The sequence below is a fragment of the Streptomyces sp. TE5632 genome (assembly GCF_054061295.1).
Genome location: NZ_JBSSEA010000005.1, coordinates 1 through 57,671, shown reverse-complemented (window position 1 = coordinate 57,671; position 57,671 = coordinate 1). Strand labels below are relative to the sequence as shown.

Here is a 57,671-nt window from a genome sequence, read left to right as displayed (position 1 = left end):
TTCCGCAGAGTGCGCGACCATCACGTCCACCAAGCCACCCGGCGTCTGATGGACGAGACCTTCGCCGCCTTCCACGGTGCCGACCGCAGCTTCGTCCGCGAGTTCCAAACTGGGGGCTTCTCGCCGCGCGTCCTGGAACTGGCCCTGTTTGCCGCCCTCCAGGAGCAGGGGCACACCCTCGAACGCACCGGCGGCGCACCCGACTTCCTCATCAGCGGACCCCACTCTGCAGCCATCGAGGCGACCACCAGCAATCCGGCTCAAACCGTACCCATCCCTGATCCGGACCGCGCTCCCGGCAGCGGGCAGCACCCCCTGGTCCCGGAAGACCTAGAGGCGGCCGAAGCGGAATTTGTGCTCCAAAGCGCCAAGGCGCTGCGCCGCAAGCTCCTCAAACGCGACGCCCAGGGCCGTGCCTACTGGGAACAGCCCCATATTCAGGGCTGGCCGTTTGTCATCGCGCTGGAGTCCTTCCACCACCTCAGCTCCCTGTTCCACACCGTCGGCCCGCTGGCCGACTACCTGTACGGGCACCGCACCGTCCCCGGCCATGACGGCAACGGCGCTCCCGTGTGGACCAGCGAGAAGATCACGGAGCACCGGTACGCGGGCACCACCATTCCCAGCGGACTCTTCGCGCTGCCAGAAGCCGCCCATCTGGCAGCCGTTATCTTTTCCAACAGCGCCACGGTCGCGAAGTTCCACCGGATGGGCACCGAATGCGGCTACGGGCCGGGCGATGTGGCACTCCTGCGCTACGGCAGCGTGCTCGACCCTGACCCCGATGCGGTCCGCCCTCGCCCTCACGCCTATGTCGTGGGCGACTACGGCTCCGAGGATCACGAGACGTTCAGTGAGGGCTTTCACGTTCTGCACAATCCCTGGGCATGCACCCCGATTGCCGACGGAGTCTTCCAGGGCTTCACCGAACACCGCCTTCAGGACGACGGTCTGGTCCTGACCACGACCAGCCGGGCAGACTTTTTCGTCTCCCACACCCTTGTCTTCCACCTGCCCAACGCCCGCGCCACAGCTCGCGGATACGCAGCCCGCTTCTTGGCCGGTCCCGACGCCGCATCCTGAGCCCTCGAAGGCCAAGACCTCATGCACGTGCTGCACACACAGACGTCGGCGAGGATCCTGGCCACCAGTCGGGCGCTCTTGATGCTGCCCGGTACGGCTCTCCCGGACGACGCCGCTGACGGAGCGCATCCGAGAGAGCAGCCGCAGGGGCCACCGTTGGCCACGCCCGGCCGAAACCGGAATTCAAAGGGTCAGGCAAGGTCTCCCACATCCCATTCCGGCGGAAGACGCTTAAGTCGCAGCCGTGCCTCGATACCCAGGTGTTCATGCAAGAGAGACTTCAAGGTCCGACCATCGACAAGATCGATGCGACCGGAGCGGGCCGCGAATGCACGGCTGCTCGCTCCGAACCAACTGGTGGTGACCAGGATGCCCCGGACAGCCTGCACGTCCAGCATCTGCCCGGCCAGAGCGTGAACCGTCTCGAGCGGCACAACATGCTGACTGCGTCGTGTCTGCAGCACCCAGCGCTCGCCGGAGCAAGACCTGTCTCTGAAGACGGTGGTTGCTGCTCCCGGCCCGATCAGCTCCCGGGGCCCTTCAGTGGGGTCATGCATGTTCATGAAGAGGCGGTGGACGAGGTCGCTGAGATCCTCCGGATCAAGATTCACAAGATCGATGCGATCGTCAACCACCGCGGTCGTGATCGGGGCTGGCATGTCGTGGTTGAGCGCGGCGTCGTACCACACCTCGTCACTTTGATAGGCAGGATCTCCCTTGTGGAAACGCTCTGCCCAGGCGGCGGCAGACTCGTGCAGGGCGCGGACACCGTCTCCGGGAATCAGGCACCGCAGTCCGGGGTCGTTCCTGCGGAATGCGCCAAAGAGCGTGGCCAGAGGACTGGTGTTGGGCGGGTATCCCAGTTTCTGGGCCCGCAGAGGGGTGAGCGGCCCCGAGCCACGGACAGCATGGACGACTCCACGCCATTCCGGACTGTCGTAGTCGAACGCCGTACTGGTGAAGTTGACGGGCACGTGGTCGCAGTGAATCTCACCGACCAGCCTCCCCTTCGCAGGCCAGTCCGCCGGGTACTCCACCATCGCGTGCTCAGGGTCCTCACTGAAGGAGAACAGCCGCTTGTCCCTGGCCAGGATCTTTCGGCCGTTGCGGTAGAAGTCGATGCCGTAGTCAATTTGGTGCAGGTAGCGCTGAACGCCCAGCCACCCCCACACACGGTGTTCCGTCTGCTCCAGCCGCGTTCCCTGGCACTGCGGGCAGGACGACGAGCCGAGTGGGCTCGTATGCCGGCAGTCCCTGCACCGGTACAGCGTGGCCAGCACCATGTCTATCTTCTGCACGGCGCTGATGTTCTGGCCGTGTCTTTGGGCGAAGCGGTTTTCTCCCCAGATGCACGGCTTTCGAGGAGCCACAACGGAATCGGACACGGTCAACTGCATCTGCTGTTCGCGCAGCATGAAGCTGTAGGCGTCGCCCAAGTGCCGCCGCAGATGGTGTTGTCTGCCTGAAGACCATACAGAGCGCAGGGATTCGATGGTGATGCGTATGCCCTGCTGTCCGGTCTCTGTCTTAGGTTCCGCGCCGATGGGGATCCGCCAGGAGGTGCCGGAGGTGAGGGAAGCCAGGTCAAGAGTGAAGACGTTCCATGCAGGTTCCTGTCGCTGGGCGGTGCGCAGCGTGATGCGCGAGCCCAGCCGAAAACAGGCGATGAGAAAGTTGGGGCCGAGCTCATTCTGGTCTTGGGGCCCGCCTGTCCAACTGATCCGGAACAACTGTTGGATGGCTTCGCGGCCGAGGCCGGCACCCGGGCAGGAGATGGTGATCATGTCGCGTTCGAGCACAGTTCTCTCATGCTGAAAGTCGACTGCGACCGAGGCAAGGACCCCCTCATTAACACCTTTTCGGACAACATCCACCAATTCTGCGACGGCGGCCCAGTCGGACAGAGGCAAATCACCGAGGGTCGACAACAGAGCCGGAGACGGCACCACTGTAAAAGGCTTGATCGGAGCCGTCGCCCCGCGCGCCTTACGCATCTGATCCTGGGCACGATCCCACGCTGCTGTCCACCCCGCTGCCTCGTCACTTCCCATGCCCACGACGTTGACGAACGCCTCCACCAGTTCCCGGCGTGGCTGCGATGTCCCGTTAAGAACGTTGGCCAAGGTGCTGCGCGTCAGCCTCCCCCCGCTCCGCTCAGCTAGTTCACGCAGGCTCGGCCCACCTGCCAGAACACGCAAGTGACCCATAGCTATACGCAGTCCATCGAAAGTGTCCACGTGCTCGACTGCGATCACATCCGGGACCTGGTCTGTGCCCTCCAATGCCTCTTTGGCCTTTAGCCACAGCGCCCTGGCCGTGTCCACATCCGTGCCGCAAGCCTGGGTGAACGCCTTGACCACTGGCCAGGGCGAGCGCCAGCCGCTCGCTGCCCGGTGCAGGCTTCCTCTGCTGAATTTCGTCGCCTGGACGAGTTGTTCGTAGGTGAGGCCGGACAGGTGGCGCGACTGCCGTAACCAACGCGCCACCTCTGCCATTTCCGGCACCCGGGCAACAAGTTCCTTTTCCCGTCGTCCCGCCATGACAGGACCAGTCGTCAACGGTCGTACATCGACGGCTTCACCACGGCCACCACCATGGCGGCGACCGTCTCGGCCACCAGCGCCTGGACGGCGCCGTGCCAGGCGGACGCCGAACTCAGTGCGCTGAGCACCACAATCAGCACGGCGACGACCGTGACCGTCTCGGACAGAGGGCGTGGGACCGGCGTGCCGTCCTCGACACAGAGCAGGGGCTTACTCATGCATGAACTCCTTTGAGTTACCTCGGACATGCGTGCCCATCGCCGGCGGGAGGTTTGGGGCAACCCGCCGCTGCACGCATCTCTGATGTTGCCGGATCAGACGCTTGCCGCTCCACCCGGAACATAGAGTTCAGCGGATTGTCCCACCTGCGTCCAAGGAAGTTCCCTTACGTGTTTGCCCTGCTCAAGGCCTGCTATCGGTACGGCGGTTCGAAATCAAGGACATCTATCCCGGGCGTGTCCGGGTTTGTGTTGCCTCCTTGGGTCAGGCTGAGACACCCTGTGTACAGGAGCTTGCACCTCGGACACCGCGTGCAGGGCACCTAGACCGCTAGCGCATTTGGGGTGCGCCCGGTCAGCGGTGAGGCCGCGCGCCCAGCGCGCGGCCCACCCGCAGCCGACTCATACAGGGCTCGAGCTCAACGGCGGCACGCCTGTCGGAGGCGTCAAACTGAGGATCATGACCCCAGCACGGATTGCCTTTGGCCTGTGTGAATACGAAGATGCGGCAAAGGCGCTGCTTCGCAGGGAGTGGCCCCTGGCGGACCTGCCGTCTGCCGTGAACGAGCCGCGATTTTGGACCATGACCTGCCCGGACTTCAACGGTCTCGCCGGTCTTGCCGTCGTCGCCAACGGCTTCAAGGGCACGCAGGCAGCCGACGAGCCACGCCCTTATCGTCCAGTACTGGAGTACCTGGTGGTCGACCCGCGGGTGCGGGGCAGGCGTCTGGGGAACCAACTGGCCTGTCATGTCCTTCAAGAGGTCTGCAAGAGCGCCGACGAGGTCATCGTCGAAGTCGAGCGTGAGCGTGTGGGCGCCGTGCGGTTTTGGATCGAACACCTGCGGTGTGCCGTCGTGCCAGACAGTGAGCAGACGCATGCGAAGGTGCTGCGCCTGCGCTGGGCGCCTGCCGGACCATGACGGTTATTGCCTCTCCACCACGTCAGACGGTCACCTGCTGTCGCCGCGGCCGATACGGATGTCGTCGAGGAGTCGCCTGGTGATGGCTTCCGCGCCGGTCGCATGTGCGGTTTCGATGACTTCCTGGGCGGCCTGGCAGATCAGGTCGTTGAGGGAGGCGATGTAGCCGCCGGTCCGCTGGTGGAGGTAGCGGGAGAGTTTCAGCAGGGTGCCGGGCTTGTGGTCATACGGGACTGCTGCAGAGTTCGGTGACACCTGACCTGGCTTGCTGAGAGGCAGCCTGGAAGGATGTTGCAGTGCCCAAGCCGTATCCAAAGGATGAACCGTTCCGGGTTCGGTAGGGACTCGATCATTTGAGAGGATCGAGTCATGGCACGTCCTTCCCCCTACCCGCTTGAGCTGCGCAAACGAGCGGTGCGCATGGTCGCCGAGGTGCGGCCCGACTACGACACCGAGTGGGCCGCGATGAAGGCGGTCGCCGCGAAGCTGGGGATCGGGACGACCGAGACGCTGCGCAAGTGGGTCCGTCAGGACCAGATCGACAACGGCTCCCGGCCGGGGACGACGACGGAGGAGTCAGCCCAGCTGAAGCGGCTGAAGAAGGAGAACGCCGAGCTGAAACGGGCGAACGAGATCCTGAAGGCCGCGGCGTCTTTCTTCGCGGCCGAGCTCGACCGGCCACACACGCGCTCGTAGGGCGTTGTCACGTTGTTGGGAGCGTGGGTTTCTGACGGCGCGTCGGGGCGTGGCGGGGGTCGGGTTCCGGGCCGGTGCTCAGGCCTCGGCGAGCCGGCCGGCAGCGCCGGTGGCCTGGTCCCAGAGGGCGAAGCGAATGGTCATCTCGGCTCGGTAGCCAGGGGCTGTCATCAGGTGGAGGCGTGGCCGGAAGTGCGGTGAGATGCCGCTGAACGCGGACAGGAACCGCTGCGCTCCGCCGACGGAGCGGAAGCCCTTCCTCGCGCGTTCGCGCTGCCGGGTGGGCTGGTGGGAGTTCTCGGCCCGGTTGTTCAGGTCCTTGTGCGAGCGGTGTTCCACCGAGGGCATGACCTCGCGGTGCGCCGCGCCGTAGGAACGGAGCTTGTCGGTGACGATCACCCGCGGCACGGCCCCGATTCCTTTGAGGAGCCGACGGAAGAAGCGCCTGGCCGCGGCCTTGTTGCGCCGGTTCTGGACGAGGATGTCGAGCACGGTGCCGTTCTGGTCGACGGCCCGCCACAGGTACGTCAGCTCTCCGTTGATCTTCACGAAGACCTCGTCCAGGTGCCACTTATCACCGGGCCGGGGCCGGCGTCGGCGCAGTGCGTTGGCGTAGACCTGCCCGAACTTCGCGCACCAACGCCGGATCGTCTCGTAGGAGACGAGCACACCGCGTTCGAGCATCAACTCCTCGACCTCGCGGAAGCTGAGCGGGAAGCGGAAGTACCGCCACACACAGTGGGCGATCACCTCCACCGGGTACCGGTGGCCCTGGTACGACGGCGACGCGGACGACACGAACGAACCCCTCCCCGGCACGATCAACTCCAAGATCATCCCAGGCCGGTCAGCCAACGTGACAACGCCCTACAGGGCACACTATCCATCGCCGTCCCCGCCCCACGACCCGGAAGGGCACACCGCTGGCCTCCTCCGCGCGCGGCTGGCCTGCCGTGTGGTCCCAGGCCAGGTAGCCTCGGCGGCTGCGCCGCCTGCCCGGCCGCCGCCTGCTTCGGATCAAGGAAGAGCTGTATGACTGTGGTCGAACTGCCGCGACCCGGCCGTCCCGAGAAGCCGCGCCTCTTTCCCGACCAGGCCGAGGCCGTCAAGCGGCTGGTACGGCATCTGCGACGCGCCGGGACACGGGGACTGTTCGTGTCGGCGACGGGCACCGGCAAGACGCTGGTGTCAATCCGAGTAGCGGACGAACTCGGCGCGCGACTGGTGCTGTTCGTGGTGCCCACCCTCGACCTGGCGGCCCAGACGGCGCTGGCCTGGCGCCGCGACGGCCACCTGGAGCACATGGTGATCTTCTCCTCCCTGGACACGAGCGGCCGAGACGACCTGGTCGCGGCGCGCGTCATGTCGACCACCGACCCGCACGCGCTGGGCGGGCTGATGTCGGTCGTGGGGGAGGGGGAGGACCACATTCCCGCGCTCACGATCATCTGCACCTACGACTCCCTTAACAAGATCGAGGAAACCCAGAGCACGGGGTACGCGGTGCCGCCGTTCGACCTGGCGGTGATGGACGAGGCGCACCGGATCGCGGGCCGCGCCGACAAGAAGTGGGCGGCCGTCAACGACGCCAAACGGATCGTGGCCGACCGCCGCCTCTACATGACCGCCACACCCCGCATCTTCGAAGCCCCCGAACTGGCCGACTCCGCCGACACGGCCCGCCCACGCCGCCGCTCCCGCCACGCCCCCGAAGCGGACGCGCTTACCAACTCCATGGACAACGAGCAGGTGTACGGGAAGAAGGTCTTCGAGTACCCGCTCGCCCAAGCGGTGGAGGACGGCCGAGCGGCGGACTACCGCATCGTGGTGCCCACCCTGACCGATGCCGACCTGCGCCGCCGCCTGAACCTCCCCACCCCTGGAACCTCCCACTCCAACGATGGCAACAACGAGGAGGGGAACAGCGCACTGCGCACCACCGCCCTGCACCTGGCTGTCCTGCGCACCATGACCGAACACAACCTCAAGAAGGTCCTGGTCTACTTCAACCTCGTCTCCGACGCCCGCCGCTTCACCCGCGAACTGCCCCACACCCTGCGCCAACTGGCCAAGGCCGCCCCCGGCCTGTGCCCGGACATCACCCCCGAACTGTTCTTCGCCCACGGCGAGCACACCCCCGCCCAGCGCGCCGACACCTTCGCCGGCTTCGCCGCCGCCGAGTCCGCGATCCTGGCCAACTCCCGCCTGATCGCCGAAGGCGTCGACATCCCCAGCGTCGACGCCATCGTCTTCGCCGACCCCACCCGCAGCGTCATCCGCTGCGTCCAGGCCCTCGGCCGCGCCCTGCGCCTGGACGTCTCCGGCAAGATTGCCTCGCTGATCGTCCCCGTCTACGTCCCGCCCGGCGCCGACGGCGAGAACATCCTCGGCACCGCCTACGAACCCGTCTGGGCCATCGCCACCGCACTGGCCAGCCACGACCACCGCATCCTCGAGCGCCTGCCCGACAAGGCCAACCGCCTGCCCAAGGAGACCAGCGACGTCATCGAACGCCGCTGGCACTTCGACTTCACCGTCCACCCCGAACGCATCGCCCGCGCCATGGACCTGGCCTGCTTCGACCCCCGCGACCAGACCGTCTCCCGCTCCCGCCGCCTCGGCCTGGCCGCGGCCCAGGCTTACCGCGACGAACACGGCCACCTCGACGTCCCAGCCGACTACACCGACCTCACCGGCTACGCGCTGGGCGCCTTCATCACCACCATGCGCGACGCGGCCAAAGCCGACCGCCTCGAAGCCGACTGGATCGCCGAACTCGACGCCCTGAACATGATCTGGGACAAGCACGAGGCCGCATGGCGCGCCCGTCTGACCGCGGCCGCCGACTACCTGCGCGCCCACGGTCACCTCGCCGTCCCCGCCACCACCCCCGTTGGCGCGTGGCTCGCCGAACAACGCCACCTCGCAGCCAAGAACACCCTCGAGGTGGCCCGCGCCGACGCCCTGACCGCCCTCGCCCCCGACTGGCGTCTGCCCCACGGCGCGGACTGGCACCGTAAATACCACCTGCTACGCGCCCACCTCGCCGACGGCGCCGACCCGGCCGCGCTCGCCCGCGACACCATGCTCGCCGGGGTGAAGATCGGCTCCTGGCTGCACCGCCAGCTCACCACCTGGCCCACCCTGCACCCCGGTAAGCAGCAGCTGATGACCGTCCTTGGCCTCACTCCGGACAGCAACCCGTTCGCCCCCACCCGCCGCGCCCGCCGCACCTTCGAGCAGACCGTCCAGCTTCTGGAGCTCTTTCTCCACCGCGAAGGCCGCGCCCCCGCCGCACGCGAGACCATCCGGGTCGACGGCGACACCGTCAGGATCGGCGCCTGGCTGGCCAAGGCTCGCACCAAGCACCGAGCCGACCAGCTCCCGGACACACACGTCCGCTTGGTCGCCGCGCTCTTCGACGGCGACTGGACGACCGAGGACGCCGTCCCCGCCGTCCTGGCCTGAACGCCTGCCTGGGCAAGGGGGAGTGATCGCCGGGGCCGCATGCTGCGCCGGTCCGGCGAACCGCCTGCTGAAGGGAAACCGCCCCACCGTGTTCTCGCAGACTCCCGTCTACGACCGCCTCGTCGCCGAACGCGGCGACATCCCCGTCCAGGTCCGCGGTGAAGCCGACCGGATCCACCGCCAGCTGGCACAGGTACTGCCCCAGACGTCCACCTCCCAGCCAAGCGCCCCGCAGAACGGGCTCGAGCCGAAGCTGCCACTTGGCGCTCCATAGGGCTCCGACAGTCCCCGGCGCGGGCAGGCACGCCTGGACCGCCACCCGGTGCGGCCTGCCAGTGAACGAGCCAGGCCCGCGCCGGCGGGTGGTGCTCAGGAGGACGGGGACACGGGGCTGCTGTCGGCAGCGAACGTCCGTTCCCGGCCCGGCTGATTCTGGCTGCACGTGAAGACGCCTCCCACACCGGCCAATGCCGACGGTCTCACGTCCATGAGGTGCTGAACAGGGCGAACTCGAGTAGGTCGGGCGTGGCGTCGGACGGCCACAGGGGCGTTGCCGATGCCTGGCGGGAGGCCGCCTGCATGAAGGAGAGATAGACCGCGTAGCGGTGCGGTGACCAGTTCGCGTCCCGCCAGACCCAGCTGGCGATCGTGCCGTTGGGGTCGTGGCCGGTCTCCCGGCCGACTTCCTGGGCCAGGGACCGCATTTGCTGGGCCAGAACCTGGTCAAGGATGAGCGGCTGGGGGCCGGACGCCGACCGAACCGACTTGCCGGCGAAGTACAAAAACTTGGTGTAGAACGACGGACCGAACTCGGGAACGAGGCCCTGGAGCCCCGCGTAAGCAGCTTCTGCGTCCTGCTCGCTCAACGTGGTGACGGCTCGACCCAGCGCGGCATCCAGGCCCCCGGCGGTCAGAATCTTGTCCAGGGTGACGGGGCCGCTGCCTCTACGGGAGCCGCGCTTACCCTTCCCCCACACATAGGTGGCGACCAGAGCCTCCCGGTAAGCCTCGCGCCGCAGCGCCTCCGCGACGATCGACGCCACCTGCGCCCTGCTGACTACGGCATCACCCGGGTGGGATGCCGAAGCAAGCGCCGAAGGCCAAGGGGTGATGTGCCCCCACCGGCTGGGGGTGTAGCGGACCGCGTGCGCGCCCGGCGACCCGTCCGCGAACTCTGCCCTGTTCCGGTCCCACCAGCGCCCCAACGCCTGCAACGCTGCATCAGGCAGAAGACGCGCGGCCATCTCCCGGTCGACCGCATCCGCCCGATCCTGTCTGTTCATAGCCGCCCCCTAAGTCCTGACCGCTGCCAGGCCCCTGCGTCCCGCACTCGTAGGCAGCCGGCATCTCCGCCCGAACGTGCCGTACTGGCGAGGTCAGTATGGCTTCCCGCTCCCCCTTCCCGGGGTCGGAGGCTGATCAGCAGGTGCGCGGGTGAGCTGTTTTAGGAAGGCACGCAGCTCGCTGCGGCGGATCTCGGGACGGGCTGGAGGGGGGCCGGGAGGCTGCTGGGTGGGCACCGCTGTCAGCCGCGGCGGCCGGACCTCCAGTGGGGCGTCGGCGAGCCGCAGCCGGGCGGGCCAGGACATAGAGGGCAGCCGGTAGGCGGCGTCGCAGAGGGGTACGGCCAGCCACAGGCCGTGGAGCTCCGGGATGGAGCCGTGGTAGATGATCAGTCGCCCGGTTCGATGAGGTCCAGGGACCGGAGCAGCGTGTCCGACAGGACTCCCCCTTCAGCGGGTTGGGTGGTGGCGCGGCGGGTTACGGATGGTGCCGGGTGGCGGCGCCCAGCGCATGGCGTCGCCGCTGCCGCGCCAGACCGGGTCGGTGCGGCGGGCGGGGGCGGCCGCGGGCGGGCCGGGGGCACGTACTGTCCGGCGGTGCAGCCGTACGCCTCCCACGCTTCGGTGAGCACGTGCTGCTCGCCGGGGCGTAGGTCATGACCTGGCGGAAGCGGCCGTTGATGAGCCGGAAGGCGTGGCCGGGCTCGCGGCCACGGGGGCGCGGTGGATACAGGCGTCGACGCGTCCGAGGGGCGAGCCGTAGCGCCAGTCGGCGGGGAGACCACGTCTGAGCAGGAACTCAGCGACGGTGATCCTGCGATTCATGGCACCCCTACGTGGTCTACCGGGTTGCTGACCCTGCCCCAAGTAGTAAATGGCATGGGGAAGTACGAGTGACAACAAGACCATAGTTCTACTTTCTTTGACACCATCCGCCCCATGGCTCTGCCGCGAGATAGTGGGTGGCATGAGGGGGAAGCTGCGAGCACGTAGCCGGAAGGCCGCGGACGAAGCCATAGCCAGACTGAACGGCGACCTTGGTGAGCTAGGGCTTCCGCCGGCCTCCCGGCGATTGCGAGTGGCCGTCCGGGCGAGGCACCACGCGCCCCTCTGGTGCTTGCCGCGATTGAGATTCCTGCCATGCTCGTCGCGGTGCTGTGGGTCGACGCCATCTCTACAACGTGTGTGAAGGGCAGGCTGTGGTCCCCGCTGAAGCCGTTCGCTCAGGTGCCTGTTGACGGTTGGGAGGCCCTGCGGAGCGGGCATTTCGATACCGTCTCGGAGACGCTGAGCATCTCGATCTTGGTGCCGTGTGTGGCGGCGGCGATCTTCCTGCTGTTCTGGGTCGTCCCCCTTGTGCTGGCCTTCGCGACCTCGGCAGGGCGCGGCTGGTCCCTGTCCAAGTCAACCCGTATGGCGACCCGGTTCCGTTCCATCAGCGCGACCGCGAATGCGATCTCCGTGTGCGCTCGCGTCAGGAAGGCGCGGTGGCAGAAGCAGCCCAAGGAACTGCGGCGGCTGGCTCGCGCACTGTCCCGAGTCGAAGACGAGGTCATGCGCCTGCATCGCACGAGCGGCCGCCTGCCCGTGCGGTCCCATCGCAGGCAGCAGCTCAAGGGCCACGCAGGGCTCGTCGTAGCGGCCCTGCGCCGCGCGGAGGCACGCATCGACAGCGACGGGGATGCTGCGCTCGCGCCGCTGGCTTCCCTACTCGCCACAATCGCTGAGCGCGTCGCCAACGGACACATCGGTGCACTCCTCGATGAGCAGCACCTCCCCGCAGACCTGACGCCGGCCCGGGACCTTGAGCCCCTCCGCCTGGCAGCTGCCGCCGTGCTCGTGGCGGCCTGCGCCGTCGGCGTTGCCCTCCTTCCGCTGCCCGACGGCGCGGACGCCTACGTCATCGGCGGCTGCGGCATCGTGATCCTCGCCGTGCTGTACGGCCGTCGCGTGCACCAGTTCCTTGATGTCCTGGACGTGATCAGGGGCGGATGACTTGACTTCGTTCTCGCCTGAACGCCCGCCCGGGCAGGGGTGCGGCCCGCCTCGACGGCGGGGGAGCCGTAACCGCCCTCCGGCGCCCCACCCCCGGCCGGGCCCGGTAGGCAAGCGGTCCGGCCGACACCAGGGCCGGCTGGGACCACCACGCCTTGCCCGACCCCGCGCGTCTGCTCCCCGGCCCCGGTTGCCCTTCGCGACCCACGCCGCACCGCCACCGGACACTGGATCCAGCCCTTACCGCCGCGTGAACAGATCCCACGCCCCCGGATCCTTGACGGACTCTTTGGCCTCCACGAGAAGCCTGTCCGGACCGAAGAGCCGGACGTCGCGTTCCCGGGCGGCCGGGAGGCGGTTTGCTTCAACGAACAAATCTACCGCGATCTGCATAACTTGCTCCAGGGAGCGCGGCGGAGCGGTGCCGTTGCGGTGTGCCTGCCCGGCGACGAAGTGGGCAATGCCGAACGCGAAGACGGTCTCGATGTTCTCCTCGGGCATGATGTCCAACAGGTCCCTGTAGTACTGGGGGATCTTGTCGGTACCCCGGACTGGTACAGCGACAGGCGTGCGCCGGACGGTGTGACGCGGGGGCGCGCTGCGCCGTGCCGCGAGAACACGTCCGTACGCCTCCCTGTAGTGACGCTGGGATGAGCGGCCGACCCGGCAGACATCCAGGAATGTCTGCAGCTGCTCGGCGTCGGCGGGCAGCCCTTGGCGCCTGATGATGCGCCAGGCGGTCGTGCGCGGGATCGGCTTGTGGCCCTCCGCGGGGCTGAAGAAGTGGCTCAAGGGCGGCGCACCGGCGCGCTCGTACTCCGCGGCGAGCGCGGCACCGAGGTCCTGCGAGGTATGGACGAGGCCGGACGCGGGAGCCTTGAGACCAGGCAGACGGCCACGCTGCTCGGTGCGTCCTTGCATGCGCAGGACGTGCGCACGGCCCTGGGCCGCCCGGTCTCCGCCGCAAGCCCGCACGAGGGCGTCGAGCACGGCCGTCGAGGGGGCCGTGAAGCCGGACTCGGCGCGCTGGACGGTGCCGCGGGAGACGGCCGCGGCCGCGGCGAGCTCACGCTGGGACAGCCGCGCCGCCCGGCGCAGGACAGTCAGGTGCTCGGCGAGACCGGCGAACGGCGGGCGCGGGCCGTCAGGGCGGGGAAAGGTCATTGCCCTCTCCTCTACTTGCCCGCGCCGGAGCGCACCGCGACCTCCACGAGGACGGCCAACAGTCGGCGTCCGCCGCCGGCCGCGGCGAGGGTGGCGGCGCCGATCGCCCCGCATCCGCCGAGCAGGATAAGGATGTCGCTGATCGGCGTGCCCTTGAGGAACAGGACGGTGCCCAACGCCAGGAACGCGATCAGCAGGATCAGCGTGTGCGTGGGCCCCAGACGCCCCGCGGGCACCTCGCCAGCGGCCGGCGACGCGGGGGTAGAGGGGGAGGGGAGCTGGTGGGGCATGACGAGCAGGACTCCGTCCTGACGGGGGCCCCGGCAACGAAGAACCGGGACCCGGGCTGTTGGTCGCAAGCAGGCGCAGCCCTGCGGCAGTTGGCCCTGCGGATGCGAGGCTGCGCGGTACGCACCAGCCTTCCACGGCCGCCCGGACCCCCGCCCGCACCGTTGCCCGATCTGCCCGTTTCGCCGGTTGGCGGCCTCACAGATGTTCCGGTGACCCGCAGGGAACTTGCCTCACGCCCTGGCCCTCTGCTCCAGCACAGGATCGCCCCCCGAACCCCTGGACGGGTTCCGTGCGGCCCAGCATTCGTTCCGGCGCTCTTGCACCATCGCCCCTATCGGTAGGACGCTGCCCAACAACGATGCCGACAACATCCGTCGGTGTCGCCTGACGGCAGATTGGTCGCAAGCCCGAGCCCTTCAGGACACACGGCAGGCGCGTTGGCCCGCGCCCGCCAACCCCGGCCGGTACCACCTCGGTACCGGCCGTCGGCGTTCCCGGCATCCGGACACGACGCCGCCCCCGGGAACGGGCAGCGCCGATGAGGAATAGTCCTGACTCCGGGACGCGGCTGAGATGCTGCACGAGCAGCTGGCGCGCGGACTGCGCCTGCTCGGCTCAGCCGTCGCGCTTGCCTGAGCGCGACGCGGTCACCGTCCTCCTGGACTGGACGCGCGCAGATCGACTTCCCCAGTCGGCCATACCGCGCCGACCACCCAGGGCTGCACCACGTCCGCCAGTTCCTCCGAGAACCGGTCACCGCCACCGACTGCCAGGTGGGCGGCCCATTGCCGTACCGCACCTGCTGCCCAATCCGCGATCTGGAGCTGGGGGTGCGAAGTACTGTCCGCGAAGTCGATCTGCACGGCCGGAAGCGGGTCGTTGAAGTAGCCGGGACGGGCGAGGTCCGGGAGGAGATGCACCATGCGCAGAAGCGTCGCGTTCCGGTCGATCACCTTCGAGGTGTCATGAACGAGACGGAACCGCTCGAGAGCCTCGCCGAAGCTGGTACAGAGGCAGTACAGCGCCGGCACCGCCGGGTCGAGGATGTCGCGCTGTTTGTCGGCCGCGAGGTCGGCGGCGGTCGCGTCGGCCACCCCTCGGCAGCATTCCAGCAGCTCGATCCAACCGGCGAAGTCCGCGTGCTCCTTCGGGATGGACGCCCTGTAGGCGGCTATGGCGGTGAAGAAATCCTCGGTCGCCACCCGCTGACGCACCCAGTCGACGAAGGCATGGAGCATCTGCTGAAACGCCGCCTCGTCACCGAGGACCGGGCCGGCCATGCGTAGTAAATCGGACAACGCCAGACCACGCTGGTCCTCATACAGGTCAAGACCGTCCGCGTCGGCCAGCGGCTCTACCAGAACGTCGACCAGCTTGGTGACCACCATGAACCGCTTGTCTATGAAAAAGCTGCGAACGCTCCCCTCGGGCAGGCTCCCAAAGGCCCTCTTCAATGCCTTCCGGCCCCCTGACGAACGGGCGAGAGAACCGTACTTGGGCTCCCCCTGAGTAGAGGGAAGCTGGGATCGGACCTCATCCACGATCGACGCCGCCAGCTCGTCGGACAGATGCACCCCAGCCAGTGTGAACACCGGCTGATGGGGATCGAGAAGGTTCTGCCCAGAGTTCGAGGACTCGTCGGTATAGACGACGGGGAGGAGATCGGAGGCAGTATCCATCCTCGGAGCATGCCGGGCAGACGGGCGGAAGGCCACCCAAAAAGGCCCTCCCGAGCCCGATCCGCCGCCACCTCACCGGATCGGTCAGAACCTACGCCTGCCCTCAGGCCCACCCCACGCCTGTGCGCCGGTAGACCAGGTGCATCCCGAGGACGAGCAGGAGCTGGTGTCCGGCCTGGTTGAACTGCTGCTGGAGGGTGGGCTGGCGGAAGAGGTCGGCCAGCTGTCCGGCTTCGGCGGCGAGACCGCTGCGCACGGCGAGGTAGTCGGCCGTGGAAGCACGCTGCACGGCCCGGACCCGTTCCAGCAGCGTGCCGTCCACCTTTCCGTCCAGGGTGCGGCACAGCGCCGTGCGCAGGGCCTCGACGTGGGTCACGACCGCGTCGACGGTCATCGGTGCCCCCGCGGGGCCGAGTGCGCGGACGAGGCCGCTAGCGGCGAACACCGTCTCCGGTTCCATCACGTCCCGTACGGCGTCCAGCAGTTCGGCCCGCCCGCGCACCGTCAGCGTCTTGCCGTTGCCCAGCTCCGTGATGATCCGCACGAACCGGGCCCGCGCAGTCGGCGTGGCCAGCTGATGCCCGACCTGCTCCAGCAGACCGACCGCGCCCTCACGCGCCACCTCCTGACTGCGCCGGCCGCGCCCCACCCACGTCACCCACGCCCGCTGCGCCTGCCGAGTGGATACGTAGCCGTCCCACCACAGCCACATGGCCAGCGGCACCTGCGCGAGCGAACTCAGGCGCGCCACCTGCTGCCGCTTGTCCAGCAGGAGCAGCAGCAGCCGACGCTGGTTGGCGCTGTGCTCGGCCTTGTCCGAGCCACACCGCCGGGTACGCAGCCGCGGCTGGTCCAGCAGCCCCTTGGCGATCCAGTCGTGGATCCGCCGCACGGTCATGTCCGGATGGCCGGCCGCATGGGCGTCCGCGACGAGATCGTCGATAGTGCTGGGCCCGCTGATGCTCTCCCAGGTGTACACGAGGTGGAAATTACATCGTTCTCCCGCCAACCAGGGCCCACTTGAGGATGCATCACCCACCACCCCACTGCCACGATCAATCACAGCAGCACAACACCCCGGCCACCTCCCGCGGACCGCCCGCTGCCCCACCCCACAACCCTGCACGGCGCGCCGCCGCGCCCTGCTCGAGCGAAGGACACCCACCATGCCGAAGATGCGATGTGCCGTTTCGGCGCCAGTGGAGGCATGTCGCTTCTCTGCCATCATCGGATTTCCTGGATCTGTCTCCTGACATGGTGAGACCTTCTTCGGCCTACCGGCGTCTAGTGGCACCCGTTACTGGCAGGAAGTGGCATCAGCCCAGGACAGCTTCGTGGCGCTTCCCATGCAGCGCCTCCACCCCACGACCTGTGGGTGCTCCGGCGACGCCTGGGCACTCAGGAGAGCGCGGGCAGAGCGGTCGACGAGATGGGTGGCCGACTACTCCAGACCCCCTGAAGCCCTCCGGCCTCGTGGACTGGGACGGGCACGCAACAACTCCTTCCTGGAGAGCTGCCCACTGCACAGCGGTCAGGACCTGATGCTCATCCGGGGTTGAACAGGCAACCTCAGATCCGTGGGACGGCCGTGAGACATGGGGTGCGCGGCGATTGGCGTGCCGGAACCCGGCTGACAGCATCACCTTCATGCACCGGCTGGTTCGCAACAACACCAGGTGCAGGCCCAGTTGGACGTGCCGAAGGGAGTGCACCCCGTGCGCCGACGCCATCCAGCCGTACTGTCACTCGTGCCATCGTGGCCCCGGTGGGCCGCGGCCACCGTCATCCTGATCGTCGTGTTTCCCGGGACAGCAGCCTAGACTGCGGCCACCTGCGCCGTGCTGGTCCAGGTGGCGACCACGTCGCCACTCGGGACGGCACGTGTTCGCCGAAGGTGACGACGAGACCAACCGCCCCGATGCGACCTCGCTCTGCCCGTCACGGAACCGGCAGGATGACGGGATCTTCCTGCCCGTCCCAGGCGACGGCGAGTTGCGTCGGCGCTGGGTTGTCGTAGTCGCCAGCAATCATGAAGGGGTGGGCCTCGCCGGGTTGGAGGGTGAGCGGAGCGGCCCAGTCGACCACCGCGGGGCAGGGCTCGGTGTTGACCACGTTGGTAGCTGTCGCGTCGCCCCAGTTCCGCAACCGGTACGTATCGCCGTCCATGTACTCAACGCGGAGTCTCACCTTCGGCCGTGCTGCCTCCGCCTCAGCCGCCCTGCGCTCAGCTGCCTCTCGACGCTGGTCCGCGAGTGCCTGCTCGGCAGCGTGAGCGGATCGTTCCCCTGCAGCAGCGTTGCGTGCCCCGTCCTTGCGGGTCTTCAGACTGACCCAAAGAGCCCCCGCCGCGACAGCGAGGGCAGCCCACGCCGGTACGTCTCCCCATTCCATGCAGGCACCATAACGGCCTGCTCCGACAGCCCAACCATGATCACCCCATCAAGAGGTGTTCTGACGCAGGCACGTTGTCATCGTCGGCCTTCAGCCCGGGCGGCCGAGACCACCTGGGCCGGTGACGCCTGCGTCGGCTGGACGGCGTTCCCAAGACGGGCGTTCAGCTGGACACACGCAACAGTCCTGCTGGCGCTGTCGGCTCTAGAGTGGCATCAGCAGCAGTCGGCCCCGCCCGCCAGGAGAGCACGTTGACGCAGCAGCACCAGTTTCCCTGGCAGCGGCGAGTGTTCGTGCTGGACGAACCGCCCGTTCAACACCGCTACGGATGGCCGCCCAGCAAAGCCGAGGCCGGCGTGCTGCTGGCAGAGGAGAGGGCCACCGCGGTCATCGTGTTGCGCGGTGAACGCGGCATGGGCAAGACATACGCGCTGCGTCAGGAACACGATGCTCTTCTGGCCGACGATGTGCATGCAGCCTGGCTGGAGCTGAAGCAGTGCACCACGACGCGGCTGGCGCAGACCCGCCTGCAGGCAGCTTTGACACCTCCCGCAGGGCCGGGGGAGTGGCACGTCCTCCTCGACGGCCTGGACGAAGGCCTCAACGACCTTCCCCAGCTGGACCAACTCCTGGACGAGGCGCTCGATGAGGTACCCGAACCGGACCGCGAGAGGCTTCGCCTGCGGATCACCTGCCGCAGCGCACGCTGGCCGGCCCGGTTCGAGGAAACCTTGCGCACACGCTGGCAACCCGACCAGATAAAGATCATGGGGTTGGCCCCGCTCGGCCGGGACGACGTAGCCGTCGCGGCCCAGGCGGTCGGCGTGGCGGACACCGATGCCCTTCTCGCGTCGATCCAGCAGCAGGGTCTGATCGCGCTCGCTACCCATCCGGTCACCATGCTGCAGCTCCTCGACAGCTATGCCGACCATGCCCGCCTGCCATCAACCGTGCACGACGCCTACCTTCAGGCGTGTCTGCGCCTTTGCACCGAACACCGCCGTCCCACCGACCCGCACCAACTGCAGGCGCAGACATCCCCCGAACACCTGCTGGCCGTCGCGGCCCGGCTGGCCGCCACCCTGCAGTTCGGCCCGTACACGGCCGTGACCGAGGCCCCCGACACTGACAACTCGGCTACGTCGGCAGACCTGCGGCTGTCACGGCTCGACGACGCCGACGAACCCGGACACCTGGGCGGACGCATCCCGTGCACCCTGTGGAATCTGCGCCAGGTGACCGAATCGAGCCTGCTGATCCCGGTCGGTGACCTGCGCTGGGTGTTCGCCCACGACAGCTACCGGGAGTTCCTCGCAGCCCACTTCCTGCGCATGCGTAACCTGCAGCCGCAACCGCAGCGCCAGCTGCTGTGGATCGGCGACGGCGAGGCCCGTCACATCATCCCCGCGCACCAGGAAGTCGCTGCCTGGCGCGCCACCAGCGATGCCACGCTCTTCGCTGAACTCCTGCGCGACGATCCTCTCGTCCTGCTCCTGGCCGACTTGCCCAGCCTTCCCGACTCCGCACGGGAGCGCGCGGTGAACGCCCTGTTCGCCCTGCTGGAACGGGATGACACGGTAAGCCTCGACCACAGCCTGCTGCACCGCCTCAACCACCCCCACTTGGCCGACCAGCTGCGCCCCCGCCTGCAGGCAGCCGACGCGGCCCATCTGCTGTATGCGGCCCTCAGCATCGCCCGGGCCTGCCCCCGCTCCGAGCTGGCCGACGACTTGCTGACGGTAGCCGAGGACGTGCGCCACGCCCCGGGCGTGCGCACCGCGGCCCTGGCCGGCGTCGCCGAACCCACTCCGGACGCCCTCACCCGGATCGTGCGCCTGACCCAGGACGCCTCGCCCGAGGTGATCGCCGCGGCACTGCGTCACCTCTATCCCGGCCACCTGACTGTGACCGACTACCTCGACCGCATCCGAGACCCGGACCCGGCCTACGTGGGAGCAGCGTTCTTCCTGCACCGCGAGGTCCCGGCACAGCTCGACGCAGGCACCGTCGCTGAAGCAGCCGGATGGGCCCGGCGTGCACTGAAGGCAGGAGACGCCCAGTCTGCCAGCCCCGGCCTGGCCCTGGCCGTGCTGGCCCGGGCGGTCAGCCTCAACGAGGACACCCCAGCCCTCGACCTGGTACCCCGCATCGGCGAGGGACTCCTCGGTCTGGCCGGACACGAGGACCTCCTGCACAGCCCAGCCCTGCAGACCGCCCTCGAGGAACTAGCCCAAGCGCTGGACGGCTGCCCCCATACCCGGCGCCTGCTCGCCCGCCATCTCCTCCAGCACGGCGACGACGAACCCTTCCATCTTCTGCTGGCAACCATCCCCGGCGGCTCCTTCCTGCCCTACGCCGACCTGCTGTACTGGATGGAGCGCTGGGAGCAACTCACCTCCCTCAACCCAGACCGCGCCCGGCAGGCTGTCCGCTTCGTGCCGCCCGAAGACACCCAAACTAAGGCACGCGCCGAGACCGCGCGCCGCGCCCACCCCACGCTCGCCGCCGCCACCGCCTTCTGGGACACCTATCGGCGCAACCAGCAAGAACGCGCTGCACACGCCGAAGCGCAACGGCAGCAACGCCGCTTCAACCCGGCCGCCTTGAACACTGCCCTCGACGAGGTTGGCACCGCCCGTGGCTCACACCTGCTGACCGCATGGAACCAACTCCTGCGCTGCCTGCGGCGCACACCGGACGGCTCACCACCGACGCGGCAATTGACGGGCATACTCAACCTCGCCGCCCAAGCGCCCTCACGCCCTGCCGCCGGCACCGGCCCCGGCAGGCGCCTTGACGCGGCCGCCGTCCACCTCCTGACCGAACTCCCACCGCTGACTGCTCCCCACTTCCGGCCAGATACGTCCGCCCGACCGCCGTCTGCAGAACTCACCGCCTTCGCCCTCGTCGACAACCCGGCAGCGTTGCACGCCGGCCCCGCGCACTGGGCCGGCTGGGCCATCGCCCTCGCCTGCAACACCGTCTACCGTGATGACGAACGCGACATCCAGCACACCTGGATCCAGCTGTGCGTTCCGCGCGCCGGAAGCCAGCTGCCCCCGCTGCTGCTGGACGCGCTCGACCACGCCTCAGTCCAGACTCTCCGCGACCTCGCCGGCGCCCTTGGCCACGACGCCTCCTTGGGACTCAGATCCCTCCTGCACACCTGGGCTCTGCACAGCGATCGCAGCCCCGAGCAGTGGTGGGCCATCCTCGACGAACTCGCCGCAGCTGACGATCCCGATGCCCTCGGCCACCTGATAGACGCCCTGGACACCGACCCGGGCGGGCACGAGCCCGGCTCGCCGCCACGGCAACGGTGGCTGTTCGCCGCCCGAGCCTTGCTGCAGCACGACGTCCTTGTCGACCACTGGGCCGTCCTGCGCCGCGGGCTAAGCGACCCCGCCGTCCTGAAGGAGTACCGCGACCTGCTCACCAGCCTGCCTACCGGACCCGACGGCTGGCCCCTCGCCCACCTCGACGACGAAACACTCGTCGACCTCTACACCCTCCTGCTGGAGGATGTCGGCCTCCAACGCCTGCAGCGGCCCCTGAGCACCGGCTTCATCCAGGAAGAAGACCGCCTCGTCGACCTGCTGCGCCACCTGCCGCGCATCCTCGCCTCCCGCGAAGCGCACCACGCGGCAGCCGCCCTGCACCGGCTCGCCCTGAGATATCCCGCGGTGTGGCAACTGCGCATGCTCGCCCGCGCCACTGCCCGCGCAGCGGCCGACAACGGCGTCCAGCCCCTCGAACCAGAACACCTAATCCGGCTCGCCACCGACCGCCAGGCCCGTCTCGTCCGTGACGCACGCCAACTCCTCGACCTGGTCCGTGAATCCCTGGCCGCCATGGAGGAAGACCTGCAGGGCTACAACGGAACGGCCGTCACCCTCTGGAACCGGGATCGGCACCGCTTCAACGCCAGTACCCAGTGCTGGCCCTGCTGGGAAGACGACCTCAGCGACGCCGTCGCCTCCTTCCTGCGCCGCGACATCGGCGGCCACCGCGTCGTCGTCAACCGAGAAGTCCAGGTGCGACGCGACGGCCTGCCCGGCCTGCGCACCGACGTACAGATCGAAGCCCCCGCTCCCCCCGACACCGGCCAGCACACCCTCAGAGTAATCATCGAGGCCAAGGGATGCTGGAACCCCGAGCTGCCCACCACTGCCCGAACCCAGCTGCGCGCCTACCTGAGCGAACCCCACACTGCCGGCCTGCTCCTGGTCGGCTACTTCGACTGCACCCGCTGGAACACCAAGAAACGCAACTGCCCCGCGACCAGCCACGACATCGACGACGTCCGTCGCGAGCAACACGAACAGGTACGTCAACTGACCGACGACGGCACGCTGCTGGCTGCGGCGCAAATACTGGACTGCCGGTTGCCTGGTAAGGACAGCGACTGGCGCAAGATGGCCGACGAGCCGGCGTAAGCAGCCGCTGACCTCGGCGGCGGACGCCGTCTGCAGGACACCGACACACGGCATCCAGAACAAGGCATCCGACAGCCGCTACATATGGAACGGGCACGTGAGGATGACAGCATCCCTTAAACGTGTCCTGCGCGACGGATCATGAGCCGAACGACTGGCAGGGCCACCCGCAGCGCAAGGACTACCCCCTCGGCGGCATCCCTGTCGAGTACAAGGGCGCCCAGACCCCGGCTCCGGACCAGCGGAGGTCGTACTCGTGAGCAACACGCAGTCAGCAGCCGCCGGTCAGTAACAACGTGCTGGCAGGACTCGATGCCAACGGGACAGGCCCGATGCGTCAGGGCAGATGACAGGCAGAGCCTGGGAGGCGCATGCTGATGGCGCAGCTGATGGTGATGGTCTGCGCCACGCAGAAGGCAACGTCCCGGCTGCGGCGCTTCCTGTCTGCCAGGGCCTACCGGCTGCAGTAGACGGTGAAGTCGCCTGCGCTGACGTCGCGGACGAACTTGTCCGCGCCGGCGAGAAGAAGGAGCTGCTCATTGGTCGCTTTGCCGGCTTGCAGGCCGGGTTGGGCGATGATCGTGTGGAAACGCGGCCGTAGCAGGCGGGCTTGCTCACGGAGGGTGAAGAGGTCTCTGGGGCCGCCAATGTCGTACGGGGAGATGCCGCCGTTGCGCCGGGTGTAGAGCACCGCCCGGTGGTGCAGGTGATCCAGCAGCGGTACTGCGTTCCCACGTCGCCACTTGGCGCCGCGCATGGCCTGCCCGCACACCTCGTACAGGTCCTCCAGGCGTTTGCCGGGGGAGGCTTTGGAGTACTTGCAGTGCACGAGCGTCACGTCCAGATAGCTGCCGCTGACCTTCAGGCCCACGAGGTCGGCTGCTTCGCCGTTGCCGTCGTCGTCGATGAGGACGTCGAAGGATTGGCTGGCCTGCAGGTAGGCGGACATGTAGTACTGGATGGAGTCGGTAAGACGCTCTGCTTTCTGGGATTCCTTGCGGAAGTCCACGCCCTGCCAGTCCAGCGGGGTGAGCAGGGAGGGGTCGTAGGGGCGGCGGGTGTAGCGCGGGGCGAAAAGCTTGCCCTCTTCGTCGATGAGGCGGTCACCCTCCAGGAACAGGTCGGGCTTGTGCGCGTTGAGCCATTCCTCGAGCGGCTGCGGCTGGGCGGTTGGGCCGTTGCCGGTCACGACGGCGTCCCGGTCGCGGGGACGGTAGACCAGGCCTTTGGTGTCGTAGTCGGCCTGGTAGGCGACGCGCCAAGCGGGCGTCGTCAGGGAGAACAGGAACGGGCCGGTGGGGGAGTAGTCGTCGACCTCGAAGTCGACGTCGGTGAGGGCATAGCGAACATGATCGTAGGTGAGGGTGTACCGGTCCCGGGAGCCCAGGTAGACCTGCCAGGGCCACTGCACGCCCAGCAGCGCGTACGGCGGCCGTGCGGTGATGTCCTCAGGAATGATGAACCCGTCGAAGACCTGCTCCAGGTTGATGCTGCTGTCCAGCAGCTTGGTGCCCTGCTGGTCGCACCAGTCGGTCCACGCCTTCAAACTCGGCGCGGTGGTGGGGGACCAGAAGCGGCCCGAGTGCGCTGCACTGATCGAGACGCTGTCGCCGTCGTCGAACCCGGACGCAGCGATGTGGGTCTGACTTTTGTGTTCCTGGGCGCTGGTGAAGCCCTGCGAGACGTCGCTGCCGACGTGCAGAGAAAAACGCGTGAAATAGTCGCGGGCGTCCTTGAGACCCACGTTGGTCGGCACCAGACGGTCCAGACGGGCCAGGACCCGGAAAGTCTGCTTGCCGTTGATCAGCTCGCAGTCCTGGCCCAGCACCGCATCGGCCAGCTCCTTGTACGTGCTGGACTTCTCCGAACCGTGGATGTACAGCAGACGACGTGACGTGTCGAAGTAGAGCACGATGAGCTCATAAACGACTTGCTCCAGCTCCTGCGGCGCTCCCCAGCGCACGGGGGTGCGGCGTTCGATGACATACCAGGCGACCGGCGAGTCCTCGCCGCCGAGGGCCACGGTGTCGTCCAGGACCCGTTCGTTGGCCTTGCACAGCGCGAGGGCTGCCTCGGGCCGCCACTGCCCTGCGGGCGCCCGGTAGGCGATCGCGCTCATCTTGGGTTCCAGCACGCCGACCGCCACCTCCTCCGGCGCCCCGTTGAAGGTGGAGTCGAAGGAACTGGTCTGCTCGGCTGCCAGGGTGGCACGGTCGGTGAGGTCGCGCAGCAGATCGTTCCAGTCGGCATCCTCGCGCAGCAAACGCCGCAGCGGCGACGCACCGGCGTGCGGCTCCTGCGCGACGAATACCGTGGCTTCGCCGAGTCCGTCCGTGGCGCGCGTGAACCGGCCGATGAACTGGATCATCGGGCTCAGACTCTTGCGCGCCGCATGCATGGCCGCAATCTTCAAAGCGGGCTCGTCGAACCCCTCACCGAGCATGTCGACACAGATGATGAGGCGGCAACTGCGCTCCCGAAGAGCCTGTACCGCCGCCTTGCGGCGCGTGACCCCGACGTTCTGATGCACCACGGTCGGATCGAACTCGGGCGCCAGCTCCTGATACAGAGCGCCCAGTTCCTCGGCTTTCGGAATGCTCTCGGCCCGTGCCATCAGCAAGTGGTCCTGCCCAGCTGCCAGGTCGGCGCGCAACTGGCCCACGGCCAGCACCGCCAGCTCCCGGTCGACGTCCTCCACACCGAACACTGCCCGGTAGTTGATGCGCTTGAAGTACTCCAGCCGCTGCGCCTCCCGTAGCGGGAAACGGAACACGGTACGGCCCGGCAGCCTGCGGCCGTCCTCCCTAAACGGCGTGGCGGTGAACAACAGCACCGGACGGTCGGCGAAGTCATTGATCACCCGCGCCCACGTGTCCGCTGCAGAGTGGTGCGCCTCGTCCACGATCAGATGGGAGAACGACGACAGCAGCGCCGTCCGCACATTGCCCACGCTCTTGTTGAGGATCTGCGGGGTAGCGACGACGACGTTGCACGCCTCGATGAACCGGGCCGCTTCCTCGGCATCCTTGAACCCGTGCTCGAGCCGGCCCACCCGTGGGCGCAGTGCGTCAGGCGTGACGATCTGCTCCTTCTGCAGGATGCCGAGCGTCTCGAACTTCCCCGCGATCTGATCCCGCAGGGCCGCGCTGGGCACCAGCACCAGCAGCCGTTCCATCCGTGCGGCCACCAGCAAAGCCAGCATCGTCTCGGTCTTGCCGGTGCCGGTGGGCATGACCACGATGCCGGGGTCGCTGAGTCCCGAGGCCCAGTGCCCCATGACGGCATGCAGGGCGCCGACCTGCGGACGGCGCAGGCTGCGCGGCTCGTCGTAGGAGCGATACCCGATGGCATCCCGGTAGGACTCCACCACCGTCCGCGGCGTGCACGCCGCGCCTCCCCGCCAGCGCACCTCACCACCCGGCTGGCTCGGCAGCACGGCCGTCAGCTCCCCGACGTCCTCCGTCGCCCTGCGCTCCGCGGGCCAACTGCCGTAGACGTTGGAGACTCGTACAGTCCCGCATTCGTCAGTGACCTGCAGTGTGCCTTCAGGAACCAGCAATTGGCGCACCTTGTTGCGCCCGTATCTCTCCTGGGCCCACACGGGCCGGGTGCTCACGTTCATAGGGGTGTTCTCTTTACGAGTAGGGGAGCGGGACCGAAGCGGCCTGGGCACAGTAAGAGCCAGGGACCAAGGCGGCAGGCTGGGGCGACAACAGTGCCTGTTGCTCAGCGGTGTCGATGGGCGCCACGGACTTCGGGTACGGGTCGGCTCGTGCCACGGCCAGCACGCTGGACCTCGGCGAAAGGATCAGACAACGGCCTGCTCCGGTTCCTGGTGCACCAGGAACCGGAGCAGGCCACTGGCCTACATACGCAGGTCCTGCTGGCTGAGGGCCCTGGCCTGCATAGGCAGACCAGATGCGCGCGCCAGCGTCCGCTCGATCACCACCGTCTCGGTGCGCCCGGCGGGACATGTGGACCGGGCGCACCGGAGTGCACGGCCGGCGTGACCGCTACACGTTCGCCTTCAACCACGCGGCCACGTCCTGGTCCAGGTTGTAGCTCGCCCAGGAGGTGTCGGTCACGTCCATCACAAGCAACTCGTCGTTGCGATCGACGTAGCCCGAGAGCAGATCGCGGACCTGGGAAACGGTCTTGGGAGTCTTCACCACCCAGGTGGACTCCAACGGGCGGCAACACGATCCGAGAGCTTTGATTTCCTTGATCAAGGACGTGTAATTCTGCCCAGGTCTGTTCAGGTCGTACCCGATCAACAGTGCAGCCATGGTGATCACTACCTCATTCCTGAGGCAAACCGCCGATACGTGCCATGGGGTTGGAGAACTCTATGGCTCGTTATAGGGTCCCAGGGCGCGACCAACGCACCAGGCCCCATGCCAGGCGGTTCGACCTCACGTCGAAGCCCCTGGCTGGGGCCTGCTTTGGTTCGAACGCGCACAAGTACAGCACCCCACGCGATGCTCTGCAAGCAAGCACCCCATAAGTTGTGTTACTCGCACGTAGGAACACAACATGTAGTGGCTGTGAGGTAGTTCGGGAGCTGAAGGTATTTCAACCCGCTAACGCTATACCTGCACACTGACAACGGGCGGGGAGGCCTCGAGCGTCATACTGTCCGGTGCTCCGTGCGGAGGTGCACCGGCAGCCGGTGACCCGCAGGCGTCACTGGTGCGCTACCCCGGGGCCCGCTCGCCAGCAGCACCAGGGCGCCCGGCATCTCCTTGCCGACCCTGATCTCCTCGTCAGGGCCACAGCAGCCAAGGCTCTGCATCCCATTTCACCCAATGCCCGAGCCGTTGTTCAGGAAGCGCTTGCGACCCCGACCCAGCAGTGGACCTGCTTGAGCTGCGATACCGTCATGCCAGCGGATACCGCCGCCTGCCCAGATAGACACGCACAACCCCGCCCCCGCATCGACGACTGAAGCCAGTGCTGCACACACAGCACCGCGCCGATATCCGTGAGAAGCGGCCGGCATGCTCACCGTGGCTTTGCTCGCTAACGTGGCTGTAGGCGCTCTGCCGCAGATCGGGTGAGCACATGACGCCGCACGGGGAATGGGCCGTGGACCGGCTCCGCGCTGCATTGCCGCACAGTGCATTGCGCCAGCAGTTCCTGCAGGACATCTGCCTCACCCGGCTGAAGGACCTGCTCGGGAGGCTGGAGGGCTGGATCGTTGCCGCAGAGTCACTCCAGGCGGCTCGGCCGCCGATCGAGGCCACCCGCGCCTACGTCAACAGGCACGGACGGCTCTCACAGCTCGGGATCCTGCGTCAGGGTCCGTGCGTGTGGCGCTCCCTCGAAGATGTCCATGAGGGCTGGCGTGGTGACAGCCCACAAGATGGTGACTTCGCCCGGCCGGTAAGGCTTGGACGTAGTCACGGACTGCTGTGTCGGTACCGGCGTGCACGTTGCGGATGTCGGTCATGGCGGTGGAGGGCCTCCCAGCCGGACCGGTGTTCCTCCGCTTCGGCCGCGAGCACATGCAGCCCCTGCGGGAAGCGATCGGCAATCCCTGCCGTGAGGTGGCCGACGCCCGCGCCCGGGAAGAGGCCAAAGCCCGACAGGACGGGTACCAGGCACAGGTGCGGCGGGCAGCCCAGGAGCAGGCGGCGAAGAAGGCAGCCGAGCGTGAGGCCCGCCGACCCGTCTGCGCCGGCTGCGGAGCGAAGTTCACCGACGAACGCTGGAAGACAGCACAGGCGACGAACTGGGGACCCCGAAGGGCACCCACCCGCACCTGTGCGACGACTGCAAGCAGAGGGCCGACACCGCCAAGGCCCAGGCGGCCGGCAAGCAGGAGCACCAGGAACCGGTACGGGACGGGGCATGGCAGCAGCACTTCCAGCGGCATGCCCGTCGTCCCGTCTGCGCCGGCTGCGGTGCCGAGTTCACCGACGAACGGTGGAGGGCGGTCGAGCGCGTCGGCTGGGGCGCCACCCAAGAGCCCCGGCCCTCTCTGTGCGAGGACTGCGACCGGCAGGCCGTCACCGACGTACAGCAAGCCTGGCCGGGCGCGCATCGACAACAAGAGCAGGGCCAGGCCGTGCCCGAGCAGAAGGCCGGCGGCACCTGGCTCTCCCGCTTCCGCAGGTGACGCGACCGCACCCCGGCTGTCAGTGGCGGCTCCTCACGCTCGTAGAACTGGCGGGCGGCGGGCGTTGTACAACCCGCGCCCCAGCGACGCGAGCCACTGGGACGGGCACGGCGACAGCCCTTGAGAATGTCGGCCACACCTTGAGCCTCACCGGGCAGGCTGGTCGAGGGCCTGGCGCACGTCGAGGTAGCAGCGCAGCCGGACACCGGGCTCTCCCGGCTCCCGCACGGTGCGTTCTGCCGTCGCGGTCGCCCACATGGCGGCGAGCGCTTCCTGGACCGCGAACGCGGTCGCGTCGTCAGCAGCGGCCACGTCCACGACGGCCAGCCCGGGCCCGGCCACATGCCTCGCGTTGATCGGTCTCATGCCCGGCAGCACGCGCCGACGCCGGGGGCGGTTCTGCAGCGGGGACAGGTTCACCCGATTGAGCAGGGCCTACTCTGCCTGTGACGCAGAGCACACCCCGAACTTCGGTCACACGGGTACCCGTTTTCGCTCCGCCACGGGACGTACAGGTCGACGCTGTTGTCGACGAAGGAGTTGCGGTGGTGGAGGAAGAGTTCCCGGTCCTGGTGCCGGGGCGGCTGACGGGCCTGGCGGCCACGGTGGTGCAGGTCCGAGGTGCGGTGTCGCTGGAACGGGAGAAGCGCCGCACCATGACCGAACTCGCGGAGTGTCTGACAGGCAGCGGCCAGGCCAGCCGGGTCACGCACCGCGACGCGTCCGGCGGCGAGTGGACGATCACCCTCGGGCCGGCCGTCAGCGGGAACGGTGGCTGGTGACAGACGAACCCGGACAAGAGGCAGAAGGCCGTACGGACCCCCGTGCGGCCTTCTACCGCGCGCATCACTCCAAGCTGGTCGGATACATCCGCCGCCGGATCGGCGATCAGGGTGAGGCCGAGGCACTTGCCCAAGAGACCTGGATCGCGTTCTTGCGCCGCTTCGACTACTACCAGCAGGTGTACGACAACCCCGTCGGCCCCTTGTTCGTCATCGCCCGGCGGAAGGTCGCCGACTGGCGCCAGGGACAGGAGAAGGCCCCCGACCTGCCGGGCGACGACGGTCTCGGCGAGCGCCTGGCCCAGATCGCACAGGACCGGGCGGACGCGATCGGTCTGGCCGGCCTGCGCATCGACCTGAGCCGGGCGGTCGCCCGGCTCACCCCACGCCAGCGCGAAGCCCTGCAACTGCGCTACGTCGACGGCCTGGACCGCCGGGCCGTTGCCGAGCTGATGGGCATCACCGTCAACGGAGTGAAGAAACTGATCAGCACCGCTGTCAGAACGCTCCACACGGCGCAGGACCTGGCCGCCTACCCGCTGCCCACCACCAGCCGCACGCACAAGGAGGTGCGCAAGTGACCCGCGCGGACAACCGCCCCGACCCGATCGAAGACATGCTCGCCACCCTGCGCGAAGATGACCCCACCTACACCGACGCCGAACTCGATGCCGGCTTCACCGCACTCCTCACCGACCTCGAACAGCTCACACCCGAGCGCGCCCGGGAAGCCGACGACCTGGCCACCGAGGCAGAACTCGGCAGCGACGCCTACGCACTCGGACTCGAATACCTCGAACGCGGTGATCTGGAGCGCGCCACGCACTGGCTGCGCATCGCTACCAGCCACGGCGTGTCCGCCGCCCAGCAGCAGCTGGACGACGCTCGCGAACTGCACCGCACAGTCGACTCGCTCAGCGCTGAGCCGGTCCGGCCACGTCGCCGCCCCGGGGAACGGCTGACCGAACTGCTGGACTGTTCCAACTGGCTCGCCACACCGGATCTGTCCGCACTGCCCGCAGCCGCATCCCGGCTGGCGGAAGCCCTCGATGGGGAACTCCGGCTCGCCAAGGCACGCCAGGAAGCCGAGCGCATCCTTGCCGACGCCCGCCGCGCCGCCGCGCAGATCGCGGCAGACGCCCAGCGAGCCGCACAACCCGATACCGAGGTAACAACTCCCGGCCACCCCCGCGCCAAGCACCTGTGGGACTGGAGCACCAACCTTGAACACCTGCCGCTGGCCCCCATGGTGTCTACTCCTCTCCGCTGCCGCGACGTGGACATCATGCTGGTGACGGGGACATCCGACACCGTTCTTGTGGGTGAGATGAAGTGCTCCTCCAACGCCCGCTGGCCCCGGCCCCACACCTTCACCCTCCAGCGATCTCCGCTCCTGTTCAAAATGGGCAGCTTCCACCACAGCACAGTCATTGTCCGAGAACAGAGCTGCTTGCAGCTGGCAGGCAGCCGACACGCTCTGTACAACCTGATCGGACGTGAAGCGACCGAGGCGTATGAGCAAGCCGTTGAGGAGAACAACCCGAGCTGCCTGCAGTGCCATTTCAGCGCTGATCCACAGCTGGCGCCTCGGCTCCTGGTCTGGGCTCGGACCGCCTCTCCAGATGTAGCAGCCGACGCCCATAAGATCCTCGCCGACCTCGTGACTCCTTCCACCAGCGGACTCCTGGTGCCAATCGGCGTCCGTGACCTTGCGTCGCCGGTTCCAAGCAATCTGGTTCCTGGCTGCCCGTGACAAGTCCGGCCAGGAGGGCGCCCACTGGCTGTAGCACCTGGGCCCCCAGCCTGACCCGCCCCGGGCTGACAAGCCCCAAACCCGTGGCAGGTTTGGGGCTTGTCAGCCCGGGGCGGGTCAGGCCGCCGTGAGCCCTGAGAAAAACGCTGCCGTTGCGGCGGTTGGCCTGCGACCATCAGGCACGGGTTCAACCAGGCGAGGAACGATGGCCAACTTTCGATTCGGCTCGAACGATTACAGCGTCAACCTTCGAGCGCAGCAGCACGCCAACCTCTTCCAGGGCTGGGACGTCCACCGACTCGCCTTGACCTTCGAGGTGACCGCCCACGGCGACTACACCGAGGACGCCCCGTTCCTCGTCTCCGGCCGTCTCTGGACACACGAGATGCCCAGCCCTGCGAGCTGGATCGGCGTCCTGCACTCCGTATCGGGGCCGATCGGGCTGAAGTCGTTCTCGACGATGCTCGCGCTTGAGACAACCGTGACAGACCAACAGCTGCGCGGCCTGGAGAAGATGCGGGCGGGCGCCGACTTGTCCCTGCGCGCCGAACTCACCCTGACCGCCCTGGCCGAAACGAAGCACTGGCCCGTCGCCTCCGACCAGGGGGTCATCCGCATCCCGCACGCGACGTGGAGCAACGCCCTCACCCAGCTCGATGCCGGCGCCTTCGTCGACGTCCTCATCCCGATCACCACCGTGGAGGCCCGGGCCACCGCCGCACGCCGCATCTGCGAGGCGAAGACGGCGATCCGCGACCAGCGCTACGAGCACGCCGTGACCCTCGCCCGCGCGGCCCTCGATCCCGTGCGCGAGGCCTGCAACACCCAGAAGGTCCACGACCAGGCGGTGAAGAAGAAGGCCTCGGAACGGAACCAAGAGGAGCGATGGGCGGTACTCATCCAGAGCGCCTTCGCTCTGTTCAGCGGTGCCCCGCACGATGACGCGGGCACCACCGAGCACTTTGCCTGGACCCGCGCCGACGCCGTTGCGGCGGTCGCCACCGCCGCTGGCCTGCTCGCCCGGCTGGAGGATCTGCCGTAGCGCGAGCGGCCGTATCGATGGTGCTTCGGAGGCCCGGTCCAGATGGTCTGGGCCTCCGTGCCAGCACAGTTCCTTCTGATCGCCAACGCGGAACGGAGGCCTCAGCGAGTGTGGAGCCAAATGCTGCTGTACGTCACGATGGCACCGCCGACGGCGGTTGCGGCACCGCGGATCAGGTAGAGGCCGGCCTCGTTGCGTACTCGCCGTGCTCGTGCGGCCCATCGGCTTGTTGAGGACAGGTTGGGGGGTTCCGGGGCTGAGCCGTTGCCCGTACGCTCGCCCTTGGACATGAGCTTCTCCTTCGTCGGGGATGTTCGGTCTTCTGCAGACGGCTCCCTGCCCACCAGGGGGCCGTCGCCGTTTCTGGCGACAGCCGTGCCGTTGTCCACCCCTTGAGACAAATCCCGAACCTCAGGGGTGAACGGCAACAACAAAAGCACCCCGAAAGGGCCTCTGACCAGCGAAAACATGGAGTTGTTGAAACGTGTTTCTGCGGGCTGCAACTGGTCTACGACCAGCTGATGTGAGGCCAGGTGAGGCGAAGAGCGGACTCAGCGAGGCCACACGGGATTACCTGGGCTCTCATGTGGCGTGATGCCGGGCGAACACGAGCTTTCCTGTGTCTAACTGCGCTTGAACGTGGCAGGGTTGACGGATGCCACGAATGCTGCGAATGCCCGGCAAGGATGTGCTGCCGCCTGGACCCAAGCGCGAGCTCGTTGCCGAGCTGTACGTCCACTACCGGGAGGCCGGACGGCCCCCGCTTCCGCAGATCGCGGCGGTCACCGGCACTATGCCCAACCCTCACAAGGTGAGCCGAGAAACCATCCGGCGTCTCCTCACCGGGACGACCACCAGCCAATGGGTGGTCGTCGATGCCCTTTTGCGTGCTCTGTGCCAGCTGCAGGACCGGGATCCCGATGGCCGGCGCTGGCCGGAGCCGGACGACCGCTGGGACGACGACGATCCGGCGACCTGCCGCGAGTACCTGCGTCGGCTGTGGAACAACGATATCGACGGCCTCGAGCCGGACGAAGTACCAGCAACTCCACCTGCCGCGCCGGTGCAGACCGCCTCGGGCTGGGGCACCCCGCCGGCCACGGTGCCCCCGGCCCGGCAGGCTTCCGGAGGGTGGGGTGGTTCTTCATCACCTCCGGCAGACGACCCCTGGGCCACCGGCCCGCTCCCCAAGGCACCCGCCCAGCCAGCTGCCTACAGCGACGAGCCTCCCTTCTGAGCTGGACTCTCCACTGCCAGGGTCGCGCTTCTCCGAGTGAAGAGGTCCTCGGTCTGGCGCCTCGGAAGACGCTCGAACAGCCGCAGCGGAGCACGCGGGGGTGTCGCCGTCGTGCCCGGAACCGTGGACGGCCGCGTTCCCGGGCACGACGGCAGTCACATGCCGAGGATGCGGCGTACGGCATCGGCCGGGTCTACGCCCAGCACGTGGGCGTAGACGAGCACGCCCAGGACGAGCGCGGTGACGGCGCCGGCCTTGTTCGCGAAGCCTTTGACGAACTCCTCGCCCGACAGCTTCACCAGCTTCCAGGCGATGGCCCGCGTGCGGGCGGCGATGATGCGTAGACGCTGGGCGAGACGGCGCCGCCGGTTCGGGCGTGTGGGTGCGGCGGCTTGGTGGTCGGGGGAGGGCCGGCACTCGCGGTACGTACGACCGGGACGATGCGGAGGGCGGCTCCGGTGACTGTTTTGCGGGAGAGCCGCCGCAAGACCGACACGGTCGACGTGGTGATCCACGAGGCCACGACGCCAGGGGCCGATGACCGGCTGCGGCTGTTCACCGGCGCCAGCGCCGTCCGAAGTGCCTGACGCCGTCCGTCAAGCGGCACTCGGACGAACTTCCCTTCCCCCCGAAGGGGAAGTGCCCCTGGCGGCGCCCCGCCTCGTCGCGCATCACGTGAAGCGGGTGATCCGGCGGAGGAGGGACGGCGGTGTGAGGCCGCGCTGGACGGCCAGGAGGTACGCGGCCGGGTTCTGCGCCTTCAAGGCTTTGGTCTGCTGAATGTGCGTGTGGCGAAGGCTCGTGAAGGTCAAGGCCGCACCCACCGCGCCGCCGAGCAGTGGGTGGCCGGCGAGGGCGCCGGCTCCGCCGACTGCGGCGGCCAGCGCGGGGATCTCGAACTTCACGTTGACGGCGCTGTAGGCGGTGCTGATTCCCTGTCCCCTCATGGCCGCCCGCAGTGCTCGCAAGGGAGCTTCGAAGCGCTGTTCCACCGCCATGTGCAAATAGCGTTCGCGCGCCTCGGGCAGCGTCGTCCCGGCCAGTTCCTGCTTCAGCAGGTCCACCGTCTCCGACACTGTGCTGGTGAACGCGGCGAACTCTTCACGGTGGTCCTTGCGCAACTTGACGATCTTCTCGACCGGTACGTCCGTGAGATCGGCCGGGACGGCGATGCGGATGGCCAGCAGACCGACGATATCGGCGGAAGGGACGGGCGGAAGGGGCAAGGTGGGAGGCGCGGGTGTGCGGAGGAGGACTTCGGCGATGCGGTCGGCGTCCCAGCCGTTTGACGCGAGGTGGGCGTCGGGCTGGTCGGTCGTGGGCGTGTACCGGCCTTGGACGGCGAGCGCTTCGACGAACGCGCACTTGTAGACCCAGGCGAGCGCGGCGTTCATGGTGACCCATCGCCCTTCCATGAGTGACCGCCTTGCCCGGAGACCGGGAGCACGACGCCCGTCAGCGGCGAGACCGGTGGCAAACAGCACCTCCCGTAGCTCAGGGGTGAACTCCTCCCAGTAGGCGGCCGCCGCCCCAGCCCGATAGGGGCGCATGGAGCGGCTGTTGCCGGACGAGGATCCGAGCGAACGCGGGGACGCGGGATCGAAGGGCGCCGCCGTACGGTTGTATCCCTCTTCCCACGACTCCGACACGCCGTATCCCGCAGTGCGTAATGCGTCCGCGTAACGGTCGAGCAGGTCCAGGAACATGGGTGCCACCTGCTGCGCCGCGGAGGTTGGACCCACGTTCGTGACGAAGCCGATCTCCTGGGCGAGGACACGGGCGGTCCTGGAATCGGACAGCCGGTAATCCTCGGGGACGACTCGCGCCAGTTCCCGCCAGTAGAGCGCTGCGGTCTTCAGCCAGCCCTCATCCCGGAAATGGATGTATGGGTAGTACAGCCCGACGTGTGGTAGCAAGGCGTTCCCCTCCCCGATGGCAGCCCGTACGGCGGCCGCGCCCGGGCCACCGTAATGCGCAATGATCCTGCGCTGCCAGAACTGCCGAACGGAAGGCGCCCGTCGCTCAGCGAGACGGGCAGATGTTCCCCTCCCCTTGAGGGCGGCTGCTGTCTCCTCCGGTGGCAACAGGCACAGGTACGAGAAGGCCGGCGTGTTTCCGCGAGCGTCCAGCCACCCGCGTACCGCGGGAGTCCCCATGCACACGAGATCATCAACGGCGACGGAGCCGCGCCGAGCGGTATGGACGCATCATCGAGCAGGAATAGACAGGTGTCGTCGTTCACCTTCCCCTCCATCTCAATGAGGGCCGATCAACGCCGTGTTGTCCCACAGCATCCGGATCACCGCCGACGGCCCGGACGTGTTCTATAACCAGCCCATGCCGATAGCGGAGGGCTGCTCTACCCGTTTCGGTGTCAGCGTCGCGGCTCACGAGCGCTGGTTGTCGAACCATGCCCTGAGCCGGAGCCACCATGCCCCCACATGCGTCGATGCCGAGCCGACCTCGGCGTGGGGCCGTTCGCGCGCATCCACGTTATACAGACCTGCCGCCCGCGAGTGGCCCGGCATTGCGCCGGGCGGGCGGTAGCCGGACATCTGGTTAGCGTCTGTGACGGCACCCCTCGGGCCCCGGACACCATCCCCCAGGTCATCGGATCGACAGGGGGCAACAGTCATGCCGGGCCCGGAGGCCAGCGGCCCTCTTGCAGGACCGCAAAGAAGATAACGGGCCACCGAGGTGGTGGTGGACGGTCGCCTGACGTCTTCTACGAATGCACGTCAATACGCGCCGAACGACCAGAAGACGCCCACCTCGTCGTCGGCCACTGCGATCAGGCCCAGGTCCTCGAAGAGGTCGAGGCCGTTGAGGTACTCGCGGGTGTGGAAACGATGGGACTCGGTGCCCTCGAGTCCCGCTGCGAGGAAGTCCAGGGCCGGGTTGGAGGCGGCGGCCGTCGCGTTGGTCCAGTGGCGCGCGGTGGGCCCGTACCGGTCGAGCAGAGTCCGGGCATTCGCCAGCACGGCGTCCCGGTCCGGGCGGGAACGGACAGGGGCGGGTTCCGACTGCCACTGCTCAGCCATGACGGCGAGCGCGGCGACCGCCGCCTCCGCCTCCAGGGGATACAGACGTCTGGGCAGCTCTGAAGGGCCCGGGGGGTCGAAGGGGTAGGCGGGCACCGTGCGACGGGCGGTGTTGGCGCGATCCGGATCCAGCCGGAGCCAGCCCCGGGGGTCGGGAACCGACCGGTGCAGCACGGCGTGGACGTCGTGCGCCCAGTCCTCGTGCCGCCGGGGGCCGGTAGCCGCGAAGACGTACGTGTCGTTGAACAACCGCAGCGCCGCCGCGTTCCAGGGACAGCGACGGGAGCGGAACTCCTCCAGCAAATTGCCGACTTGCCGGACAAAGGCGTCCTTCGGTTCGCGGGGGATGTGCCGGAGCCGGTCGAGGGCCCAGTGCACGAGCTCGTCCTCTCCTTCCGCCGCGAGGCCGACCAGTGCCCGCGGGAGCGGGAGGCCGGTCCCGCCCCACAGTGCCTCCAGGTGCGCATCGAGCAGATCTAGGGTGGTCCGGTGGGTGGGAAGGAGCATCCCGCCACCATAGACGTCGTTTTCTTTGACGTGATCGTTCGTTGAACTGCATGGCCGGCCAGCGCCGGAGGGCAGGCACCCCGTGCCGGTCCACGAACTTGACCGTGCGGTATGAAAGGTCAGTCGAGCCAGTGCACCAGGCGCGCCGTGTCGTGCACGGCCAGAGCGCGTGCCTCGAGTCCGAGCGCGTAGTGTTTTGCCGCGTTGCTGCCGCGGTCCAGTAGCAGGGAGGACAGGGCGAGGAGTCGGGCGCTGCCCAGGCAGGCCACATCGAGGGCCAGGGCCAGCATCTCGGGGGAGATGTCGTGGGCCCTGAGAGTGCCGTCGACATGGCGGGCCATGTGCATGAGTCCGGTAGGGGTGCTGTGGGTGACCTGACTCAGCAGTGAGTACGCCACCGGCAGCCAGCCCGGCTCGGGGAAGGGCGCGCCCATGGCCAGGAGCAGCTCGTCGATCGGTGGCAAGGGCTGGCGCCCCTTGGATATGTCCTGCGGACCTTCGATCACGTTGTCAGGCAGCTGCAGCAGCCGCCTTGCGGCAGCGAGGGACACCCCGTTGCTGGCGAACAGATCGATGGTCTTCTTCCTCCGGGCCCGGAACTCGTCGAAGTAGCGGGTGGAGCGCTGCACATAGGCGTCGTCGTCCGCCTGCTCCTGAGCCAGCCAGGTGAAGCGGGCTGCTTCTTCCAGGAGCATGCGTGCGGCGAACACGGTGGTGACGGTGGCGTGTTGGTCGTAGGTGGCCATCACGGTGGCGAACGTGGAATGGGCGCCGGCGTAGGCGAGCACACCGGCCAGTTTGGGGTCGCCGTGCGCCCAGGGGCTGGTGTACCAGCTGTTGAGGAAGGCGTCGTATTCCTTCACTGCGGCGATGACCGGGCCGGCGTCGGCGATGTCCGGTAGCAGACTGCCGGGCGGCACAATGACCTCCGGGCGAAGCAGCGGCTGCCGCGCCCGGGAGCGGACCTTGGCCGACGCTGTTGGGGCGGGCTTGGGATCCCCCAGACCGTGTATCGCGCGCGCCGCGGAGACGACCTCCTGGGTCAGCCGCATCGTCGTGGTCAGGTATTCGGCCTGATCGACTTCCTCGGGCCAGCACTCCGGCACCGCCGCACACACGCCCAGGAGTGTCACGGTGACACCGACAGCTGCGACATGCATGAACAGCGCCTCGTGATCGGCACGCAGGTCATGGCCCGGGACACCGTCGGCCGTCACGCTGCTTTGCAGACCCAGCAAGTTGCCATGACCTGCATGTCCCAGAATGGTCACCGCACCACGCAACCCGGATACGGCCAGCATGCCGCGTGCCGCAGCCAGAAAGTCTTCGGGACGGCCGTCCGATCCGGCCGATGGAGCTGCAGCGGGGGAGGAGGCCAGGAACAGGTCCAACAGTTCCTGCTCATCCGGCAGGGACGGTGCCGACAGCCATGACAGCGAGCCTCCCGTCAGGTCGGTGATGCCGCTCAACGGCACGAACCACCGGGCAAGATTCGGGCAGCTGGCCTCGTGTTCCTCCAAGTAGCCGAGGATCCGGTTGCGTTCCTCCAGCATGCCGCCCAGCAACGCCGGCCGTCGCTCGGCCGGTGCCTGCCCGATCCACTGCCAGCGCAGGCCGTCGTCGAACAGGCTCCGGGCCAGAGCGCCTACCACCGTTCCCCCCATGCCCGAGCCGAGGAGCGAATCCGCGCACGCATAGCGCCACCGGGCAAAGGGCAACGCCGATTCGGCGAGGAACTGATCACCGGGCCCATCGAAATGGAACACCGTCGGCAGCACATCCAAGTGTGCCCGCAGCGCCCGAGTGGCTGCCCGCAGGTGAATGGTTGTCGCATCCGGCTCCCGGCCGTCTGGACGTTGGTCGTGCCCGTCCTCGATCAACTGCTCGCTCATCTGCCGCCTTCTCGACTCAAGTTGTGTCCCTATTGTGAAGGTGGACGGTATCTCCTTTGCGGGTAGGGGTGCCAGCACGCGCATTTCGACCGTCGGTTGTGCCGGTTATGCTCTTCCGCCCTGTCCCGTCCGTGCCATCCTCGACACCGCCCACGCGTGTCCGGGCGAAAAGGAGAAACCATGCGCTGGACCTGTGGGAAGGGGTACGTATGCGGCCTGCCCGGAGGCTCCGCAATGATGGCGCAGAGCAGGGCTCGCGCTTTGGTGGCCGGTGCGCCGCCTTGCTGGAGTGCCGGACGGGTCACCCTCGCTCCCGCCTTCACGATTTCTTCGCAAGCCGGCCAATGATCCTCCTGGCCCTGCAAGTGACATGTCAACGTCGCTGTCTCCGCCCCCACCGCCACCGGACTCCCCCCCCGGGGGCCCCAAGCCGGCAGTGCTATCGCCAACCGGACCGTTCCTCCTGAGGCGGTTGCAGTCAAAGCCACTGTCAGTGCCGGGAGTTAAGCTCCACGGCCATGACACCCGCACACCGACCTGCCGCCGGTCATCACGAGGTGAGACCGGCCAGAGGGACCAGCCTCAGGTTGGCCGCGCCGCAGGTGGCCGACGAATGGCATCCCATCCGCAACGGTGACCTCACACCGGACTCGGTCGCAGCAGGGTCGAGCCGAAAGGCATGGTGGCTCGGCTCGTGCGGCCACGAGTGGCAGGCCGTGGTCCACAGCCGGAGCGGCGGATGCGGATGCCCCTACTGCGGGAGCCGCAAAGTGGGATACGGCAACGACCTGACAGCGCAGTTCCCCGAGGTGGCCGGCGAATGGCATCCCACCCGAAACGGTGACGTGCAACCCGACCGGATCGCCCCCAAGTCAAACCGGAAGGTCTGGTGGCTGGGATCGTGCGGCCACGAGTGGGAGGCAGTCGTAGCGAACCGCACAGCCAGGCGCTCCGGATGCCCGTACTGCGCCAATCAGAAGGTCGGGTACGGCAACGACCTTGCCACCCGGCACCCGGAACTCGCGGCGCAGTGGCACCCCACCCGCAACAACGACCTGACACCGGACCAGATTCCCTACGGGGCACGGCGCAACGTCTGGTGGCGCTGCGCCAGCGGCCACGAATGGCGAGCCATGGTCTTCAAACGGTCCGCCGGAAGCTCGTGCGACCAGTGCAAGCTCACCGGTGTGTCTGAGGTGGAGCTGAGAGCGTTCGCCGAACTCAGCCACGTGCTCGCCGGCCACCTGAAGCCGCTGAGGCGTGATGCGCGTTTGAGTACGCCCCACAGGCAGCGCCTGCGGGTGGACATGATCTTCGGCGACATCGCAGTGGAGTACGACGGCTTCTACTGGCACAAGGACACGGACACACGCGACCGGGAGAAGACGCAGCGGCTGCAACGTGCCGGCTACAAAGTGATCAGGGTGCGCGAGCACCCGCTGCCTCTGACCGGCCCCAGCGACACCACGGCACCGAGAGCGGCCAAGCCCTTTCAGGTAGCAGCGGCGGTGCTGCAGAAAATGATCGACGAGGGCTTCCTCCCCGCGGCCGCCGCGAGAGAGGCGGCCGCGACGTACATCACCGACGGCCGACTCGTCGCCCAGGAAGAAGCAGATCGTGCCGTCAACGCATTGCGCGCGCGGGAGCACGGCCCCAGCTCCCTCGCTGCGCAATTCCCTCTCATCGCCGAGCAGTGGCATCCGCACCGAAACGGCGAGCTCACCCCGACGCAGGTCACTGCCCATTCAGGCAAAGAGGTGTGGTGGCTGTGCGCCGCCGGACATACATTCCGCGCCAAGATCGACCAGCGTGTCGGCAAGGGAACCGGATGCGGCTTCTGCTCCGGCCGCTACGCCACCGAGACCACCTCGCTCGCGGCACGAAGACCGGAGCTTGCCGCGCAGTGGCATCCAACGCTCAACGGGACCCTCCAGCCCACGCACGTCACGCCGCACACCCGGCGCGTGGTGTGGTGGCTGTGCGCGCAGGGACATGCTGCCGAAGACAGCGTGAACAACCGGAGCAAAGGCATGGTCTGCCAGCACTGCCCCCAGTCACGCAGAAGCCGGAGCGCCCACTGAAGGCACGAGCTTGCCCTCAAGCCGGCGGAGATGAATGCGATCAAGATGGAGCGGTCTGGCCACGCTCCGCCGTGGTCAGCGGCTGCGCTGGCACGTAGACCTGCGCCAAGACCTGAAAGCGCTGCGGGGTATCAGACAGCCGGCAACCACGTCGACTCGTGCACGGGTGAACCGCCAGGCCTGCCACCCGGTTGGACCGTGCCGCTCGGTCGGGCTCACGATGATGAACAGTCATGCCGCGGCCCAGACCGTACTTGAAGCGGCGAGGCGTTCGCCGGATCAGTGATCTTCTTCCACCATCGACCGATGACAGGCGTCGGCCCACGGCCGTTGCAGCGCAGAGACCTCGTTGTCAGTGTCTGCTTCTACGCTGATGGAGGGACAGCGACCGGGGAGGCGCGATGGCGGACAAGACGGTGGACATGCAGGGGCTGTGGCCGCAGCTTCTGGAAGTGGTCAAGAAACGTCGGCGCTTCACCTGGATCCTGCTGGACCAGAACGCGAGCGTGCGCTCCTACGACGGCGCTACACTCACCCTGGCCTGGATCAACCAGGGCGCCGTGGACAACTTCCTCAGTTCGGGCTCTCCCAGCATCCTCGAAGAGGCGCTCGAGGAGCTCCTCGGTCGGCCGTCGGCCGTCAAGTCCGTCGTTGAGGGCAAGCCCGGCTCGCTCACCCGCCTGACACCGGCAAACCCGGCGCCGCAAGTCCAGGTTTCCGTCGCCGTCACGGCCCCCGAGCCGTCGCCTCAGACGGCCGAGCGGGCGACGGACACCTTGCACCGCGTCCTGGGGCAGACTGCGTTCCTCATGCACGAGCAAGGCCACAGCCAGGCCGCCGCCCTGCTGACAGATGTCGAAGACGTCGAACTCGTGCCCGGCAACCGATTCGGGGACTGGGAGGACGCCGTCCTCATCGTTCCGCCCTATCTCGTCCCCCGCTTCACCGCCGAGGTCACCGCCGCCATCCAGCCGGTCCTTACCCATGTGGCTGGACGTCATGGCCTGGAGATCAATGGCGTTACCGCCGCGCCTGCTCTTCCCGAGATCGGTGACGACTGGCGGCAGGTCCTGCAGGAAAGACTGACCAAAGGAACGGCGTCCAACCAGGGGTCCCGGACCCGCGCCAGAGGCGTCGCCCCCACTCTTAGCAAGGAAGGCTTCGTCTTCGACTCCAGGGAAGAGATGCTCGTCTATGAGGCATTGAAGAGAGCACAAGCGGAACTCCCGCCGGACTCCACCATCTCCATCTTCCCCCTGCCGATGGGACGCGTCGGCGTCGGCAACGCCTGGACCCCGGACTTCCTCATCACCATGGCGGGCAGGGTGGGAATCATCGAGGTCGACGGCCCCCACCACCAGAAGCGGTTCGCCGCGGACGCCACACGCGACCGCCAGTGGCGCAACAGCGGAATCGTGCACATCGAGCGCATCCTGGTTGAGGAAACCAGCGCCGACGCCGATCTCGACGCCCTCGTGAAGCAGTTCCTCACACGGCTGAGCGTGTTTCGCTGACACAGCCGGGCAAGCCGGCCGACCTCCCCCATCGCATAAAGGCTACCGTCACGCCGAACACGGCCCTATGCGTCGAGCCTTCCACGAGGCGAGGGGTCGCCAGGGAGGACCAAGAGTGCAACGCCGGCTGCGTTCCCCATCGGACTGCTGCTACACGTGAGCGAGGCGGGCTGGTCCGGCCGGCCCGACACCTCTCACGCGCATACGGCACGGAAGCGCACGTCGCGCCGGTCGGCCACGACTTACCAGGCGTCGGTGCCGCAGGGGCGAACGCAGCACCGGATCGGCCCTGCGGCACGAGGCGCTGTTCGGCGAAGTGAGGCGGCACCGGACGGCCCATTGCCAGCTGCGTGCCTGCTGGGAGACCGCCCAGGCACACCAGTCTTGTGTCCAGCCTCGTCCGCCTAATCGAAAAGCGAGTCCTGCACAGGGGCGGCGTTGCGGGGGCGGGGGAGTGGCCGGCGCTGGTCCTCAGGGGGCGGCGGCTCGCCCTCCGTGCCGTTGGTGAGAGCGTGCCGGCAGGCCGCCCGCAGAGTGGGCAGGTCAAGCCGAGCGCCCAGCAGGCCGAGGAAGTCGGGCACGCTCCAGTCGATGAGCGCGCCCTGGCGTGAGAGGTACAGGCTCACCTTCTCGATGGCGTACTGGTTGCTGTAGTCGAGCAGGAGGTAGCCGGCGAGCTGGTAGACCTCTGCGCGGCCCAGGCGCTCGGGGCGGACAGTTGCCTTGCAGTCGATGAGTGCGCCATCGAGGATGAAGTCGGCGTCTGCGCCACCGACATGCAGGCTGCCGTCGAAGACAGGCCCGCAGATCCGCTGGTCAGCGGGAAGGCGTTGCAGGCGGGCGAAGGGGCCGGGGCTGGACGCTAGTGCCATCTGCGCGCGGATGTCGTCGACGACATAGTCGGGCACGGCTGCCACCAGGTCGTCCAGGTCTGCTCCGGGCTTGCACAGGCCCAGACTGTTGCCGCGTACCCATCCCACACATCGAAAGATGGCTTCGAAGCTGGAAGCGATGTGGCACAGCCGGATGAGCCTGTCCTCGGCCGCTGGCTCAAGGGTCAGCGGCTGCCCCGCGGCGTCTTCATACCCATCCAGCTCTTCCAGCAGCACCGTGCCGGCGGCCTGCACGGTGCTGATGACGTCCGGGCTGGGCCAGCCGTCGTCGTCCAGGACGGCGCGACGGACGCCTTCCTTGATCGGCTGACCGGTGGGCGCTCCCAGGCTGATGCGCAGCCGGTGGTCGATCGTGTGGCCGAGCATCCGCCAATCCGGACGCCGCCCCGCCCCTGCAGCGGGGACAACGGGTGCAGCGCGGCGGCGCACCCGCTGCCGGTAGTCGGCTGACACATCCTCGTGCTGGGGGAGATGCTCCAAGAGGAACCGGGACATCGCAGAAGTGGGGTCCTTGAGGGACGAGGTGAGGCTCATGCGCGCATCGTGTCGGACAGGTCTGACAGCGGGACTCAGCGGAAACGTTTCTCATTTCTCCGGCGCGCTCGGATTCAGCCGCCGCGTTCTTTTGGTCACAGCGAGGGGCATGCGAGCCGACCGGCGACCCTGCGCCGGTAAAGGCACAGCTGTCCGCACACGCACGACGAGAATCAGTCAACTAAATTTCATTACTCAGGAGTTCGTGTGCCTGCGGAGGCCTCCATTGTCAGACCCCGCCGCTAGAGTGCCCCGTCCGCCCGCGCCGTATGTTTGCCGCCCACCGGGCTCACGACGGGGAACGCGAGCGGAGAGATTCTCGCCGCACAGGACACCCTTACAAATTCTTACAAGAGAACGTAAGGGTTCGTAGCAGGGTCCAGGCAGTGAGGGCGGCCCAGTCTGCCGTCCATCTAGTCCGCCCCTACCTGCGCTTTCCCGGCTGTTGGCATGTTTCGTTGCGCCGCAGGCTGGCAGGCGCGCTGCCTGCCGCCGTCCCTGTTGCCCCGCTCACAAACGTAAGGCTCGACGGCACGCGCCGCGGCCGCCTGTAACGCAGAGCCGGGCCGACCTCCGCCGCCTGCTGCACGGCAAGCCGAGCGCCCGAATTGTGACAACAGGTTCGGCTGTGCCCGCACTATTTCAACGACGACTTGAAGTTACTCCACCAAGCCGGCCTGCGGCTTAAGTTGCACCTCACCGGCGCTCGCACAGCAGCTGAGCCCGGCCCTCGCCCTGCACACCACCCCACAAGGATTGGCGTGGGCGAACCTACACGGCGTTCGTCGCACGTGACCGCACGGCCGCCTTCTCTTTCAACCGGCGTCATCACGCCCGTTCACCACCTGCGATCGGCCCCGCCTGGGCCGTCACGACGTACACCAACGAAATGAAGGAAAGACCAATGGGATTCGGTGAGTTGGGCGCACAGGGCATTGAAGGAGGGCGTGCGCTGGCCGAGAGCCTGGACAGGCGTGTCTTCGGCGACGTCGACTGGACGCGCAATGACGAGAAACTTCTCCACCAGGCGCTGAACTATCTGGTGACGAAGAAGTCCGCGGCAGTCGCACTCCGCGCCCATGGCGTCACCGCCGATGCCCACACCCTTGCCGCATGGCGGTCGAAATCCCTCACCCCCGAACCCCAGGAGCAGCAGCTCTTGCAGCAGGCCTTCCGCGAGCTGCGCCGCCGCAACATCGCCCCCTACCTGACCCGCCTGTTCAACGCAGATGGCGGTACCCAGATCGAGGTCCACCCCGTCAACCAGGAGGCCGTCGAGGCCCGGCACCGACGCTACCTGCGGGCCCGTCGGAAAAACATCTGGCGATGGAGCCCGATCATCGCAGCCTGGGCACGGCAGGACTCCCTGGCGATGGAGCACCTGTGGCAGGACCTCATGAGTGACATGGACTCCGACCACCGCTCTTACCACTACGTGCGGCACATCGGCATCATCGGCTGACCCCTGCCCGCACCTTCCCTGGCTGAACACCCGCATCCCCGAAGGAGGCCCCGGTGCCCCGGGCATCGACTGACACCTCGTTCGACGACGCAGAGCGCGCACCACGGCGCCGACGGGAGAAGAAGAAGCTGCTGGCGGCCGCAGTCCGCTCCCTGATGGAGTTACGCCAGCGAGGCGACATGACCAGCGCCGACGTGAAGACCGTCGCCCGCACCGTGGGCGTCCACGAGCGCACAGTGTGGCGGCGCCTGGAGAAAGCACAGGACCTGGGCACCGCCGACCTGACCGAACGCCCCCGGTTCACGATCACCGACGAAATCCGCGTCAAACTCGCCTACCACCACGGCAACATCAAAGCCGTCCACCAGGAGATGCTCGACGAGGCCGACGACGAGCGAGACGTGCCGAGCCTGTCCACCCTGCACCGCGCCATCAAACGAGACCTGCCCCAAGGCGACCTGGCCGGGCTGCGCGCGGGACTCCCCGCCTCCCGCGGGCACGACCCCCACCTGCGCCGCCCGCCAACCGCCCGCAACGAGGAATGGGAAGGCGACCACAAACAAGTACCCGTCCTGGTCTGGGCAGAGGGCCGCCTGGTCAAACCGTGGGTCACCTGGTTCTGCGACTGCCACACCGGCATGACCATGGGCTGGGCCGTCACGCCGCACTACCCGCATCGCGCCTCCATCCTGGCTGCCTTGCGCGCCTGCATCCTCACCGACGACGTGCACGGCCCGGCCGGCGGGCTGCCCCGCCGCATCCGCATCGACCGCGGCAAGGACTTCCTCTCCCGGGTCGTCACCCAGGCCATGGGCAGCCTTGCCGTCCAGGTGGACGTCCTGCCGCCTTACACCCCCCACCTCAAAGGCAGCATCGAAAACCTCAACCGGGCAGCGACCAGCATGTTCTTCTCCACCCTGCCCCGCTACACCAAGTCCCAGAAACTCAACGCCAAGCGGCGGGTGGGGGACAAGGACCCCGCACTGACCTTCGAGGCCTTCGTCGACCTGTTCGCCAAGTGGGTCCGCACCCGAAACGCCGAACACCGCATGCAGGGCCGCGGTGACGTCACCGCGCTGGAAGCCTGGCTCGACGACGACACCCCCCTGCGCGAGCCGCCGCTCGAGGACCTGCACGTCTTCCTGCTGGAGGAGGAGCGCTCCACCCGCATCATCCACGGCCACGGCATCCGCTGGCACAACCGCGACTACATCGGCGCCTGGATGACCGGCCGCACCGGCACCCAGGTCCGTATCCGTTACCAGCCCCACCACCCCCGCAGTATCGAGGTCTTCGACGCACACACCGATGCGCACCTGGGCACCGCGCACCTGGCCGACGAGGCCAGCGAGGAAGAGATCCGCGCCGTCTACGAGGCCCGCGACGAACGGGTACGCCGCCTGCGCCGCGACCTGGCTGAAGCCAAGCGCCGCCGTCGGCGCCGCTTCAAGGCCGTCACCCAGGCCGAGCCCGCACGCACCACCGGGACCATGACCCGCACCCAGGCCGCCGCCGAACTCGCCCTCGCCCGCCGCTCGCAGGCCAAGGACGACGGCGTACCGGCCGGATACATGCCCCGCCGCGTCACCCCCGGCGCCCGCTGGGCCATCCCCCAACCCGCCGGCACCGAGGAGGACCGCACCACCCCATGACCCCCGCACCCCCACGGGCGCTGCGCACCATCACACCGCACGGGCTCATCCACTGGCAGGGCCGTACCTACAGCGCAGCCTTCACCCTCGCCCACACAGGTGAGCGCATCACCGTCGAAGCCGCCCCCGACACCGAGCGGATCAACGTCCACGACACCGCCACCGGCCGGCACCTCGGCACCGCCCACGTATCTGCGGGCGCCCCCGCCATCCCCGTTGCCGCTCATCCCACCGCGACGCCAGGAGCAGCCATCATGACCACGCCCACTCCCGCCACGGCCCCTGCCGACATCAGCGGCGCAGACCCCGCCTTCTACCTCGACCTGCCCGACGCCCGCATCGTCGCCACCGAAGCACTCCTGGAGGCCGGCGAGAACATCGCCGACACCATCGACGCCCGTGCCATGTCCTGCATCTACGGCGATGCGGGCCTCGGCAAGACCTTCTCCGTCCACGCCGCGCTCAAGGAAGTCGCCCCCGACCTCGTCCTGCTCCTCCAGTTCCGCGCCCGCCCCACCCCGCGCGACATCCGCATGGAACTCTTCGACGTCCTGCACCTGGAAGGCAAGCCCCCCGCCCACCCCAGCGAGTTCGACCGCCTCCTCAAGCGCTCCCTCGCCCGCCGCCCCTACATCCTGGTCTGCGACGAAGCCCAGCAGTTCAGCCGCGAATGCTTCGAATTCGTCCGGCACCTGTACGACACCGGCAAGGGAAAGAGCCGTCCCGCCGTCCTCTTCGTCGGCGGCGAGGAGTGCTACAAGACCCTCTACAACGAGCCCGCCCTCGCCTCCCGGATCTACATCTGGCAGGAGTTCACGCCCATGGAACCGGCGGAGGTCGCCAAGAACATCCCCCTGTTCCACCCCGTATGGGCCAACGCCTCGCCCGAGCTGATCGACTTCATCGACCAGGAAGCCGGCGGCGGCACCTTCCGCATGTGGTCCAAGGTCACCCACCACGTCCTTGAGGGCATGAAGCGCCGCGGCCTGAGCGAAGTCGACGAGACTCTCGCCCGCTGGGCCATCCGCCGATCCCGCCCCGCCCGCCCCGCCCGCCGCGACGACGACCGGTGACCCCGACCGCCCCGTCGCACCGGGCCACCCGCACCACCCCCGTCGTCACCGCCCACGGAACGCTCCGCTTCGCCCGCCACCACCTCGGCCTCACCGGCGCCCGCACCGTCCACACCCCCCAGGTCACCGCCACCACCACCGCCCTGCAGGCCACCGTCACCGAGCAGGGCCTGATGTGCCTGGCAGCCCCCGCCGGAGCAGGCAAGACCTTCACCCTGCACACCGTGCTCGACCAGCACCCCGCCTGGCACGCCATCCGGATCCTGCCCCAGCCCCAGGCCCGCCCCGACGACCTCCGTCACAGCCTCCACCACGCCCTGAACCTGCCCGGACAGCGCCCCAAAGACCCCGGCACCAGCGACGACCTCATCCGCCACGCCCTCCACCACCCGCTGCGGCTGCTGGCCGTCGACGAAGCCCACCAACTCTCCGCCTCCTGCCTGGAATACCTCCGCTACCTCTACGACGACCCCCACACCCGCATCGCCCTGGTCCTGGCCGTGGGCAGCCACCGCCTCCGCGCCCTGCGCACCACCGCCATCCTCGCCTCACGCGTCACCTGCTGGCACGACCTCGACCCCCTCGACACCACCCAGATCACCACCGTCATCCCCGCCTTCCACCCCCACTGGAAGACCACCGACCCCGACCTGCTCCTGGACCTCGACCACACGTGGGCCCACGGCAACTTCCGCCGCTGGGCCGCACTCACCCACCGCGCCACCCTCCGGCCCGCCCGCACCAGCCTTCACGCACTCCTGCACCGCCTCACGCCCCGCCCGGAGACGCCATGACCACCCACCCGCCCCCACCCGGTTCCCCCACCCCCGCCGGCGCATCCAACCACCACGAGTGGAACCCCACCTGGCCGCCCCGCCAGACCACCCTCCTCCCTCCCGTCACCGTCGTCACCGCCATCCGCGACGAACCGGACTACATGCGCCTGGCCTTCTCCGCACACCAGCCCCACCACGGCCACATCACCGTCCACCCCACCCCGCTGGCCGGAACCGGCCCCGGCCTGGCCCACGACCTGATCCGCGCCCTCGGCAAGCACCTGCCCCTGACCGACGACCGCAGCCTGCCCGTATGGGCCACCAACGCCGACCGCAGCTGGCGCATCGCCACCGCCTGGACCCTCGCCCTGACCATCACCGACCTGACCGTCTGCCGCGCCCACCGGCTCAGCACAGGGCAATGGGAGCAGCTGCTGGCGCTCAGCGCCCGCACCGGCATTCGCCTGACCCTGCTGTGCAACGGCCCCATCCCGCCGAAAACCCGCACCCTGCTGAACACCCTCGAGCACCAACTCCTCGACACCCAAAAGGCCGCAGCCGCCCACTGGAGCCCACCAGCCCGCCCGCGGCAACCCGCCGGCTACCCGTGGTGGCGGCACCGCGCTCCCTTCCCGCCACGCCAGGACGAACTGCACTTCCGCACGCCGCCCCAGCCCTCGAGCCCAAAAACCTCAGCCCCCACACCCCCGCTACCGCCTCCGCCACCCGGCCTTACCCCGCCCCTGCCCCTGCCCGGGCCCGACCAGGACTATCTCCACCCCCACACCATCCAAATCGCCGACCGCATCCACACCCGCGTCGCCCACCCCGTCCACGCCGCATGCGTCGCTTGGACAGCACTAACCGGGCACACCAGCCGCCAGCTCACGACCACCCACACCCCAGCGAGCAGCGCCCTGCCCCCGCAGCCGCCCTGGGCGGCGGTCCTGACGGACGCCGCCCGCCACCTCGCCGCACTGCGCGGCCACCCCGACGCCCCCAACCCACTGGCCGTCCCCCACTGGGAACACCACGACATCGACCAGGCACTCCACGCCTGTCGGCTCCTGCTCACCCCACCGGCCCGCCGTCCCCGCACCCCCCGCACCAAAACAACCCACCGACCGCGCAGCCGCCCCACCCCCTGAAGGACACATGCTCGACCGACTCCACACCGACTCCGTCGCACAAGCCCTCGACATCGCCGACGCCCACCACTGGACCCGTCGGCCCCCGCTCTCCGACAGGGCCCGCCTACGCTTCCTCACCTCGAAAAGCACAGACCTCGCCGCCCTCGCCAGCAGACTCAACACCACGCCCCGAACCCTGCAGCGCATCCTCGCCAAGCAACCCACCACCCCAAACGAAGCGCTGAGCCAAGCCATTCTCAAAGAAGTCATCAGGCTGTGGCAGCCCCGCATCCGCCGCCGGGCCCACCAAGCACTCAGCGAGCAGCAGCACAGCCTCTGGGTGTCTTTCCAGGGCTGGTTCGGCTTCGACGCAGCAGCAGGAACCTCCGACGACGGCCGTGTCCGCCACCTCTCGGAGCCTGTGCACCCCCCTTACCCGGCGCGCCTGCTCGCGGCCCGACACCGCGGCGCAAGCGAGCAAGAACTGCGCAGCATCGTCGCCGATGGGGTAGGCGAGTCATACTTCAAAGTCTCGCCAGGAAACAACGGGCTGCATGCGGTACGACTCACCAACGTCGACTACATCAATTTCTCCTACGTCTGATTCGTACGATCGCGATGCCAGGGTCCGTTGCATGATCGGGATCCGTCCGGCGCGCCGGACGGATCCCGATCATGCAACGGACCCTGGCACCCCGTCCTCGCCGGTGAACTGGACGAGCCGTCACCCAACCCCGCTCAGCCCGAACCGAAACTAAGTCGCGGCCCCTGCTACCTCGGGGCGCAGGGTGGGGGCCACCTACGAAGCCGCAGGCCGAGTACGGCGCTGCGCCTCTGCGGTCAAGGATGCGTACAGCTGCCCGACCGAAGCCGGGAACAGTGCAGGGACAGCCGATGCTGTCCGTCTCCGATCGCCAGTCCCGAACTACCGGCCGCCCGAGTGAGAATCCACGCAGCGGTCAATCCGACAGTCGAGCCGGTGTCGCTGTCGCCGACCTCCTGGGATGCGCTCCGCGCTCTCGGATCGTCGGCAGCCTCCCTGAGATGCCATTGCATGCCGTGTCGGCTCATGGACGGTAGGTGAAGCGCACACGGCACGCCACGTTCCTCCTGCGTCCTGCCGGTTCCCCGCAGAGCTCTCTGAAGAGAGCAGACGCTGCACAGGCGGGAGTGCCTTTTGACACCCCTTGAGGGACCTTCTAATGTGGATCCCACATCAGATAACAGAGTGCGCATACGGGAGGGGTGGCAGGCATGCTCCTGACGACCGGACAGGCCGCCGAAGAACTCGGCTGCGCCGTCACGACCTTCCGACGCCTCGTCCATGCCGGATTGCTCCCCGGACTTTCCCACCGCGGAGTGCGCGTTATGACCCCCCTGACCGTCGTGCAGGCCCTCAGCACGCGCAACCACGCCCCCTTGGCCCAGCTGGACACCCAGGAGGTCGCTGTCCTGCGCGTGGACACCGCTCAGCCTGCCGACGACGCCGACCGCGACTGGATCGGATTCGCTGCCGACCTCAGCCCCGACAGCCTCCTGAAGGCACTCCGCGGTTGGTGGCGGTGCGACCCGGCAAGCATCGCGGCCGGGGGAGTACTGCCGGTCACCTTGTCCGGCTACGTGGTGGCGGTGCTGACCGGCCTCGAACTCTGGGAGAAGAACACCGACGGCCGACACGCCTTCCCTGACGCCCGCTTGGCCGGCTACGTCACCGACCTGGCCACCCCACGCACGTCGATCACCTCCGACCTCGACGGCGATCGCCGACTCGCCCAGCTGCTGCTAGCCACCCGACTTCCTTCCCACTCGGGCGGGGCCATCGCCTACGTCTCCACGACCAGCGCAGGCTGAGCCGTCAGCCCGGACAAGGAAAACTCCCGATGGATGCACAGAGCTATAACACCGCGCTCGCCGACCTGCGCACCGTGCGGGACCAGATCAAGAAGGCCCGGGCGGCGCTGGCGAAGCTGGAAGCCGACCGGGACAAGCGGATCGTCCAGCTGGCCTCCTATGAGAAGGCCAAAGCGGAGCGGATCGCCCCGGCCGCCGGGCTGAGCGTGGCCGACGTCGTCGTCCTTGCCCCGTCCCTGGCTCCCGACAGCCTCACCGAGGAAAGCACCGATGTCCCGGCGCAGGCACCGGCTCCCGCTGCACATACACCCCCCAAGGACGCCGAGCCGGAACCGACCACACAGCCCGCGGCAGCGGCGCCCGCCATGCGTACCGTGCAGCCGCAGACCGCCCCAGCCGATACCCCGGCCGTGACCGCCGCACCGGATACGCCGCGGACCCTGCCCTCCATCCCCGAGGGAGGGACGGGCGATGCCTGGTTCGCCCACACGCCCGGCCTGGCGTCCACCCGCCCCAACTTCACCCAGCAGGCCCGCTCCACCGTCTTCCTCGACACCGACATCGGCGTCCTGGTCCACCGCCAGCAGACCCACCACCTCGACCTCGGCAGCAGGTCGGCCGCCGACATCCTCACCGCCGTCTTCCACACCATCCCCGAGGGCGTGGAACGGATCTACATCACCGCCGGCGACCCCTGGCACCGCGACGCCGACCGCCACCCCTACCTGCGCGACGCCGTCGCCGCCTGGCTCAACGCCCCCACACCCGGCTGGCGCACCGACACCGGCCGCGGCCGCGACCGGATGGCCGGCCACTTCGTCCACGCCCGCAACCCCGTCGGCCGCTACCAACGTGAGAGCGGCGACAGCCACGTGGAGATCCGCTCGGTGGGGGAGTGGTTCGACACCGACGGCGACGACCCCGCCACCATCCGGGACGCCTTCGTGCTGCTGTGGCAGGCCCTGCGCCGCCACTGGAGCGACGCGGTCATCATGGGCTCCCCCTCCCAGACCGGCCGCGACCTGTGGACCCGCACCATCCCCACCCGCGGCCAGCACGCCGACGGCTTCCCCGTCCTGTCCGAGGAACTGCGCGGCCTCCTCCACGCCACCGCAGGCCAGGGCCGCAACGAACTGATCACCCCGCCCCGCGTCCCAGACCAGCTGCCCCAGCTCGTCGAGTACGACCGCACCTTCGCCTACGCCAAACACACCTGGAAGTCCCCGGTCGGCACCCCCCGCCGCATCACCGCGGGCACCTTCGCCTCCTGGCCGGAGAAGGAACAAATCCGCGCCCTGTACGGATGCGGGCACTGGCAGGTACGCGTCACCGTCCCCGACACCTGGGACCACGTCGGCCTCCTGCCCGCCCCCGCCCCCGGCGACCGCGCCTGGCACTACCCCGCCCAGCCCGGTGCCACCTTCACCACCTGGGCCGGCGGCCCCGAGATCCACACCGCCCTGACCAACCCCCTGGCGCCGTGGAGGATCGAAATCCTCGACGGCATCCTGTGGGAGGACGGCAAACCCCTCGACGACTGGGCCAAGAAACTCAAGGACACCTGGACCAACCTCTCCGCCCAGGCCCACTTTCACGGCGACGCCCAGCAGGCCCGCGCCGCCCACCTCGCCTCCCGCGCGGTGCGCTCCATCCTGCTGTACGGCATCGGCTCCTTCGCCCAACGCCCCCGCATGGTCACCGGCACCACCCCCCGCACCATGGAGCGCGACGTCCCTGCGGACGCCGAGATCATCGGCTTCGACGACGAACTGATCACCTGGCAAAAGCCCACCGGCTTCGCCCGCGACCCCAACGCCCACCCCGAATGGGCCGCCGCCATCTGGTCCGGCGCCCGCGCCGCCCTGCTCACCCAGCGCCACCGCGACGACGACACCTACGCGGGCGCCCTCCACACCCCGCCCGGCAGCGTCGTCGCCTTCCGCACCGACGCCCTCTACCTCACCCAGCCCCAGAACTGGCCCCACCACCACCAGCCCGGCGACTACCTCCTCAAGGGCCGACTCACCGGCCCCGTGCCCGCACCCACCACCGAGGAAGAACTCCTGACGCTGCGGGACGCCGGTCGCGCCGCCCTCACCAGCCAGCGGGAGGCCTGATGCCGCCCCGCCCCCGCCGCAACCCCCCAGGCGGTCAGCAGGGGCTGAACGAGGCCGCCCGCCTGGCCGACCGACTCCAGCAGGCTGGCTACACCAAACGCGACATCGCCCGCATCATCAACCGCGACCCCTCCCTCGTCTCGCAGTTCTACACCCGCAACAAAGGCGCCGCCTTCGTCACCGCCCTCCGCGAGGTCCTCACCGCCGTCGAAACCGGCGGCATCACCGACCTGCCCGAGCTCACCGCCATCGCCGCCCGCCACACCCACCGCCGCACCACCGCCTCCGGCGCCCGCGCCCGGGTGCGCACCAAGGCTCTCCTGATCACCCCCACCGGCTCCGGCACCGGCCGCGTCGGCGCCCAGGCCATCGCTTCCGGCTCCGCACGCCTACGCCCCCTGATTGCCGAAGCCGCCCGCCGAGGCCTGCGCCTGGCCTTTACCGTCCGCCTCGCCAAGACCGCCTACCTGCACCCCTCCGGCAGCCGCACCGACTCACCCGGCATCCGCCGCCACGTCATCCAGCGCACTGACCACACCGAGGAACGCTCCTACGGCTCCGCCCAGACCGGCGGCTTCGACGCCGCCGACTTCGCCCGCCGCGTCGACGCCGCAGGCGGGGACGTCACCGCAGCCGTGCACCAGTGGCTCGTGGAGACCAGCCGCATCCGCCCGGACGCCCAAATCCTCCATCTCGAGGTGCGTACCTGGCGTCCACGTTGACACGCTGCCTTTGACTTTGCGGTGACGTGCCGCCGCCGATCGGATCAAGACGCCGGGCATGACAAGCGGAGAGCCCGGCCCGGGACACTCACACGATGACCAACAACGCAGACGCCGAAATAGCCGAACAGCGCTGGGACGAGCCCTGGCACCGCGTCCGTACGGACCGCTTCGAGGCGTCCCTCCTGCCCGACGCCGGGGAGAACCTGGAAGCGGTATGCAATGTCGATGTCGAGGTCCGGTTGGCGGAAGGATCACGCCGGAGCACGACCGTACTCACCATTACCGAGGTCCAGCGACTGATGGATAAGAGGGCTTCTCGAAACCGAGTGTGGGGCTGGGTTCGTGCTGGTCAGGCATAGTGCTGGGGTGGGTGAGGTAGGTCCGGTGCGTCCGTGGAGGTGGCGTGCTGGAGGTGCGTGATGGCGTCGGTGCTGGGGCGGCTGGAGGAGCGGGAGCGGGCGGCCCGGAAGCGGGTGGAGGAGTTGCGGGCCGAGCTGGAGGCGGCGCAGTCGGAGTGGGACGAGTGGCTGATCGCCCGCAGGCGGGTCAGCGAGGTGTGGGGCGAAGGCAAAACCGCAGACCAGGACGGTGAGGCGGAAAAGACGCCGGACGGGAACGGGGCCACGGCACCGTCGGCGGCGAGGTCCGGGTCGATGGTTCCCATCTGGCGCAAGGGGCTGTCGGTCGGGGTGCTGGCGCCGGAGTATCAGCAGGTCATGAACCTGCTGGCCGAACGCCGCGCCACCGGGGCAGGGCCACTGAACTGCCGTGAGATCACTGCCTTGTTGGGGCTGGAGGTAGTCCCGGCGAAGATCGAGGGCGTGCGGGTGAAGCTCAAGCGGCTCGTTGCGCGGGGATGGGCGCACGAGCCGGCGCCGGGCCGGTTCGCCTGCCACGACGCCCGAGACGGCGGGTCATGACCATGGTCATCGACCACAGGATCATCGCCTCCGACGACGCGGGCAGCCGCTCGTAGTCGCGGGCGAGGCGCCGGGAGCGGGTCAGCCAGGCGAACGTCCGCTCCACACACCAGCGTCGGGGCAGCACGACGAAGCCTTTGCGGTCGTCGCTGCGGCGGATGACGGTCAGCATCAGGTTCAGGGCCCTCGCGCACCAGCCCACCAGCATGCCGGTGTATCCGCTGTCCGCCCACACGCGCCTGAGCCGGTGATGCCCTGAAGTGGCCTGGGAGAGGAGGTCCTGGGCGGCGTCCCGGTCCCCCGTCGAGGCGGGGGTGACCATGACCGCCAGGATCAGGCCGAGGGTGTCCACCACGATGTGCCGCTTGCGGCCCTTGATTTTCTTCCCGCCGTCGTAACCGCTGGTCGCGGCCTCAACCGTGGACGTGCTCTTCACGGACTGCGAGTCGATCACCCCGGCCGTCGGCTCCGCATCCCGGCCCTGCGCTTGACGGGTCGCGGTGCGCAGCCGGTCGTGGAACTCGCCGATCAGTTGCTGCTTGCGCCAGCGGGTGAAGAACCGGTGCACCGCCTTCCACGGCGGGTAGTCCGCAGGCAGAGCAGGCCACTTCACGCCGTTGTCCACCACGTACCTGATCGCGTCGAGTATGTCCCGGTGGCAGTACTCCTCCGGCCGGCCGCCCCGGCCCTCGCCCCACGCCGGCACCGGAATCATGCCGCGGACCGCGGTCCACTCCGCGTCCGTCATGTCGGTCGGATAGCCGTGCCCGCCGGACGGATTGTCCGCGGCGTTGCCGTACTGGTGGGCGAAGCAGTCGCACGTCCGCGTGTCCGGAATGGACTCTTCCTCAGCGGGCCGATACAACTGCGGCAACAGGGCCTCCCGGTGAGCAGTGGCGTAGACACCCTCTGTGCTACCGAGAGGCCCTGCCTTCATGCCCCCGCGCGGCCGCAATCACCTGAACAGCACACCCGTACGGAACCCCCAGCCCCACACTCGGTTTCGAGAAGCCCTCTCACCCTCAGCCCCGCAGCCTGACAGCCCAGCCCACCACCACAAGCTCAGGCCAACGAAGGCGTCAGCATGCCCTGCACCTGGGAGATTTTCCGTTCAGACTCTAGGCCGACTGAGCACGAACGCGTCATGAATCCGTGCAGACACCCTCACGGCCCACCTAGTGGTGACTCTCCTGGGCAACGCCCTGCTGTTGTAGCGCAGTTGCCCGCTGTCGATGCGGTAGCAGCGGTGGTGATTGCCGTCACGGCGTTACTGGGCGCCGTTTCCGTGTTGCTGGTCATGCCGGGCGGACTTGAGGCACTCGGAACTGCCATGACGATTGCCGGTTCCGGGTTCATCCTCGCATCCAAGATCGCCGTTCCGTGTTCGGTCTGACGACGGAAAGTGCGGGTCCGGCCCTTGCGACGGTGGACCCGCACGCCGTCCCGGCGAGTAACGATGTCGATGCGGCCGCCAGCCTTGATAGTCAGCAGGGGCTTTTCCTGCCACCGAGGTCTTGGAAGTGCCAACTCACCCGACCCGGTGGCATTTTGCTCTCTTTTCCCTCTGATGAGGCCTTTCTTCAGTTGTGCCCTGCCGCCGGTAGTGGAGGCGGGTGGCGGGGAATGCCTCCCCATGTTTCAGCGGCTGGCGTCTTCGGGGCGCTTCTCGGCCTGGGCGGCAGCCGTGGGCTCCGGTGCGGTGGGGGGTGTAGAAGACCGAGGCGCCCTGCTTGGTGCGCTGGGCCTGGCTCTTGGCCACGAGTCCTTCGAGCGTGACGCGGACGACCTTGGTCTTGATGCCGGGCTCTTCGCTCGCTTCGGAAATCACCAGGACGGGGTGAAGGGCGGGACGGACACCGTACCGTCCTCGCCCACGACGATCCGCTCGGCAAGCTGGGCCAGCACCTGAGAGGGGCGCAGCCCCGTCCGGCCGGCCACCACCCGGACCAGCCGACTGGGCGCGGCGGACAACCGGACCTCCGCCCGCAGCTCATCGGCTTCCTCCCCCCGCCGTTCCCCCAAGGCGGCCGGTGCCGCAAGCACATCAGCAAGCCGTTCCTCACGCTCGCGAGCCCACACCGAGCCCTGAGCGTCCCGTTCCGGCTCGTACACACTCCAACCGGCCACAGTCATCAAGTCCCTGACGCGCCGCCACTCAGCGTGCTTGGCCAGCCAGATGACAGCCAACCGCTCCCGGTCCATCTCGAACTCGTAGAAGGAACCGTTCCCCCTCAACTGATCCGCGGTCTCCCGCTCACGGACAGCGGCCTCCGCGACCTTTTCCGCAACGGCGGCGACGTCCAGGCCACTCGCCTGACGCCGGACCTGATCCCGCGCCACGTCCTGAGCACTCCACATGCGTTTTCCCTTTTCCGGAAGCGCGGGCATCTGGACCCGCATCT

Annotated in this window: 46 protein-coding genes and 3 pseudogenes (1 of these 49 running past the window's edge); 29 read left to right on the top strand and 20 right to left on the bottom strand. The window is 68.3% G+C overall.

Annotated elements, in window-relative coordinates:
- On the top strand, positions 1 to 1,083 hold the 3' portion of the coding sequence (locus ACVW19_RS34545) for a hypothetical protein (protein ID WP_457465072.1). 60 nt of this gene lie to the left of the window's left edge; the window shows 1,083 of its 1,143 coding nt (coding positions 61-1,143); its start codon lies off the left edge, out of view; it ends in the stop codon at positions 1,081 to 1,083.
- 191 nt (positions 1,084 to 1,274) lie between these two features.
- Here ACVW19_RS34545 and ACVW19_RS34540 read toward each other — a convergent pair whose 3' ends face one another.
- Together ACVW19_RS34540 and ACVW19_RS34535 are read right to left on the bottom strand one after the other, a co-directional pair.
- On the bottom strand, positions 1,275 to 3,623 hold the full coding sequence (locus ACVW19_RS34540) for a helix-turn-helix domain-containing protein (protein ID WP_457465070.1): 2,349 nt from the start codon (positions 3,621 to 3,623) through the stop codon (positions 1,275 to 1,277).
- 14 nt (positions 3,624 to 3,637) lie between these two features.
- Positions 3,638 to 3,844 (bottom strand): hypothetical protein, encoded by a 207-nt coding sequence (locus ACVW19_RS34535; RefSeq protein ID WP_457465068.1) that lies wholly within the window; start codon positions 3,842 to 3,844, stop codon positions 3,638 to 3,640.
- A 460-nt stretch (positions 3,845 to 4,304) separates the two neighbouring features.
- Here ACVW19_RS34535 and ACVW19_RS34530 point away from each other — a divergent pair, with 460 nt between their 5' ends.
- Positions 4,305 to 4,766: a GNAT family N-acetyltransferase gene (locus tag ACVW19_RS34530; protein ID WP_457465066.1), complete on the top strand. Its 462-nt coding sequence runs from the start codon at positions 4,305 to 4,307 to the stop codon at positions 4,764 to 4,766.
- 30 nt (positions 4,767 to 4,796) lie between these two features.
- Here ACVW19_RS34530 and ACVW19_RS34525 read toward each other — a convergent pair whose 3' ends face one another.
- Positions 4,797 to 5,021 carry a hypothetical protein gene (locus ACVW19_RS34525; protein WP_457465064.1) on the bottom strand — a complete coding sequence of 75 codons (225 nt, stop codon included), beginning with the start codon at positions 5,019 to 5,021 and terminating at the stop codon, positions 4,797 to 4,799.
- A 114-nt stretch (positions 5,022 to 5,135) separates the two neighbouring features.
- Here ACVW19_RS34525 and ACVW19_RS34520 point away from each other — a divergent pair.
- Positions 5,136 to 5,461, top strand: a pseudogene (locus ACVW19_RS34520) (transposase); the annotation flags it as partial.
- 79 nt (positions 5,462 to 5,540) lie between these two features.
- On the opposite strand, the gene ACVW19_RS34515 reads toward ACVW19_RS34520, so the two are convergent.
- The gene (locus ACVW19_RS34515; RefSeq protein WP_457465061.1) at positions 5,541 to 6,299 is read right to left on the bottom strand and encodes an IS6 family transposase; all 759 of its coding nucleotides are present in this window, start codon (positions 6,297 to 6,299) and stop codon (positions 5,541 to 5,543) included.
- A 195-nt stretch (positions 6,300 to 6,494) separates the two neighbouring features.
- Here ACVW19_RS34515 and ACVW19_RS34510 point away from each other — a divergent pair, with 195 nt between their 5' ends.
- Positions 6,495 to 8,930 carry a Helicase associated domain protein gene (locus tag ACVW19_RS34510; RefSeq protein WP_457465060.1) on the top strand — a complete coding sequence of 812 codons (2,436 nt, stop codon included), beginning with the start codon at positions 6,495 to 6,497 and terminating at the stop codon, positions 8,928 to 8,930.
- Between the two features lie 88 nt (positions 8,931 to 9,018).
- Positions 9,019 to 9,204, top strand: a complete 186-nt coding sequence (locus ACVW19_RS34505; protein ID WP_457465058.1) for a hypothetical protein — start codon at positions 9,019 to 9,021, stop codon at positions 9,202 to 9,204.
- Between the two features lie 205 nt (positions 9,205 to 9,409).
- Here ACVW19_RS34505 and ACVW19_RS34500 read toward each other — a convergent pair whose 3' ends face one another.
- On the bottom strand, positions 9,410 to 10,213 hold the full coding sequence (locus ACVW19_RS34500) for an 8-oxoguanine DNA glycosylase OGG fold protein (protein WP_457465056.1): 804 nt from the start codon (positions 10,211 to 10,213) through the stop codon (positions 9,410 to 9,412).
- Between the two features lie 1,140 nt (positions 10,214 to 11,353).
- Between ACVW19_RS34500 and ACVW19_RS34495 the strand changes: the two genes are divergently transcribed.
- Complete coding sequence (locus tag ACVW19_RS34495) at positions 11,354 to 12,208, top strand: hypothetical protein (RefSeq protein ID WP_457465055.1); 855 nt, start codon at positions 11,354 to 11,356, stop codon at positions 12,206 to 12,208.
- Positions 12,209 to 12,448: 240 nt separating this feature from the next.
- On the opposite strand, the gene ACVW19_RS34490 is transcribed toward ACVW19_RS34495, so the two are convergent.
- The 5 genes from ACVW19_RS34490 to ACVW19_RS34470 all read right to left on the bottom strand — a co-directional run bounded on the left by ACVW19_RS34490 (position 12,449) and on the right by ACVW19_RS34470 (position 17,529).
- The gene (locus tag ACVW19_RS34490; RefSeq protein WP_457465053.1) at positions 12,449 to 13,372 is read right to left on the bottom strand and encodes a helix-turn-helix domain-containing protein; all 924 of its coding nucleotides are present in this window, start codon (positions 13,370 to 13,372) and stop codon (positions 12,449 to 12,451) included.
- Positions 13,373 to 13,383: 11 nt separating this feature from the next.
- A complete protein-coding gene (locus ACVW19_RS34485; protein ID WP_457465052.1) occupies positions 13,384 to 13,608 on the bottom strand; it encodes a hypothetical protein in 225 nt (74 codons plus the stop codon).
- Positions 13,609 to 14,310: 702 nt separating this feature from the next.
- Complete coding sequence (locus ACVW19_RS34480) at positions 14,311 to 15,342, bottom strand: DUF3800 domain-containing protein (protein ID WP_457465050.1); 1,032 nt, start codon at positions 15,340 to 15,342, stop codon at positions 14,311 to 14,313.
- Between the two features lie 103 nt (positions 15,343 to 15,445).
- A complete protein-coding gene (locus ACVW19_RS34475; RefSeq protein ID WP_457465048.1) occupies positions 15,446 to 16,321 on the bottom strand; it encodes a hypothetical protein in 876 nt (291 codons plus the stop codon).
- Between the two features lie 959 nt (positions 16,322 to 17,280).
- Positions 17,281 to 17,529, bottom strand: a complete 249-nt coding sequence (locus tag ACVW19_RS34470) for a hypothetical protein (RefSeq protein WP_457465047.1) — start codon at positions 17,527 to 17,529, stop codon at positions 17,281 to 17,283.
- Positions 17,530 to 17,984: 455 nt separating this feature from the next.
- Between ACVW19_RS34470 and ACVW19_RS34465 the strand changes: the two genes are divergently transcribed.
- Both ACVW19_RS34465 and ACVW19_RS34460 read left to right on the top strand, forming a co-directional pair.
- Positions 17,985 to 22,169, top strand: coding sequence for a hypothetical protein (locus ACVW19_RS34465; RefSeq protein ID WP_457465046.1), 4,185 nt, complete (start codon positions 17,985 to 17,987; stop codon positions 22,167 to 22,169).
- 146 nt (positions 22,170 to 22,315) lie between these two features.
- A pseudogene (locus ACVW19_RS34460) lies at positions 22,316 to 22,429 on the top strand (NADH-quinone oxidoreductase subunit C); the annotation flags it as partial.
- A gap of 194 nt (positions 22,430 to 22,623) precedes the next feature.
- Here the strand turns inward: ACVW19_RS34460 and ACVW19_RS34455 are convergent.
- The 3 genes from ACVW19_RS34455 to ACVW19_RS34445 form a co-directional block, all read right to left on the bottom strand.
- A complete protein-coding gene (locus ACVW19_RS34455) occupies positions 22,624 to 25,791 on the bottom strand; it encodes a DEAD/DEAH box helicase (protein WP_457465044.1) in 3,168 nt (1,055 codons plus the stop codon).
- A 391-nt stretch (positions 25,792 to 26,182) separates the two neighbouring features.
- Complete coding sequence (locus ACVW19_RS34450) at positions 26,183 to 26,338, bottom strand: hypothetical protein (RefSeq protein WP_457465042.1); 156 nt, start codon at positions 26,336 to 26,338, stop codon at positions 26,183 to 26,185.
- Between the two features lie 2,096 nt (positions 26,339 to 28,434).
- Positions 28,435 to 28,653: a DUF6207 family protein gene (locus ACVW19_RS34445; RefSeq protein WP_457465040.1), complete on the bottom strand. Its 219-nt coding sequence runs from the start codon at positions 28,651 to 28,653 to the stop codon at positions 28,435 to 28,437.
- 179 nt (positions 28,654 to 28,832) lie between these two features.
- On the opposite strand from ACVW19_RS34445, the gene ACVW19_RS34440 reads away from it, so the two are divergent.
- From ACVW19_RS34440 to ACVW19_RS34420, 5 genes are all read left to right on the top strand, one after another.
- A complete protein-coding gene (locus tag ACVW19_RS34440; protein WP_457465039.1) occupies positions 28,833 to 29,069 on the top strand; it encodes a hypothetical protein in 237 nt (78 codons plus the stop codon).
- Positions 29,066 to 29,650 carry an RNA polymerase sigma factor gene (locus ACVW19_RS34435; RefSeq protein WP_457465037.1) on the top strand — a complete coding sequence of 195 codons (585 nt, stop codon included), beginning with the start codon at positions 29,066 to 29,068 and terminating at the stop codon, positions 29,648 to 29,650. Before ACVW19_RS34440 ends, ACVW19_RS34435 begins: the two co-directional genes overlap by 4 nt.
- Positions 29,647 to 30,822, top strand: a complete 1,176-nt coding sequence (locus ACVW19_RS34430) for a hypothetical protein (protein WP_457465036.1) — start codon at positions 29,647 to 29,649, stop codon at positions 30,820 to 30,822. Before ACVW19_RS34435 ends, ACVW19_RS34430 begins: the two co-directional genes overlap by 4 nt.
- Before the next feature lie 205 nt (positions 30,823 to 31,027).
- Positions 31,028 to 31,864 (top strand): hypothetical protein, encoded by an 837-nt coding sequence (locus ACVW19_RS34425; protein WP_457465034.1) that lies wholly within the window; start codon positions 31,028 to 31,030, stop codon positions 31,862 to 31,864.
- A gap of 664 nt (positions 31,865 to 32,528) precedes the next feature.
- Complete coding sequence (locus ACVW19_RS34420) at positions 32,529 to 33,101, top strand: hypothetical protein (RefSeq protein ID WP_457465032.1); 573 nt, start codon at positions 32,529 to 32,531, stop codon at positions 33,099 to 33,101.
- Between the two features lie 155 nt (positions 33,102 to 33,256).
- Here ACVW19_RS34420 and ACVW19_RS34415 read toward each other — a convergent pair whose 3' ends face one another.
- Positions 33,257 to 33,400: a hypothetical protein gene (locus tag ACVW19_RS34415; RefSeq protein ID WP_457465031.1), complete on the bottom strand. Its 144-nt coding sequence runs from the start codon at positions 33,398 to 33,400 to the stop codon at positions 33,257 to 33,259.
- A gap of 159 nt (positions 33,401 to 33,559) precedes the next feature.
- On the opposite strand from ACVW19_RS34415, the gene ACVW19_RS34410 reads away from it, so the two are divergent.
- Positions 33,560 to 33,688, top strand: a complete 129-nt coding sequence (locus ACVW19_RS34410; RefSeq protein ID WP_457465029.1) for a hypothetical protein — start codon at positions 33,560 to 33,562, stop codon at positions 33,686 to 33,688.
- A gap of 84 nt (positions 33,689 to 33,772) precedes the next feature.
- Here the strand turns inward: ACVW19_RS34410 and ACVW19_RS34405 are convergent, their stop codons facing one another.
- The 3 genes from ACVW19_RS34405 to ACVW19_RS34395 all read right to left on the bottom strand — a co-directional run bounded on the left by ACVW19_RS34405 (position 33,773) and on the right by ACVW19_RS34395 (position 38,541).
- A complete protein-coding gene (locus tag ACVW19_RS34405; protein WP_457465027.1) occupies positions 33,773 to 35,017 on the bottom strand; it encodes a DUF6236 family protein in 1,245 nt (414 codons plus the stop codon).
- A gap of 822 nt (positions 35,018 to 35,839) precedes the next feature.
- On the bottom strand, positions 35,840 to 36,649 hold the full coding sequence (locus ACVW19_RS34400) for a hypothetical protein (RefSeq protein ID WP_457465025.1): 810 nt from the start codon (positions 36,647 to 36,649) through the stop codon (positions 35,840 to 35,842).
- 119 nt (positions 36,650 to 36,768) lie between these two features.
- Positions 36,769 to 38,541 carry a hypothetical protein gene (locus tag ACVW19_RS34395; RefSeq protein WP_457465023.1) on the bottom strand — a complete coding sequence of 591 codons (1,773 nt, stop codon included), beginning with the start codon at positions 38,539 to 38,541 and terminating at the stop codon, positions 36,769 to 36,771.
- Positions 38,542 to 39,059: 518 nt separating this feature from the next.
- Between ACVW19_RS34395 and ACVW19_RS34390 the strand changes: the two are divergent.
- The 3 genes and pseudogenes from ACVW19_RS34390 to ACVW19_RS34380 form a co-directional block, all read left to right on the top strand.
- Positions 39,060 to 39,293: pseudogene (locus tag ACVW19_RS34390) on the top strand (zinc-ribbon domain-containing protein); the annotation flags it as partial.
- A gap of 18 nt (positions 39,294 to 39,311) precedes the next feature.
- Positions 39,312 to 40,622, top strand: coding sequence for a zinc-ribbon domain-containing protein (locus ACVW19_RS34385; protein ID WP_457465075.1), 1,311 nt, complete (start codon positions 39,312 to 39,314; stop codon positions 40,620 to 40,622).
- Between the two features lie 401 nt (positions 40,623 to 41,023).
- Positions 41,024 to 42,136, top strand: coding sequence for a hypothetical protein (locus tag ACVW19_RS34380; protein ID WP_457465021.1), 1,113 nt, complete (start codon positions 41,024 to 41,026; stop codon positions 42,134 to 42,136).
- A gap of 404 nt (positions 42,137 to 42,540) precedes the next feature.
- On the opposite strand, the gene ACVW19_RS34375 is transcribed toward ACVW19_RS34380, so the two are convergent.
- On the bottom strand, positions 42,541 to 43,563 hold the full coding sequence (locus ACVW19_RS34375; RefSeq protein ID WP_457465019.1) for a hypothetical protein: 1,023 nt from the start codon (positions 43,561 to 43,563) through the stop codon (positions 42,541 to 42,543).
- A gap of 904 nt (positions 43,564 to 44,467) precedes the next feature.
- Here ACVW19_RS34375 and ACVW19_RS34370 point away from each other — a divergent pair.
- The 11 genes from ACVW19_RS34370 (at position 44,468) to ACVW19_RS34320 (ending at position 55,269) form a co-directional block, all read left to right on the top strand.
- A complete protein-coding gene (locus ACVW19_RS34370; RefSeq protein ID WP_457465017.1) occupies positions 44,468 to 45,025 on the top strand; it encodes a hypothetical protein in 558 nt (185 codons plus the stop codon).
- Between the two features lie 53 nt (positions 45,026 to 45,078).
- Positions 45,079 to 46,677, top strand: a complete 1,599-nt coding sequence (locus ACVW19_RS34365; protein WP_457465016.1) for a transposase — start codon at positions 45,079 to 45,081, stop codon at positions 46,675 to 46,677.
- Positions 46,674 to 47,750 (top strand): AAA family ATPase, encoded by a 1,077-nt coding sequence (locus ACVW19_RS34360; protein ID WP_457465008.1) that lies wholly within the window; start codon positions 46,674 to 46,676, stop codon positions 47,748 to 47,750. The genes ACVW19_RS34365 and ACVW19_RS34360 overlap by 4 nt, the downstream gene beginning before the upstream one ends.
- Entirely contained in the window at positions 47,747 to 48,544 is a 798-nt protein-coding gene (locus tag ACVW19_RS34355; protein ID WP_457465004.1) for an ATP-binding protein, read from the top strand. Before ACVW19_RS34360 ends, ACVW19_RS34355 begins: the two co-directional genes overlap by 4 nt.
- Positions 48,541 to 49,674 carry a hypothetical protein gene (locus ACVW19_RS34350; RefSeq protein ID WP_457465002.1) on the top strand — a complete coding sequence of 378 codons (1,134 nt, stop codon included), beginning with the start codon at positions 48,541 to 48,543 and terminating at the stop codon, positions 49,672 to 49,674. Before ACVW19_RS34355 ends, ACVW19_RS34350 begins: the two co-directional genes overlap by 4 nt.
- A gap of 7 nt (positions 49,675 to 49,681) precedes the next feature.
- Complete coding sequence (tpg, locus tag ACVW19_RS34345; protein WP_457464999.1) at positions 49,682 to 50,260, top strand: telomere-protecting terminal protein Tpg; 579 nt, start codon at positions 49,682 to 49,684, stop codon at positions 50,258 to 50,260.
- A gap of 764 nt (positions 50,261 to 51,024) precedes the next feature.
- Positions 51,025 to 51,507 carry a DNA-binding protein gene (locus tag ACVW19_RS34340; RefSeq protein ID WP_457464998.1) on the top strand — a complete coding sequence of 161 codons (483 nt, stop codon included), beginning with the start codon at positions 51,025 to 51,027 and terminating at the stop codon, positions 51,505 to 51,507.
- A gap of 29 nt (positions 51,508 to 51,536) precedes the next feature.
- A complete protein-coding gene (locus ACVW19_RS34335; protein WP_457464997.1) occupies positions 51,537 to 53,624 on the top strand; it encodes a hypothetical protein in 2,088 nt (695 codons plus the stop codon).
- Positions 53,624 to 54,346 (top strand): helix-turn-helix domain containing protein, encoded by a 723-nt coding sequence (locus ACVW19_RS34330; RefSeq protein ID WP_457464996.1) that lies wholly within the window; start codon positions 53,624 to 53,626, stop codon positions 54,344 to 54,346. The genes ACVW19_RS34335 and ACVW19_RS34330 overlap by 1 nt, the downstream gene beginning before the upstream one ends.
- 95 nt (positions 54,347 to 54,441) lie before the next feature.
- The gene (locus ACVW19_RS34325) at positions 54,442 to 54,708 is read left to right on the top strand and encodes a hypothetical protein (RefSeq protein WP_457464995.1); all 267 of its coding nucleotides are present in this window, start codon (positions 54,442 to 54,444) and stop codon (positions 54,706 to 54,708) included.
- A gap of 60 nt (positions 54,709 to 54,768) precedes the next feature.
- On the top strand, positions 54,769 to 55,269 hold the full coding sequence (locus ACVW19_RS34320) for a hypothetical protein (protein ID WP_457464994.1): 501 nt from the start codon (positions 54,769 to 54,771) through the stop codon (positions 55,267 to 55,269).
- Here ACVW19_RS34320 and ACVW19_RS34315 read toward each other — a convergent pair.
- Positions 55,184 to 56,143, bottom strand: coding sequence for an IS5 family transposase (locus ACVW19_RS34315; RefSeq protein ID WP_457464992.1), 960 nt, complete (start codon positions 56,141 to 56,143; stop codon positions 55,184 to 55,186). The genes ACVW19_RS34320 and ACVW19_RS34315 overlap by 86 nt on opposite strands.
- Before the next feature lie 345 nt (positions 56,144 to 56,488).
- Here ACVW19_RS34315 and ACVW19_RS34310 point away from each other — a divergent pair, with 345 nt between their 5' ends.
- On the top strand, positions 56,489 to 56,662 hold the full coding sequence (locus ACVW19_RS34310; protein WP_457464991.1) for a hypothetical protein: 174 nt from the start codon (positions 56,489 to 56,491) through the stop codon (positions 56,660 to 56,662).
- A 431-nt stretch (positions 56,663 to 57,093) separates the two neighbouring features.
- Here the strand turns inward: ACVW19_RS34310 and ACVW19_RS34305 are convergent.
- Positions 57,094 to 57,671 (bottom strand): hypothetical protein (locus ACVW19_RS34305; protein WP_457464990.1); only part of this gene is annotated, 578 nt, incomplete at its 5' end.

Bases quoted from the DNA above. Each gene is read 5' to 3' on its own strand.
- ACVW19_RS34400 (WP_457465025.1), bottom strand. From the start codon at position 36,649: ATGCTCCTTCCCACCCACCGGACCACCCTAGATCTGCTCGATGCGCAC.
- ACVW19_RS34325 (WP_457464995.1), top strand. From the start codon at position 54,442: ATGACCAACAACGCAGACGCCGAAATAGCCGAACAGCGCTGGGACGAG.
- ACVW19_RS34515 (WP_457465061.1), bottom strand. From the start codon at position 6,299: ATGATCTTGGAGTTGATCGTGCCGGGGAGGGGTTCGTTCGTGTCGTCC.
- ACVW19_RS34500 (WP_457465056.1), bottom strand. From the start codon at position 10,213: ATGAACAGACAGGATCGGGCGGATGCGGTCGACCGGGAGATGGCCGCG.
- ACVW19_RS34370 (WP_457465017.1), top strand. From the start codon at position 44,468: ATGGGATTCGGTGAGTTGGGCGCACAGGGCATTGAAGGAGGGCGTGCG.
- ACVW19_RS34455 (WP_457465044.1), bottom strand. From the start codon at position 25,791: ATGAACGTGAGCACCCGGCCCGTGTGGGCCCAGGAGAGATACGGGCGC.
- ACVW19_RS34395 (WP_457465023.1), bottom strand. From the start codon at position 38,541: ATGAGCGAGCAGTTGATCGAGGACGGGCACGACCAACGTCCAGACGGC.
- ACVW19_RS34530 (WP_457465066.1), top strand. From the start codon at position 4,305: ATGACCCCAGCACGGATTGCCTTTGGCCTGTGTGAATACGAAGATGCG.
- ACVW19_RS34350 (WP_457465002.1), top strand. From the start codon at position 48,541: ATGACCACCCACCCGCCCCCACCCGGTTCCCCCACCCCCGCCGGCGCA.
- ACVW19_RS34335 (WP_457464997.1), top strand. From the start codon at position 51,537: ATGGATGCACAGAGCTATAACACCGCGCTCGCCGACCTGCGCACCGTG.
- ACVW19_RS34535 (WP_457465068.1), bottom strand. From the start codon at position 3,844: ATGAGTAAGCCCCTGCTCTGTGTCGAGGACGGCACGCCGGTCCCACGC.
- ACVW19_RS34445 (WP_457465040.1), bottom strand. From the start codon at position 28,653: ATGAGACCGATCAACGCGAGGCATGTGGCCGGGCCCGGGCTGGCCGTC.
- ACVW19_RS34510 (WP_457465060.1), top strand. From the start codon at position 6,495: ATGACTGTGGTCGAACTGCCGCGACCCGGCCGTCCCGAGAAGCCGCGC.
- ACVW19_RS34360 (WP_457465008.1), top strand. From the start codon at position 46,674: ATGACCCCCGCACCCCCACGGGCGCTGCGCACCATCACACCGCACGGG.
- ACVW19_RS34495 (WP_457465055.1), top strand. From the start codon at position 11,354: ATGCTCGTCGCGGTGCTGTGGGTCGACGCCATCTCTACAACGTGTGTG.
- ACVW19_RS34330 (WP_457464996.1), top strand. From the start codon at position 53,624: ATGCCGCCCCGCCCCCGCCGCAACCCCCCAGGCGGTCAGCAGGGGCTG.
- ACVW19_RS34425 (WP_457465034.1), top strand. From the start codon at position 31,028: ATGGCCAACTTTCGATTCGGCTCGAACGATTACAGCGTCAACCTTCGA.
- ACVW19_RS34480 (WP_457465050.1), bottom strand. From the start codon at position 15,342: ATGGATACTGCCTCCGATCTCCTCCCCGTCGTCTATACCGACGAGTCC.
- ACVW19_RS34540 (WP_457465070.1), bottom strand. From the start codon at position 3,623: ATGGCGGGACGACGGGAAAAGGAACTTGTTGCCCGGGTGCCGGAAATG.
- ACVW19_RS34490 (WP_457465053.1), bottom strand. From the start codon at position 13,372: ATGACCTTTCCCCGCCCTGACGGCCCGCGCCCGCCGTTCGCCGGTCTC.
- ACVW19_RS34340 (WP_457464998.1), top strand. From the start codon at position 51,025: ATGACCCCCCTGACCGTCGTGCAGGCCCTCAGCACGCGCAACCACGCC.
- ACVW19_RS34420 (WP_457465032.1), top strand. From the start codon at position 32,529: ATGCTGCGAATGCCCGGCAAGGATGTGCTGCCGCCTGGACCCAAGCGC.
- ACVW19_RS34380 (WP_457465021.1), top strand. From the start codon at position 41,024: ATGGCGGACAAGACGGTGGACATGCAGGGGCTGTGGCCGCAGCTTCTG.
- ACVW19_RS34320 (WP_457464994.1), top strand. From the start codon at position 54,769: ATGGCGTCGGTGCTGGGGCGGCTGGAGGAGCGGGAGCGGGCGGCCCGG.
- tpg (WP_457464999.1), top strand. From the start codon at position 49,682: ATGCTCGACCGACTCCACACCGACTCCGTCGCACAAGCCCTCGACATC.
- ACVW19_RS34375 (WP_457465019.1), bottom strand. From the start codon at position 43,563: ATGAGCCTCACCTCGTCCCTCAAGGACCCCACTTCTGCGATGTCCCGG.